We start from the raw sequence: 46,092 nt of genomic DNA, 5'->3' as shown, positions 1-46,092 counted from the left end.
GTGGACATGATGCGAGGACGGCTTCCGGGAGAGGGGAAACGGGGGCGGGAACGGGCCGCGGGGCCCCCCCCCCCGGGAGGTCACCCCCCCCCGCGGGCGGGGGCGGGGCGGGCGCGGGGGGCCGGGCGGGGGCGCCCCGGCCGCAGCCGCCCGTCGCGAAGCGGAGGAGGCCGATGCCATGCTGCACCGCCGCACGGTCGGTGACGTGATGACCCAGGAGGTCGTCACCTTCCGCCCCGACACGCCGTTCCAGGAAGTCGCCGCCCTGCTGGACGCGAACGACATCGCCGCGGCCCCGGTCGTCGACGACAACGGCACCCCCCTCGGCATGGTGTCCGCGTCCGACGTACTGCGGCACGAGACCGGCAGGCCCGATCCGCGGGGGCAGGACGGGAACGACGAGCGTGCCTGGGCCAAGGCCCGGGCCCAGGCCGCAGGCGCGCTCATGAGCAGCCCCGTCTTCACCGCCCGCACCGACTGGACGATCCCCCGGGCCGCGCGGGAACTGCGCAGGCGGCACGTCAAGCAGCTGCCGGTGGTCGGCGACGACGGGATCCTCACCGGCATCATCAGCCGCAGCGACCTCCTCGACGCCTTCATCCGCTCCGACCTCGAGATCCGCGACGAGATCGAGCAGGACGTCCTGGGACGCATCCTCGGCCTGGACGAGGGCACCGTCGCGGTCGAGGTCCGTGACGGGGACGTCACCCTTCGGGGCCACGTCCCGGAACCGCGTCTCATCCCGGTGGTCGTGGGCCTCTGCCAGGGTATCGACGGCGTCGTCGCCGTGGAAGCCCACCTCGCCGCCGCGGGCTAGGTGATCCGCCCTGGCTCCCCCTCGACTGCTCCAGCACGAGGACCGCAATCGGCTACAGGCGTTTGTCGTGGGGGTGATCCGCACCTCGCCGGGTGCGGTCGATGTTGGGGGGCTCGCCCGCATCGACCCAGAAGGGGTAATCGATGCGGTGGGTGCGCCGTGCTGGCGTGCTGCGGGTTCTGCTGGATACACCGCGGACATCGCCATCCACCATGCGGTCAGGGATCGCTCTGCGCCGCCAGACCCACGGCCATCTTAAGAACCACCAGGGGCTCGTCCTGGTCGTCGCATACGAGCGCGGCACGGCCGTCGGCTTCGGCTATGCGTTCCCCTGCTCCGCGGAGCACTGGTTCGGCCCCGACCTGATCGGTGGCGTTCCCGAAGGCGCCCGCACACAGCGTCTGATGGGCCTGTGCGAGCTCGCAGTGCGCCCTCCCTGGCAGGCCCGGGGTATCGGCACCCAGATCCACACCACGCTGATCAACGCCATCAATCCCCAGTGGTCATCCCTGCTGGCCCTGCCCTCCAACCACCGCTGCCAGGATCTGTACACCCGGCTCGGCTACCAGCACGCCGGTCAGTACCGGAATACCGCCGACGGCCCCGCGTTCGACCTGCTGCTCCTCCGCGTGGACCACCCCTGACACATGCAGCCTCCGACGGCACGGGGGCGGCTCGGCGGTCCGCCGTACACGACCGGGGTGGGTGACGAGTGGTCGGTCGTGTACGGCAGGGCCTGCCCTGTCGGGCAGGCGGACCGCCCCTGTGGGGAGGGGCGGAGATGGGGACGCCGTGCCTGCCGGTCTCTGGGCGAGTCCGGCGGGAGGGGCTACGCCGTCAGACGGCGCGCCCAATCGGCGGGGTGGCCAACTTCGTGGAGGGTCGGGGCCAGTTCGGGGCGTGTCCATACGCGGTTGAACAGACCGAGGCCGCTGTCGGCGATGACCTGTTCAACAGCGCGCGGCCTGTTCACGGCGGTCTTCGACGCCGCGGGCCATCAGGCTGGTGATGGCGCTGTGGGCCCAGTACCGTGCCGAACGTCGCGGTCGGCGGTTCGTAAGCCCGTCAGCGGGCCAGCAGGTCGAGCAGCCGCTCGACCTCCGCCTCCGCGTCTGTGGTCAGCCCGGTGTGCACCGGCCCCGGCTGGACGACCGTGGAACGGGGCGCGACCAGCCAGCGGAACCGCCGCCCCGGCTCGTCTCGCGGTGACTTCGGTCAGCATTTCCCAGGCCATCCGACCCGCTGATCCTACAATCCACGATTGGCTCCGGCGTGCGCAGGGCGGGAAGTCCGCCGCGGAAAGCCCTGGGGAGAACCTCATCCCGACCCGCCACGAAGCCCCGGTCCAACGCGTTCGCCGAACGATGGATACGCACAGCCGGCGCCGAGTGCACCGGCCGCCTTCTCATCACCGGGGAACGGCACCCGCACACTGTCCTCGGCCAGTACACGGTGCTGGCCAACCGCCCCACAGCCGCTGTCGCGGTCGGCACCATTGCGCCATTCGGGTGAACCCGACGCCCCACCATTACTGACGTCCCCACGCCCTTATACATTCTTACAACGGCGACTTTCCTGATTTCCAACGCCGTTCGTATCGATGTCCGGCAGGCCTGCCGTTCGGGCGGGCCCATCGCCTCTTGGCGCATCCCCTTCGTGGTGCGTCCCCATACCCACGATGGGTGCAGCCACCAGCATGTGGAGGCGCAGATGAGTCCCATGTCAGGCGCCACCGAACCAGCGGGCACACTCGAAATCCATCACGTTCGCTACCAGAGCGGAATATTGACGGCTTCATGGGACGCTGGTCAGCGTACGCCCGCCACCACATTTCACCTGTATGTTTTCGACGGAACCGCCATCGTCCGCGAAACCGATGTCGGACAGTCGGTCACCGTCTCCCTCCCGATCGACCTTGCGGCAAGACCGCACGCCGAGGTCGCGGTGCGCTCGTTCATCGGTACGACGCCGCATCAGTGGTCGTCGCGGGCACCGGTCCTGACCGACACCGTCGAGCTCAGCCGGGCCGACACGGACCCGGTGACCGGGGCGGTGACGTTGACCTGGGCAGGCGACGAGAACGACGTCTTTCTCGCCAGGATGTCGGTCAACGGGGCGTCAGCGGACCCGGACATCCGGGTCACCGGCGGGTCGTCGACCGTTCCGGCCCCGCTTCCGGGAGCGATGGCGACGGCCGCACTCGCCCGTGTCCGGACGTCCGGAACCACGATGTCGGTCGGCCCGTCCGGCTTTGGGCTCGCCCTCCCCACACAGCGGCCCGAACTGCTCGTCGCGGCCTTCGACGCCGGGGAGCTATCCCTCACGTGGAGCGACGTGCCCGGTGCGGACGCGTATCGGGTGAGTGTCCTGCATGATGGCCGGGTCTTCTTCACCACGGAGGTACCCGCCCCCACGACGACGGTCGGCGTGGACCCCGGGATCACCGACCGGTTCACCTACTCCGCTGTCGTTCAGGCGGTGACCGCGGCCGGGTCCGGGCCACCGTCGTCGCCGGCGCCGCTGGCCTTCGACGGTCCGGTCATCGGCGCGGTGCGCTCGGACGGCTCGACGGTGACGATCGACGTCACGCCACCGACGGGCGTGACCGTGACGGGGTACGACGTGGTCCTGTACCGCGACGGAGTGGCGGTGTACTCCGCGACCCTCGGCCCCGTGTCGCCGCTGTCCTTCCCCGGCCCCGCGACGCTGCCACCGGGCGCGGCCTACACCGTGTCGGTCCGGGCCCGGTCCGGGATCCCGATCGGTCCGGCGACGACGGCTCCCGCCGTGCTCGCCCTGCCGGCCGTCGTGTCGGTCGACGCGCTCGGCGGGGAGCTGATCGTCACTGTGGCGCCCGGTGATCTGGCGCCGGGCGTGGCGGCCGAGGCCGTGCTCTTTGTCGACGGAGTCCAGGGCGCTCCTCAGCGGGTGGGCGCGGACGGCACCGCGGGCTTCCCCCTCCCGTCCAGCCGTGCGGTTGAGGTGACGGTGCGCGGTGTCGACGGCGTCGCGACCGGTCCGTGGTCCCCCCGCGTCTCCGCGCCGACCGCGCGGCCAGAGGTCATCGCGGCGCGGGTGGAGGACGGACGGCTGGTCCTCGTCTGGAACGGACCGCAGCCGGACGCCACCTTCCGTGCGACCGTCGGCACCACCGAAGTCGTCATCCGCGGCGAGACCGCCACCCTGCCGCTGGACGCCGCGAGGCGTTTGCCCGAAACGGCCACGGTCGCGCAGGTCGCCGGTGTCGCGACCGGACCGGTGACGAGCGTCCCCGTCGTCACCACGGGCCCGCGGCTGGTATCCGTGACGATGGACGCCGCCCGCGCGGCCACGATGATGTGGATCTCCATCCAGCCGCCGACGCTGACCGGGATCCAACCAGTCGTCCGCTGGCCCGGTAACGAGGTCGAGCTCGACGTACAGCCGCCCTACGTCGAACCCATCGTCCTCACTCTCCCCGATGACATCCCGAACACGGCCACGGTTGCGCTGCGCGGGCTCGCGGGCGTCGCCACCGGGCCGCCGGGTAACGCCATTTCGCTGCTGACGGCCGCGCCGACGGACGTCACGGTGGACTACGACGGCAGCGAACTTCGCGTCTCGTGGGACGCGTTCCCCATCCCCTTGATCAGCGGCTACCGCGTCAGTACGGTCAGCGAAGGGACCGTCACGACGGTCGCCGACACGACGGCGACCCGGGGCTCCTGGCGGCAGACCATCGCCGATCCATCCACGACGGTGATCGTCCAAGCGCTCGCCGGCCCCGCGGTCAGTGCGCCCTCGGCGCCGGTTCCGGTGTTCACCGAGTCACTGTTCGTCGGGCCGTCGTCCATCGCGCCGCGGACGGGTCCGGTGCCGCGGTCCCAGGACATCGTGCTCGGGTTCCCCGAGCTGTTCAGCGTCCCGCCGACCGCCCCCGTCAACCTGCCGCTCGGCATGACCCTGAGGCCCACAGGGACCCCGCCGTACGCCTATGTGCTGGAGGTCCCGCAGTCCAGTGCGGTGTGGACGTTCACGGACCGCCCCGACGTGATCGCGGAGTGGAAGGCGGTGCTCGCGCGGTTGGAGCCGCTGACGATCACGCCGTACGGGGTCGCCGCACTCACCGAGGCGGTGTCGCGGGCTCTCCCGCAGACCTTCGCCGAGACGCTGTACTTCGCCTACGGCCTCGAATTCGACCGCGGCTGCTTCGATCTGCGCCCGGGAATCGTCGTCCGTGTCGAGTACGAGAGCTACCAGGCCGTCCCCGGAAGCCAGTCCCAGCCCCTGTCCGGGTTCGTCACCGGGGCCGCCATCGACTACGAGGTCGCCTCCTACGACCGCTCCGGGGTGTGGAGCAACGGGCTCGACGCGTTCCTCTCGGCGCTCGCGCGGCAGGGCGTCAACGTGCCGGAGCCGTCAGCACCGCCTCCCGCTGGGCAGCAATTCGGCGGCGGAGGCGTGCTCGACCTGTTCACCCGCAGGATGCAGCTGCCGTTCGCACGTGTCGTCTACCCGCCCACAGTGCTGGACACGGCGTCACCCGGCTCCGCGTTCCCCCAGCAGAACGCCGTCGTCCTGGCCGGCCGGACGCTCAGCGCCCTGGAGGCAGCCACCGAGAACGTCCGCCACAGCAATCCGCCCGGCGCCGGAGTCGCGTCCGCCTATCTGCGCGGGCGCACGGTCATCCGCGCCCTGATACGCATCAGCGTGAGCGGTGCGCCCCGTCTGGTCCCGCTCGGCACCACGCTCGGCAACGTCCTGGCGGGCGATGGCCTGCGCCCGCCCGCGGTCCGCGTTGCACCGCGCGGCGTGACGCTGAACCGAGCCCGCGGCGCGGCGATGCGGCCCGACGGGCCGTCCGGTGACTGGCGGGTGATCACCGGCTGGGCCGACTACGACCCGGCTGCGCTCGACCTCCCGATGCTCCACGGCGACCGCCTCGGTGTGACAGCGGTGGACGAGCGATGACCGAGCCGACCTTCACCCGCTCCGGTTCGACGGCGCTGTACTGGGCGGACCCGTCCGACCCGGTGGCCGCGTTCCTGGCCTCGTCCCCGGACACGCTGGGCGGCAGGCCGACGCTGAGTCGGACCTGGGACGACACCGCCGGCTGCTATGTCTTCCTCGGGACACCGGCGACCGACTCCGCTGACTTCCTCCAGGTGCTGCGCACCTGGCTCACCCTGTACTCACCACAGCAAGCCCCGCGCTTCCTGTGGGTCGCCGACCCGGCATCCGCACCCACCGCGTGGGCCACGACCGTACTGACCTGCCGGAGGGCCACGGACGGGAGCTGGGCCGCGGACGGCGCCACGTTCCCGCTGACCGAATACCGGCTCGCCGTCTCCGGCGGAGGTGCCATCACACCCGCCGACACTCAGGGCGGCTGGGGGTTTGCCGTCACCGACCACCTCGGCAGGTCCGCCGCCTCGCTCTACTCCCCGGACCACTGGTTCCCCGGGCGGCCCGCCACCACGGTGCTGAGCATGGAGCCAGGCCACACCGGTGCCTGGCGCTTCGTCATCGACACCCCGGCCGGAGCCGGTGACGCGTTCGCGGACCTGGGAGCGGGGATCCGCTTCTTCACTCCGGGCCCGGACGGCTACGTCCACACGGTGCGCTTCGCCGCCGTACGCCAGCCGGACGACACCGCCCTGGAGTTCCACGTACAGGTCGACCCGCTCCGGCCCCTCGAGGGTGACCACACGTCGCTGGGCTTCTTCCCCTGGACCGTACAGGGAACGCCGCACCCGACACTGCCCTCGGGCTACGTCACCGTGCTCGGCCACGGTGTCGGGCTGCGCCCGCTCGCCACCGGCACCGCGCCGCCCGCCCGCCTGGTCTTCGGCCTGGCCCCGTACTTCGCCGACGAGCCCGGGAACGTGGCGTACCACCTCACCCCTGAGGGCACGTTCGGCGTCGACGCCGGGCCGGGTGGCGGCCGTGTCGTCTGCGGAACCTCCGGGCTGGAGTACCTCGGAGTGCCGGCCGAGGGCTGCGCATGGACGTTCGTCGCGGGCCGCCCGGCGTACGCCCCGCTCGGCCCGGCCCTCACCGGCGCCGATTCGCTCACGTCGCACGGCACGACGTCATGGGTGTCGGTCGAACCGACGACGAGCGTCACCTACTACAGCCAGCCGGAGGACGCGCCTCTGTTCGCGCCCGCCGTGCGCTCCGTGGAGACAGGCGACGGCATCGGCCTGCTGGGATTCTGCGAGATACCGGCAGCGGCGGTCGGCTCGACACCGTTCCCCATGGCGCCGTTCCACGGGCTGGCACCCGACGCGGTCTCCGACGCACTGAAGATCGAGCAACTCGCGATCGCGCCGACCCGCCGTACGGCGCTGCTGCCCGTACAGTCCGGGACGCGCCAGTCCGACGCCGAGCCGACCGTCGCCGTCACACCGCAAGGCCTGTCGGTCGGTCTCACCGGCGGCCTCACGACATGGGACTGGCTCGGCGTCGGGCACAACGGTGCCGAGGCGGCCGTGCCGGACCTGCGCTTCACCACCGTGACCGGCCGGTTCCAGCAGGCGATGCAGACCAACAACCTCTTCCTGGTCCTCGGCAACCCGGACGAGTTCCACCGCTTCGGCTCAGTGGCCTACCAGCTCAGCACCCCAACGCTCGACACCATCGCCACCATCCCCGCCGAGCACGGCGGCATCCGCCCAGCGGTGCTCACCGCCGTCTCCACCGCGATGCGCGAGACCGTGTACGAGGCGCGGACCGCCTTCACCGAGGCGCTCCGCGCGGCCGCCCCCGACATCACCGAGGACGAGACGCGCGTCTTCCTCCGCTACGGCGGCTTGCTCAGCCCCGTGGTCGCGGGCTGGCAGTTCCGGCTCTCCCCGGACGCCTGGCGGCCGTCGACCCACCTCATCGTGAAGTTCGCCCTCGGCCGCAGCATCGCCGACCTCGCCGCGGACATCTCGGCCTGGGCGTGGCCCGAGGCCGCCTCGCGCAGCGGCAGACCGGCCGACGCGCAGACGGCCGTCCTCGACGCCATCGAGGCCGCCCGCGGCGAACCGGACGGCTCCCCCTACAAGGAGTTCTACGACATCGCCACGGACGTCAACTGGACCGGCGTCCTCGCGCTGTCCGCGGAGGTCCCGCTCGACCAGCTCCCGGACGAACTCCAGGTACTCGCCGCCGGCATCGACCCGGGGAACTTCGCGGCCCATCACGTCGGCATCTCCCTCACCCCCTACCGGCTCGCCGACGGCCAGCTCGCCTTCCACCGCTCCGCGATGTTCGGGCTCATCGACTACGAGAACCCCGATGACCAGTACTTCAGCGAGAACATCGCCTACGCCTTCCGCGTGCTGCGTCTGACCGTCGGGGTCCACAACTCCGTCACGACCACGTTCACCAGCCGCGCCGAACTCCTGGTCAACCGGCTCTTCGGCGCTCCCGCCCGGCTGCTGCCGACGACGCACGGCAACAACATCCTCCTCGACGGCGCCCTCCAACACCAGCGACTGCCCGACGGCACCACCCACGACACGTACGTGTTCTCGATGTCCGGCCAGAACACCTTCCTGCTCGACGGGCTCGTGCTGCAGAGCGTGGAACTGCTGTCGACCCAGCTCGTCACCGCCAGGGCGTCGGATCCGGGGTCCGAGGGCACGGCCACGGTCGAAGCGGTCTTCCAGATGGCGGGCAACCTGCGCTTCTACGAGCCGGAGGGCTTCGATCCGTTCTGCTGGGGCAAGGACGCGGCCGGAGCCGACGGCTACCTGCGCTTCGGCGGCCTCGCCGTCGTCATGTCGTTCGGCCTCGGCGACCCCGCCGGAACGACCCGGTTCGCCCTGCGGGACGGCGACCTCTCCTTCGACGCGGCGAACAGCACGGCGCGCGCCGGCTCACTCGCCTCCCGTTTCCCGATCCAGCTCCGCGGGCTGATCGCCACCGCCGACCCCGCGCTGGCGACGGGCGATCCGCCATCTCCGCAGACCCCCGCCGACCTCGGTTACGTCTCCGTCGTCGCGCCGCTCGACCAGTCACCCCTGACCCAGCCGTGGTACGGCCTCGACTACGCCGTCGACCTCGGCACGCTCGGCGCCCTCGCTGGCAGCCGGGCGCTGACCCTCCATGTGCTCGCCGCCTGGAGCCCTGGCGGCGCGGACACCGAACCCGGGCTCTATCTCGGCGTGAAACTGCCGGGAGCCACCGGCCTGCTCGGCGTCAACCTGCCGCTGGAGGGTGTAGTGAAGCTGGGCTTCAAGTCGGTGGAGTTCCTTGACGCGGGCGAGCCGGGCGCGCGCACCTACACCCTCAGGCTCCGCGACTTCGCCCTGCGGTTGCTCGGCCTGTCCTTCCCCCCGGGGCACAACGACGTGATCCTCTTCGGCAATCCGGACCAGAGCGGCCCGTCCAAGGTCGGCTGGTACCTCGCCTACGCGTCGGACGCCGACCCCAAGCGCCCGGCCCCACCGCCGGCCCGGGCGGAGATCACCCGGCGCCGGGCGGTACGTCGTTCCGCGGAAGGAGGCTGAGAACGGTGAGCCTGACACTGGTGAAGATGCTGTACTGCGGGCAAGGCATGACGACCCTCGTCGAGGTCTACGACAACGGATTGGAGAGGGCGGCCGCCGACTACCTGGCCCTGGTGGACTGCGGCGGGGACGACGGCGACGCCGCAGTCTCCTACGTCGCTTGGAAGGTCGGTCAGTCCGGCGGGAATCTGAACGACATCATCATCTCCCACCAGGACGACGACCACAACAGGCTGCTCAAGCCATTGGGTGAGAAACTCAAACCTATCAACGCAAAGGTGGGGTCAATTCACCTGGGAGGAAAGGAGTGGGATAAGAAGAACTTCAAGACCGTGGCCGAATTCGCCGCTGCCTTAGGCTACCAGGGAGGCATCGTCCATCTCGAGGACCACCGGAGCGACTACGCGAACGTCAACGATCCGCAGGACCTTAAGCTTCTTGCCAAACATGGTGACGTCTATCTTCGCATCCTGACTTCCAACCTTGCCGTCACGGGAAGCAAGGACGTCAGGAGGAACGGCTCGTCGGCTGCGGTTGTCGTCGAGAACGGGGTTTACTCCGTCGTCTTGCCGGGTGACGCGACGTACCACACGATGGATGAAATCTATGACACCCTGCTACGCCATCCTTTTCTTCCGCAGGTCGTCGGGCTGTCGGCACCTCACCACGGCGCCATGCGAACGGCTGTCGAGAACTACCGTTCGGGCGGGAGTCCGTGGGACTTCGGCTGGGTACTGGTTGACGTCTTCGCAGGGATACTCGAACCATGGCATATCGTGGCCAGCGCCGGCCCGGGGAATCCATTCGGTCATCCGATGTACGAGGTCCTTGTGCAGTTCCTCCCCTATCTGGCTGTGACTCCGGTGCATGCCTTCATGACGTATGTCTCCGAAGCCCGTGCCTGGTGCACACTGAAAACCGACTCGGGCATGTGGTGCACCGTTGCGGAGATGGGCAACTTCCCTCCCATTCCCCGAAACCAGCGTTCGATCCGCGTGCGTCAAGATAAGCAGCGGGTGAGTCGAGGAAACATCGTTGTCAAACTCGCCCCACCCAATGTGCTCCAGCGCGGTGAGATGGTCGCGTTCGAGCTTTCCGTCGCGTCTGCAACCTATGGGCCTGATGCGATAGTCGCTCCACCACCGGCGCTGTAGGAGGTTCAGATGGGGCTCGCCGATCTTTACGCCGCCTTCGCGCATGCCGCGCGCACCGGTGCCCTCAGCAGGGCCGGGCTCCCCGAGGCCGGCTCGCTCCTGGACTCGCTCGGGGTGCCCGCGGTCCTCCCCGTGCACGCAGGCCGGGCGGACATCGACCTGACCAGCGCGTGGCTCACCGGAACCACGACCTACCTCAACGTCACCTGGGCCCTGCACCTCACCGGCACGGTTCAGGACGACGACGGCCCGCTGCTGGTGCTGGAGCTCACAGGCGCCAGAAACGCGGAGCCATGGACGTTCCGGGGGGCATTCGGCACGCTGCCGAAGAGTTCGCGCCCCAAGGGCGGCACGGGCGGCGGGCTGATCCTGGGGGAGAGCGTGCTGGAGCCGCTCATCCTGGAAGCGCCCGCCATCCGCGCGACCAACGAGGCGGACAGCCCACCTCGACTGTCCGGTGTTCTGCCTCTGCGGGGTGACGCGTCGGTGCCGGACAGCGGTCTCCTTTCCGGTTACGCGAGCTTCCTCGGCGACCGCCTCTTCGTCGAGGGCGCCATGAAGCAGATGGCCGCTTCACCCGTGGTGCTCCATTTGCGTGGAGCCGCTCCCGAGGCCCCTCTGCGGCTCGCCGGCCTGACGGTCACCGCCGTTGGCCTCACCCTGACGACCGACTACGCAGGCCGCATTCCGCTTGCCGAGCCGGGCGTGCCGCAGTCAGCCGTCCTGCTGTCCGCCGATGTCACGCTTCCGACCGAGCCGGCCGAAGTCATCACCATCAGCGGTGCGTTACTCGCCGGTGACTACGTGTGGACGCTGGGGGCCGAGTTCGCCACCCCGTTCGATCTGGCTCGCGGTGTCGAGGCACTGATGGCGATGACCGGTGGCAAAGCCTCCGACTTCGCCCTGCCTTCAGGGATCGCGCCGATCGACAGGTTCGGTCTCAGCGACCTCGAATTCGGCGTCGTGCCGGTGCCGCAAGGTCTTCCGGACCTGGCGTACGCAGCGGTCGGCATTGAGTCGAAGGGGAACGAGCTGTGGGATCCTCCCGTGCCCTACCTGCTGATCGAAAGAGTGGGCGCCCATTGGCAGTTCTCCTTCGGCCCGGCTGGCGGGCCACGGGTGACCGGAACGGTCTTCGGTACGATGCGGTTCGGTCAGAAGCGCGCCTCGTCGCTGGGGGCGTCGCCTTCGTTTGCGCGACGCGTCCGGCTCGGGGCCCTGCCACCCACCGGTCTCGACGACGTCTTGGTCACCGTCGAGCTGTCCTTGCCCGACCTCGCGTTCTCCGCGCATACCGAGCAGCCGTTCACCCTCCCCATCTCTGGGGCGTTTCGTTCCTTCTTCGGCGGAGAAGTCCCCGAACTCGACCTGACGGTCGAGTCATTGAGCGTGTACGCCTCGCTGCTGCGCAAGGAGTTCGACGCCGGACTGACCGTCGGAGGCGACTGGAACCTTTCGGCAGGGTCCGTCACCCTCGCGCTCACCGGGCTGGAGTTGCAGGTTCACGTCTCGCAAGCCGAGGTGCGCGGCTTGGTGCAGGGCAAGGGGCAGATCGCCGTCCCGGGCAATGCCGACAACCCGATCACCTTGCTCGTGCAGGCCCAGTACCCCGGCACCGGCGCCTGGGAGTTCGGCGCGATCATGGTGGGCACGCTCGACCTGCCGCGCCTGGTGTACGGCCTGCTGGGGACTCCGCCCGCCGACTGGGTCGGCCGGGACTTCGACATCACCCTCGCCGACCTCGGCGTCCTGTTCAGCACCGCCCCTGGCAACCCCTACTCCGCCCACGGCACGCTGAGCGTGAGCGTCGGAGAGCAGCTGCTGGGAATGACCGTGAAGCTGCTGCTGACCGCCCACATCGAACGCCGCCTGGCCTCGGCCACTCCCGAAACAGAGCGGCTCGCCGTCGCCCTGCGGGACACCGCGCAGGTGGGCCCGGAGACGGTGACGACCGGCAGCCTGTCGGGCACCTTCACAGTCAACAAGTTCACCGTCACCGCGTCGGTGTCGGTGGCCGATGCGGGCAAGGACTACACATTCGGCATCGCCTACGGTGATCTGTCATTGCGTGCGGCGACCTCCTGGGTCAGCGATCCGGCACCGCGCCACCAGATCCTCACCGTCCGCCTCACCGGCACCCTCGGTGAACTCCTCACCCGCCTGGTGGCGCTGGTCAACCCGAACGCGACGCTGCGGCTGGACCCGCCCTGGGACTTCCTCAACACCGTCGATCTCAGCGGCCTCACCCTCACCATCGACCCGACCGCGCAGAAGATCGCCGTCAGTTACGGCCTCGAACTGCACCTGCCGTTCGTGACCATCACGTCCGTCGGGCTGAGTTACGACAATTCCTCCGGGCGGCCCGCGGTCACGATCGTGCTCGCCGCCCAGCTGCCCGGCGACGCCGGGACCAAGCCGCTGGTCTGGGACCCAGTCAACCAGGCGCCGCCCCAGCCGCCCGGGCTGGGCGACCGGCTGGTCTCGCTGCGCTACCTCGGCCTCGGCCAGCACGTGTCGCCGACCGGGCTCACCCGGTACACGAGCGTCTCCGAAGTCGTCGACGCGCTGGTAGCGGCGATGCGTCCGGTCGACCCCGCCGCCGGCAAGCCGCCGATCGACCCGGCTGTGATGGCGTTCGATCCGGCCGGCCAGTGGCTGCTCGGCCTGGACGTGACGTTCATGGACACGGCCGCCGTCAAGCTGGTGATGCACGACCCCGACCTCTACGGGATCCTCGTGGCGCTGAGCGGCCCGCGGGCGTCCTCACTGGCCGGACTGAGCGTTGAACTGCTCTACCGCAAGGTCACCGACGACATCGGGGTCTTCCACGCGCGGCTCCAGATCCCGGACGCCTTCCGGACGCTGCAATTCGGCGCGGTGTCCGTGACGCTCGGTCTCATCACCGTCGACATCTACACCAACGGCAACTTCCGGGTGGACCTCGGCTTCCCGGCCAACCGGAACTTCACCGACTCGTTCGCCATCGAGGCAGGGATCTTCAACGGCCGTGGCGGGATCTACTTCGGCCTGCTCAGCGGCGCCACGTCCCGCCGCGTCCCGGCCATCACCAACGGCACCTTCAGCCCGGTGATCGAGCTCGGCATCGGCCTGTCCATCGGCGTGGGACGGACCTTCGAGCGCGGTCCGCTCAAGGCCGGGATGTACCTGAACCTGGTGGTCATCGTCGAGGGGGCGCTGGCCTGGTTCCACCCCGACGACGAAAGCCAGGACACCGACCTGTTCTACTGGTGCCGCGGCACCGTCGGCGTCGTCGGCCAGCTGTACGGATCGGTCGACTTCAAGGTCATCAGCGTCGAACTCCACCTGGAGATCGCCGCCATGGCGACCGTGGAGCTGGCCGCCCACCGTGCGACCGTCGTGGCTCTGGAACTGTCGCTGCGTGCCAGCGCGAGCGTGAAGATCGTGTTCATCACGATCTCCTTCTCCTTCTCGCTGACCCTGCAGACCTCCTTCACCATCGGCACCGACAGCACCCCGCCGTGGCAGCTCGCCCCCGGCGCCGCGGCCCGCCGCCTGGCAGCCGCCCGTGCCCCCGCGCTCGCGACACCGCCTGCCGCGGAGTACCGCTTGCGGTTCGACCCCGAGGCCCGTGTCTTCCCCGACGGGCAGCCGCGGACCGCGCACCTGATGCTCGTCCCCGCGTACACCGTCGCAGGCGTTCCCGTCGACTGGACCGGCACCGCCGCCCCGCCCAACGACCGCCCCGACCACCGCATCGTCGTCATGCTGGTCACCGACAACGCCGTCGCGCCCGGCGCGGCCGGGATCGCCGAGGCGCTGCGGCCCGACGTCTCGCGCAACCCCCGCGCGGCCACCCCCGCGGACACCTCGTTCAACCAGCTCACCGAGGGCCTGCTGCGCTGGTCGCTCAACGCACTCGGGATCACCTCGCCGACCGCGGTCGTCACCCTCGCCCACCTGTCCGACCTGGTCGAACAGCTCAGCATGCCCGAGGCCGCCAACACCGGCTTCACCTGGGCAGCCCTCGAAGGCTTCCTCACCAACAACCTGCACCTCGTGGTGACCGGTACACCGGCCGGAGGCGCCCCCGCCGCAATTGCCGGAACCCCCTTCCCGATGCCCCCGGTCCTCAAGTGGACCTCCACCGGCCTGCCCGATCCGGCCGACCACGACCGAGACTTCACGAACCATCAGCCGGTCGACACCACCTACGAGGCCGAGGCCGTCGCGTACTTCGCCGAGCTCGACCCGCGTCCGCCGCAGGACCGGCCGTCCGCCCGGGCACGGCTCGCCGCCGCGACCGACGACGGCAGCGAGTCGATGGCGACGTTCGTCGCCCGGGACCACTTCCACCTCGTCGCACGCACCGCAGCCCAGGCCGCCGTCAACCTGCTGTCGGCGTACCCGTACCAGGTGAGCGGCAACGAGACGCTGCGATCCATCGCGGAGCGCTTCCCGACCGCCACCACGGCCTACCAGGTCGCCGCCCGGGACGGCGTGGAGGTCGCCGCATCACATCTCGGTGTGACATCGGCCGAACTCTCCGCGCACAACCCGTCCCTGCCGGACGACCTCACCACCGCGCTCCCCGGCGACGAGGTACGGGTCACCGTCGCCGTCACCCCGGAGTCCATCGCCGTCGCCAACCCCGACTGGCCGGTCGCCCCCGACAGGGTCATCGACCTGCGCACCCTGCCGGTGCGGATATCCGCCGGCCAGACACTGGCCGGACTGGCCCGCGACCACCAGACGGACCTGACCGCGCTGCTGGGCCACCTGCGCGCGAGCGCGCCGCTGCTGCGCGCGAGCGCGATCGTGCCGCTGCCCGGTCTCGTCCACGCGGGACTGTCCGTCGACGACGCCGGAGCCGTCTTCTACATCCGGCTCGGCAAGACCAAGCCCGACGAGGTGCCGCTCGCCCACTGGTACCAGCAAGCTGTGAGCCGGCTCAACGGCGACCCGCCGGACCCTCTGCCCGAGAACACCACGCTCACCGTGCCCGCCCGCTTCGAGTCCACCGCGACCACCACTTGGACCTCGCTGCCGGGCGACACGGTCCTCGATGTCGCGGCCTACCTCGCACTGGGGCAGAACGTCGTCTCCGGCACGCCGTTCGAGGAATGGCTCCGGGCGGTGCGCGCGGTCAACACACCGCCGGACCCGAACGGCGTCAGGCTGCCGTACGACGCGGACGACCCGTCCGGGCCGCGCAGCAGCGCCGCCGTGATCCTTCCGAACGACACGCTCGCCTCGCTCCGGGTCCGGCTGCTCCTCCCCCAGGAGGCGTTCGACGCCTACGTCCAGGACGCCGATGTGCTCGTCCCACTCGTCACCGTCGAGGTGCCTGACGCGCACGGGACCACGGCGCCGGGGCAGACGCTGCTCACCCTCGCCCAGCGGTACGGCCTCGCGCTCGACGACCTCGCCGGACGCATCGCCGACGACGCGGGAGTCCTCGCAGCCGCCCCCGAACGGCGCCTCACGGTACCCGACGTCCCCGCGCTGGAGCTGGACGACCTCGTCACGACCCTGCACGGCAGCGAGGAGATGACGACCGTCAGCGGCCAAGTCGCCCGGTCCCTGTTGAGCGGACTGCGGCTGCCCGCGCCGGAGCCCGACCACGGCACCTACCACGCCACCGGACCGATGACCGGCCTGTATCAGCTGGTCGGCCAGCAGGTCACCGGCCCACCACCCCCCTCGCCGCCCCAGCCTCCCGCCACCGAACCCGAACCGCCCCTCGTCACCATCACCGTCGAGAAGGCAGTGGACGCCGACTGGCTGACCTTCGCCGACTCGCTCGTCAGCGACGCCACCATCACCCTCGCCGGAGAAACCGACAACGCGCTCCTCTCCATCACCGCGGACGACCTGCGCGACCAGTACCCCGCCACCGGGCTGGCGCCGGTCGTCACCCGACGGCTCTCGGCGCTGCCGCTGTCGCGCGACACGGGCGTCCGCCACGCCGTGACCCAGGTGATCCCGTGGCAGACGACCACCGACGTCACGCTGCCCGCATCCGCGTCCGCCACGCCGACGCTGTGGCCACTGCCCGCCGACCTCATCGCACGCGCCGGACAGGACACCAGCGCCTCGGCGTTCCTGCTGGAGCAGACGACCCCGCAGACCGGGGCGCGCGCCGCGTACACCGAACTCCGGTCGTACGCGTGGGCGACACTCGTGCCGTTCACGGTCCGTCGCGTCCCCGGCACGACCGGAACCGTCGAGGTCTTCGGCGCGGACACCAGCGACCGGCAGCGGATCGCCCTGCTCCTGGAGTACCTGCGTGCCGTGGCCGACGGGCCGGTCACCGCGGAGTTCCCGCAGCCGCCCGACGGCGAGAAGGCACTGCTCACCCTGGCGTGGCAGCTTCCGCCGACACCGGGCCGCGCCCCCGGTCTGACCTCCATGCCGGTCGAGGCGTTCATCGTCCAGGCCAACCTTTCCACCGAGACCCGCAGCGGTGCACCCCCCACCGGCCGGGCCACCGCTGAGGCCACCGCCGGGAAGCACTTCGCCTCCCTCACCGACTCCGGCCGCTTCCTCACCCTGCTCTGGGAGTGCAGCGTCGTCGGTGGCGGTGGCTACTGGCTGCGGTACCGCGGCGACGTGCCCGACGCGATCTTCGATCAGGATGGGCGCGCCCAGTTCTGGCTGCTCGTCCAGCTCGTGTCGCAGTCCGGTACGACACCCGACCGGCACCTGTACGCGTTCACCAATGTCGCCGTCGTCGGCGACGGTGTCGATCCGGCGTCAGTCGCACTCGCCGCTCGCGCCGTCGACCCTCCCGAGCTCCGGCCCGCCGCGACGGTCGAACCCGGCCGCGTCGGGTTCACGGCGTGCCTGGAGAACCCGTCCGACGACGACACCCCGCAGGGCCGGCTGCGCCGCCTGTACGGCCTGCTCGGCTTCCAGCTCGACCAGAACGAGTGGTTCTGGGGCAGCCGCGAAGGCCGGCCCGTGTCGCCCCGGCCGCAGCAGACAACCGACGAGCTGGGAATGCCGACCGCCACCGAGGAGACCGAGGCGGTCTGGGAACTGACCCGCATCGTCGACATCAGCCGCTTCGCGCCGCACCACACCGACGCCGTTCCCACCGCCCCGCCCCCCGAGGGCGACCCGTACGCCGGCATCTCGGCGGACGCGGCGACGCGGGTCTCGGTGTGGTTCGACGACGTCTTCGGCAACCGGTCCGGCACCTCCGACCAGGTCGTGGTGCCCGTCCGCTACACCGATCCGGTCATCGGCGCGGGTGCCTGGCCGTCAACGACGGTCCGCTACACCGTCGAGGGTGGCGACGGCATCTGCGAGCTCGTGGTGTCGGTCGACTTCCAGACCATCGCCTACCAGCCGGGACCGTCCGATCCGGGGGCCAGGGCCGCGGCCGCGGCGGCGAGCGGCCGCGGCGAACTGGTCCCGGTCCACTACCAGCTGGCGCGGCCGGACATCGGCGCCGCACTGCTCACGTCGCTGCGCCAGGCGCCCGGCGCGGATCCCACCCCACTCACCGCCGACGTCGAGGTGCTGCGCCGATATGTGATCGGCGCACACGCGCTGCTCGATTCGCTGTCCGGAATCACCTCCGCGACCGCGGACGGCACCGGCACCCTCGACGCGCTCTGCGCGCGCCACGGCATCGACTTCGACTCGCTGGGCGCGGCCAACGCGGACACCAGGGTCACCCAGTTGGTCGACACCACCGGACTCACGGTGCCGGTGAGCCGGGTGTTCCGCAACCGCGACACGATCGCCGCGCTGTGCGCGCCACTCAGCCCATCCCCGGATCCCGCGCAGGTGCTCCGGCACGAGGACAACACCGTGCTGCCGCTGAATCCCGGCATCGAACTCACCACGCCACCGCGGGAACGCGCCGTACCGGATGACTCGCCGTCGGCCGATGCGCTGGCGGCGGCGTTCCACTGCACGCCGGCCCGGCTCGTCGCGGCCAACCAGGACCGGCCCGGCCTGCTCACACCGGGGTTCGTCTTCGAATGCAACGGCTTGCGAGTGGCCGTCGACACCGGCCCGCCGGGCAGCGAGGCGACCCTCGCCGGGGTCGCCGGAGCGTTCCAGGCGAACGGTGTCCCCTTCGACGCGGCCCGGATCATCGCGCTCAACGCGGACACCCCGGGCATGTTCCGCCCCGGAGCGCTCATGGTGGTCGACGGCTACGTCGTCGTCGGCGGCGACACCCTCGACCGCAACGGAGCGTTCCTGACACCCGCGGACCTCGCACCCCTGAACACGCGGACCGCGGATCTGTTCCCGCCCGGTACCCCGGTGTTCCTGATGGCGGCACCGGCACCGGAGCCGGGCGAGGACACGCTGGCGCACTTCGCCGCCGCCAACGGCACGACCCCCGGCGAGCTGCTGCGGCACAACCGTCAGGCCACGGTGCATCCGGCGTCGCCACCGGTCGTACCGGGGACCTGGGCCTGGCCGGACGGTCCGGCCGCCCTGCGCGTGCCCTACACGGTCCGCCCGGGCGACTCCCTCGACGCCATCGCCGAGCGTTTCCCCGGCGCCGACCTCGTGGCCCTCAACGCCGACATGCCGGGGACCGTCGCGGCCGACGTCACCATCACCGTGGGCGGCACCTCGGTGACAACCACGAGGCCCACGTCGTTCTCCGAGGTCTGCGCTCGGTTCACACCGCCGATCGACCTGGCGGCACTCGCCACCGCCATCGGCCCGCGCACCGACGTGCCGGCCACCGGTGCGCTGCTGATCTGCCCGCCCGGTGTGCTCCCGGCCGCGACGCCCGGACTTGACGGCGTGGTACCCGAGGAAGCCGCGCGGCGCTTCGGAGTCACCGCGGCCGCCCTGCTCGCCGCCAACGCCGGCACCCCCGGTCTGCTCCTGCCCCAGCAGGTGCTGTTCGCGCCGCCGGCCACCGGGCAGGCCACTCCGAGCACCGAGACGACCGCGGTCGCCGACACGCTCACCGCCGTCGTCGAACGCTTCCGCCGCCAGGGCGCGACGGCCGACATCGACACGCTCGTCCGGATGAACGCGGGAACCGGGTTCCTGCGCGCGGGAGCACGTGTCGTCGTCCCGCCGGCCACCGCTCGTCTGACCGGCCGTCTCGGCGAGGAGACACCGCAGGACGTACGGTGGTCGTTCCCCGCGGCCGTCTTCCCGGTCACCGTGGAGCTCGAACTGTCCCGCGACCCCGCTCTGGTCGACCCGGCGCTCGCCGGGACCGCGACGCGCCACCGCACCGCCGTCCCCGCCGAGCGTTCCGCGGACCTCGCCCAGGACGGCGCGCGCAGCCTCGCGGCCTTCGCCGCGCAGGTGCAGACCGCCCTGCCCGTCCTGCGGCTGGCGACGGGCCAGGCGGGCTCGTCCGCCACCGACGTGTGGGCGGTCGTCTTCGGGGCGGACGGCATCGAGGAAGTCTCCGTGAGCCCTCCGGTCACCGTGGCGGGTACCGCTCAGCCCCGCACGTTCGCCCTCCGCCCCTTCCACCCCACCCTCATCTCCCGGCAGGACGTCACCACACGAGGGCTCGACGTGCGGACCGGGCTGCTCACCGACCCTCAGACCCGCGACTACCAGGGCATCGACCTGGAGGTGTGGGCGCGCGGCTTCCTCGCCGATGTCGAGCTCGTCCTGTCGGCCGCCTCTGTCGGAGGCGCCTACGCGGTGAACCGCGAGGCACTGGACCGCATCGCCGACACCAAGGGAAAACTCGCGGCAGCCGTGGCCCACGGCCTCGACGGCATCCTCGACGGACAGGCGCCCGGCACCGTACCCGCCACCAAACGCGAGGCGGCCGTCGAGAGGCTGCGTCAGGAACTGCTCGTCTCGCTGACCCGCGGCTACTCGGTCGCGGCAGTCCTGCAGTACGACACCAACGCGTCGCCGCGAGGGACGGACCTGCACGCGAGACTGTCCGGCACACCGGTCATCGATGTCCGCAGGGCTTCTTCCGATCCCGCGGCGGCGACGCTGTCGAGCGGCAAGATCCCGCTGAGCGGTGGGGAGTCCCAGGTCAACTTCCTGCTCACGGTGCCGGACGCGGTCAGGCAGTCCGCCCTCGACCTCGCACTCGACTTCACCGTCAAGGAGCTGGAGTTCGGCATCACCCCGCAGATCGAGGGCTACGAGCGGTCCGACTGGCTCACCTTCCTCACCCCTCTGCGCTCCGGCCAGCCGACCGCCCTCCACTTCGACCTCGGCGAGCCGCGCGTACCGGTGCCGCTGCGCGCCTACCCCCCGATGCCGATCCTTCTCGGACACCGGGCCCTCGTTCCCACGTCGGCGTCGCAGCTCGACGACGCGGTGCGCTGGCGGTACCAATTCTCCTTGCAGCACCAGTCGGTGGCACAGGACACCATCGAGTTCCGTGTCGCCTACAACCAGTCCGCCCAGGCGGTGGCCGTGGCACAGGGGGAGGACCTGTTCGCCGCTCTGGCGCAGTACACCACCGTCGCCACCGCGCTGCGCGGCCTGCTAGCGGGACTGCGCGAACGGGAAGACGGCGACACCGGCCAGGACACCACTCTGGCCACGGCCCTGAACACCTTCGACACACTCGCCGCCTCCGTCGCCGATGCCTGGACCGCGCACTGGAACGGCGATTCCACCTCCCGGACGGCCGTCGGCCCCTCGTCGGGCGACGAACCGGCCGCGGACGTGTATCGGTACGCCATCAACCTCCAGACCGATGCCGAGGGAGGGTGGTACACCACCCTGCGGCTGACCCGCGCGGTCGAATCCGGGCCCGGAGGGGTCGACTGGCCGGACACGCTCCGCGTCATCGCGGACGGCGAGCGCCACGACCTCGGACGCGTCGACCCGGCCCTGTGCGGGTGCGACACCGACAGCGACTGCCTCTGCTACGCGTTCCCCGCCGACACCGTTCCCGCCCTCACTCTGCTCACGTATGAACTGACCTTCCCGCCCGTACACATCGCGTCGTACCAGAACGCGTCCGCAAGCGCCTGGGTCACGCGCAACGCGCGGCTGCTGGGCCCCGACGGGCCGGACACCGCGCCGTCCTTCGTGTATCGCACACCGGAGACCGGATACCCGAAGCCCATCGTGCCGTTCATCGACATCACCGAGCCCATTCCGATCGGACCGTGGTCCGAGGAACCACTTGCTCCGGTGTTCCGGACCGTCTTCGGCGGCGATCCGGCCGACCGGAGGGTCAGCGTCGGCATGCGGTACGCCTACACGCTCGTCCCCGGCGCACCGCCGCTCGCGGCCCTGCTGCCTGTCGCACAGTCGACGGTGGGAAGATACGACGCCACCACCGTCACGGGGATCACGGCCACCCTCGACACCTGGTTCCAACGCGAGCAGCCCACACCCGACGGCGGTGCCTGGGTCTTCCGGCTCAGTCTCTACTCCTCGCTCGACCCGTCGCTGCAGCGCCCGGTGCTTCACCTCAGACACCTTTCCTCTCCACTGACCGCTACGGCGCCGAGCGAACATCCGGGTACGTAGCACGACCGACAGCGCGCGCCGGGCGCTCGGTTGCGGTCCCCGACGCCCCGAAGCGCTGCTCCGTTCGAGGGAACGTGACACCGCGACCCTGGCGGTAAACGGTCCGGACGGGCCTACTGGTGTTATAGGCCGATGGATTGCCCCTTCATCTGACGGGAGCCATGACAGCCGAACCGTTCCGGCAAGGACACCGCATCATGACGCGCAGGTGACTCGCGGTAAGCCACCACCTTTGTGGCGCAGGTCAGCTCGACAGCGGAACGGTGTCACGCCGCGGTGGGGCCGTCGTACGGCGACAACTGGCCTGATCGATCGATGCCGGCGTGAGAGGCCCACATCATGACCGCTACCACAACCCTGGTGACGTCGGCGCCGAACCCCTCGGTGGTCGGCCAGGTGGTCACGTTCACCGCCACCGTCACCCCGCTCGGCCCGTCGCAGTTCACGCCGACGGGGAGCGTCACCTTCGCCATCGGCGGCGGCCCCACCCTCAGCGGAACCGTGGAGGCGGGCGGCATCGCCACGGTGACCACCGGCGCTCTGGCGACCGGCACGCATACGGTCACGGCCACCTACGGCGGCGACGCCAACTTCACCGGCTCCAGCGGGCTCACTGTCCATGCCGTCGTCAAGGCATCGACGACGACGGCCGTCACCTCCTCGCCCGATCCTTCTTCGTCCGGACAGACCGTCACCATCACCGCCCGGGTGACGGCCAGTCCGCCAGGAGCGGTCGTTCCCACCGGAACCGTGACGTTCGTCGTCGGCGGGGTCGGCGGCCTCACACTGACCCGTACGCTGGACGCCACCGGAACCGCCACCGTCACCACCAGCTCCCTCGGCGTGGGGGTGCACTCCATCACCGCCGTCTACGAGGGCGACACCCGCACCAACCCCTCCAGCGGCACGGACACCCACATCGTCACCCAGGCCAGTACCACCACCGCGGTGAACGTTTCGCCCGCGATATCAGTTTTCGGTCAAGCCGTCACGATCAGCGCGACCGTCACCGGCCCGCCGGGTGCCGGGACGCCGACCGGCACGGTCACCTTCACCATCAGCGGCCGTCCCACGGTCACGATTCCGCTCGACGCGTCGGGGGTGGCCACCCTCACCACCAGCGATCTCGCCGTCGGCGTCCACGCCATCACCGCGGTCTACAACGGCGCTCCGGGCATCCCCGGCTCCACCGGAACCGGCACCCACACCGTGGGCAAGGCCCGGACGGCCACGAGAGTCGACTCCTCGGCGAACCCCTCCGTTACGGGCCAGCCGGTCACCTTGACGGCTGTGGTCGCAGTCGTACCGCCCGGTGCGGGCGCCCCCACCGGGTCGGTGACCTTCGCCATCACCGGTGGCCCCTCGCTCACCGCGCCCCTGGGCACCACCGGCACGGCAACGGTCCAGGTGCCCGGCCTGCCCGCGGGGTCCTACCCGGTCACGGCCACGTACAGCGGTGACGACAACGCCGACAGTTCCTTCGGTACCACCACCCAGACGGTGAGCCGGGCCGACACCACGACGGCGGTCACCGCGGATCCGCACGTCACCGTCTTCGGTCAGACGGTGACTGTGACCACCGTCGTGAGCGCGGTCACGCCGGGCGCCGGAACCGCCGCCGGGACGGTGCGGTACACCATCGAGGGCGCGAACCTCACCTTCACGCCGACCGACGGTGCCATCACGGTGACCATCTTCGGCCTCCCCGTGGGAACCCACACGGTGGCGGTCACCTACCTCGGTGACGTCAACTTCACCGGTTCGTCGGGGTCGGTGACCTTCACCGTGGAGAAGGCCCGGACCACGGTCTCCCTCACCTCGTCGCCCAACCCCTCGACGCCCGGCCAGTCGGTCACCTACACCTCCACGGTCACCCCGATGCCACCCGGCGCGGGTCTCCCGACGGGCTCGGTGGCCTTCATCCTCGGCGGCGCCGGCGGCGGTACCGTGGCCGTCCCGCTGACCGGCCAGGGGAAAGCCATGCTGGTCAGCAGTTCACTGGGATCCGGGGAGCACACCGTGACCGCCCAGTACAACGGTGACGCGCGCTTCCTGGGTTCGTCCCAGTCGATCACACAGACGGTGAGCCCGGCCCAGGATTAGGCCCTCACCAAGAGCAATCATCACGCGCATGGACAGGCAATCTCTGAGCGTGTCGTGTGCCGTTCAGAAACACGTCACTGCTGGTCATGCTGCGTATCTGTCCTCATTGATCAGGCCGCCAAGGACACGGGTCCGGGGCAGCCGTCGTGGGGTTTTCAGGTCGGTCAGCGGCGCAGTGTGGTGGGCGGCGAGAGGAAAGCGCGACAAAGACGCCGAGATCCTGGCGCTACGCCACCAACTCACCGTGCTGCAGCGACAGACCGACAAACGGAAGCTGACCTGGCCAGACCGTGCACTGCTGGCCGCCCTCCTACATCGCCTCCCCCTGTGGGGTTCCATAATTATGGCCAAGCCTCGCGACCAGCAAAGATCGATGGAGCCTCACTGATCGGGCAGGATCGTAGTCTGTGTCCTTGCGCCTGCTCTACCTGCTCGCCACTCGGCTACTCAGCTGGTTCGTGCTACTCGGCCGTTCCTCCGCATCCAAGGACGTCGAGCTACTCGTGCTCCGCCATGAGGTAGCCGTGCTGCGCCGCAGCACTCCGAGGCCGCGCTTGACCTGGGCGGACCGCGCGATCCTCACCGCTCTCGTCCGTCTTCTGCCGAGAAAGCTGCGCGCACAGAGACTGGTTACCCCCGGCACGCTCCTGCGCTGGCACCGCCGCCTGGTGGCACGAAAATGGACCTATCTACACAAGGTCGGCCGCCCTCCTCTCGACGAAGCAATCGCCACGCTCATCGAACGGCTCGCAACAGAGAACCCGTCCTGGGGGTACAAGCGGATCCAAGGCGAGCTGATGGGGCTCGGTCACCGCATCGGTGCCTCCACCATCCGCAGAGTCCTCAAACATCTGAACATACCGCCAGCACCCAAACGGCAGACCGACACGACATGGCGACAGTTCCTGCATACCCAGGCATCGACCATGCTCGCCGTCGACTTCTTCCACATCGACTGTGCCCTCACCCTGCGACGCCTTTACGTGTTCTTCGCGATCGAGGTCGGCACCCGCTACATACACATCCTGGGCACCACCTCCCATCCCGACGGCCCCTGGACCACCCAGCAGGCACGCAACCTCCTCATGGAACTGGGCGACCGAGCCTCCGAGTTCACGGTCCTGGTGCGGGACCGGGCCGGGCAGTTCACCGATGCGTTCGACGCCGTCCTCGCCAGCGCCGGCATCACGGTCGTGAAGATCCCTCCGCGCAGCCCCCGCGCGAACGCGTACGCGGAACGATTCGTACTCACCTTCCGCTCCGAGGTTACTGATCGCATGCTCATCCTCGGCCGGCGCCACCTTCGCACCGCGCTCAACGAATACGCCCGCCACTACAACGGGCGAAGACCCCACCGCGGACGCCAACTCAAACCGCCCCGACCCGACCTTCCCATCGCCGACCTCTCGCAAGAACGGATCAAGCGTCGACCCGTTCTCGGAGGACTTATCAATGAGTATGAAAGGGCCGGATAAGTTCGCAGGTCAGTGCGGCGGCCCTGTTTTGGAACCCCACAGGACATCGACGAGGCCATCGCCACCGCCAGCACCCCAGACGTCCGGCTCATCGTCGCCCTTGCCGCCGTTCACGCGGCACGGCCGAAGATGATCCGCACCATGAAGTTGGAGGACATCGACCTGGGCAACCGGCGCATCACCGTCGGCGGTCACGTCCGCCCACTCGACGACCTCACCCACCGTGCTGTCCTGGACTGGCTCAGCCACCGCCGCAGTCGCTGGCCGAACACGGCCAACCCTCATCTGCTGATCACCCAGAAGACCGCCGTCGAACTCGGCCCGGCCGGCAAACTCTGGACCACCCGGGCCAACCGCAACCTCACCGCCACCCTGGAACGGCTCCGCGTCGACCGCCAACTCGAAGAGGCCCTCACCCACGGCGCCGACCCGCTCCACCTCGCGCTCGTCTTCGGCATCGACGAGAAGACCGCCATCCGCTACGCGGACTCGGCCCGGCAACTTCTCCAAGCCGACCTCGAAGCCGATCCCGCGTGTTCGCCACGAACCCACGGGTCAACCCCCGACAATGGCACCCGCAGACCCTCGGGTTCCCGCTGAAGAACCTTCAGTTTCCGCGAACTCGCGGGGATCGAGGCCCCGGACTCCTACCTCTGCCCCCAGGGGAAATGTAGCTGTCAGTGATCCTCTGGCTGGCGGTCTCTGGGTCCGGTAGCAGGGTGGGCGAGGTCGGTCTCCTCTGCGTCTCAGGATGAATGTTACGGTCGTTACATGAACGCCGAGACGGTCGTAGCGCAGGACCGATTCCTGCTGGTGACGGTCAGCACCGCCGACGCCCCGCCGGCCACCCGCGTACGGGTCTGGCGCAAGCTGCGCTCCCTGGGCGCGCTCTACCTCCAGCAGTCGGCGTGCCTGCTGCCCGACCGTGACTTGGTGCGCCGCCAGGTCGCGCGTCTGCTCGCCTCCGTGCGCGCCGACGGCGGCACTGCCCGCCAGCTGACCGTCGACGTCACCGACCCCGCCGAGTACGCCCAGCTCGTGGCCGAGTTCAACGCCGAGCGGGACACCGAGTACGGCGAAGTCGTCGAACGCGCCCCCGGACTCCTGGCCGAGCTGGAGAAGGAGACCGCCCGGGGCAACGCCACCTACGCGGAGGTCGAGGAGTCCGAGGCGGACCTGGAACGGTTCGACAAGTGGCTCGCCAAGATCGCCGCCCGCGACTACTTCGGCGCCCCTGGCCACGTCATGGCCCGAGAAGCGGTCGAACGGTGCCGCACGGCGCTGACCGCCTTCGAGAACGCCGCCCTCGCCGCACAGGCCGACACCCACCCCGCCGACCAGGCCACGACCAGCGCGCTGCCCGCATCAGCGACGCTGCGCGCAGTCGAATAGAAACAAGGTCATCACATGTGGTGGGACATACTCCTCGCAATCGCCGCCGGCCTGCTGGCCACCTGGCTCGCCCTGCTCATCGCCCTGCTCGTCATCCGCCCCAAGGGCGCCCTCCTGGGCGAAGCCGTACGGCTCCTGCCGAACCTGGTCCGCCTCCTGCGCCGCCTGGCCGCCGACAAGACCCTGCCCCGCAGCGTCCGGATCCGCCTCGGCGCGCTGATGGTCTACCTGGCCCTGCCCATCGACCTGATCCCCGACTTCCTGCCGGTGATCGGCTACGCCGACGACGCCATCATCGTCGCCTTCACTCTGCGCTCCGTCGTACGCCGAACCGGGATCGACGCCGTACACGCGCACTGGCCCGGCACCGACGACGGCTTCGCCGCCCTGTCACGCCTCACCGGACTCCACCGCGCGGGCCACACCCCCACCGACTGACAACGGCCTTCAGAGCGCAACACTGCGCTTGTCAAAGTCGTGAACGAAGCCAGTCCGCTGGCCTCGGGCGGCGGGCCGGTAGGCTGGTGGTCTGCGGCAGCCTGTGTGGCCGCTGCGCGGTGGTGGGACTCGCCGTACCCGAACCGCGGCACCGGTGCCGCCAACAGTCCCTACTTGTGACCAGATGTGCCCGCATGCCCGGGCGCCACACGAGTAGGAGACCAACCGGCGATGGAAACCCCACGCGACCGGGCCATCGAGCCCACGGATCCCGACATCGATCTGTCGGTGCCTGCCCAGCGCCACGAGCCGGCCCGAGGGCAGACACCCGTGCCCGTGATCGCGGTGGTAGCGGTCGGCGGCGCGCTGGGGGCCACCGCCCGCTATGGAGCCTCCCTGCTGTGGCCCACTCCAGTCGGCGCCTTCCCCCTGGACCACGCTGCTGGTGAACGCGGTCGGGTGCGCGGTGATCGGCGTGTTCATGGTGATCATCTCGGATGTGTGGGCCGCGCACCGACTGGTGCGGCCCTTCTTCGGCACCGGCGTGCTGGGCGGCTTCACCACCTTCTCCACCTACGCCGTCGACATCCAGCACCTGGTGCACAGCGGCCATGCCCGCACCGGCCTGGCCTACCTGGCCGCCACCCTGCTCGCCACGCTCGCGGCCGTGTGGGCGGCGGCTGCGACCACCCGCCGCCTGATCTCCTGGAGGACGACATGACACGGCTGCACGGCTCCGCGCTACGGGTGACGATCTTCATCGGGGAGTGCGACACCTTCCACCACAAGCCGCTCTACAGCGAGATCGTCCACCGCGCTCACCGGGCCGGACTCGCCGGCGCGAGCGTGTTCAAAGGCATCGAGGGCTTCGGCGCCTCCTCCCTGATCCACACCAGCCGCCTGCTGTCGCTGAGCGAGGACCTTCCGGTCGCGATCGTCATCGTCGACGAGGAGGCCCGCATCCGTGCCTTCCTGCCCCAGCTCGACGAACTCGTCACCGAGGGGCTGGTGATCCTCGACGAGTGCGAGGTCATCCGCTACGCCGGACGCCACAAGGAGGGGAGGGCCCGGTGAACTGGCTGCTGGTGGTGGCCGGCGCGACGGCCGGGGCGCCGCTGCGCTACCTGACCGACCGCGCCGTACAGACCCAGCACGACACCGTCTTCCCCTGGGGCACCTTCGCCGTCAACGTCACCGGCTGCCTCATCCTGGGCCTGCTCTCCGGTGCGGTCACCTACGGCGCCGCCTCCCACTCCCTTCAGATGGTGCTCGGCACCGGCTTGTGCGGGGCGCTGACCACCTACTCGACGTTCTCCTACGAGACGCTGCGCCTGGCCGAGGACAGGGCGCGCCTCTTCGCCGCGGCCAACGTGATCGCCGGCGTGGTCGCCGGGCTCGGTGCCGCGTTCGTCGGCACGGCCTTCGCGCAGGCGGTGTGGGCATGAAGCCGGTCACCGGGGTCGAGACCGCGGTGGGCAGACCGGTGGGGATGCGGCCGTGGCGGTTCGTGGTGTGGTTCGGTGCGGTCAGCCTGCTGGCCAACTTCGTCTACGAAGGCGCCCGCTCCGTCACCGGCCCCCTGCTCGCCTCACTGGGCGCATCTTCCCTGGTCGTGGGCGTCGTCACAGGCGCCGGTGAGGCGGCGGCACTCGGGCTGCGGCTGGTCTCCGGGCCGCTTGCGGACCGCACCCGCCGCTTCTGGGGCCTGGCGATCGCCGGGTATGCGCTGACGGCGGTCTCGGTGCCGCTGCTGGGTGTGGCGGGGGTGCTGTGGGCGGCCTGCGTCCTGGTGATCGCCGAGCGAGTCGGCAAGGCGGTGCGCTCTCCGGCCAAGGACACCCTGCTCTCGCACGCCACCGCGGCCACCGGACGCGGAAAGGGTTTCGCCGTCCACGAGGCCATGGACCAGATCGGCGCCCTCGTGGGCCCGCTGCTCGTAGCCGGGATGCTCGCGCTCACCGGCGACGACTACGCCCCCGCTCTGGGCGTCCTGGCCGTGCCCGGCGTGGCGGCCCTGGGACTGCTGGTCTGGCTGCGCTCCCGCGTCCCCGACCCTGAGGCGTACGAGCGTGAGGCGGTTGCGAAGACGCCGCCAGCCGCACCGGCGGGCCGCCTGCCGACGACGTTTTGGACGTATGCGGCGTTCACCGCCGCCACCACCGCCGGGTTCGCCACCTTCGGCGTGCTCTCCTACCACCTCGTCCAACGCCACCTGCTGACCACCGCCTGGGTGCCCGTGCTCTACGCCGGCGCCATGGCCGTCGATGCCGTCGCCGCGCTCGCGACCGGCTGGCTGTACGACCGGCACGGCCCCCGCGTCCTGGTGGCCCTGCCGGTACTGACCGCCACGGTCGCCGCCCTGGCTTTCACCAACACGATCGCGGTGGCCGCGGCCGGTTCGCTGGCGTGGGGCGCGGCCATGGGCATCCAGGAATCCACCCTGCGCGCCATGGTGGCCGACCTGGTGCCCTCCGGGCGCCGGGCGACCGCCTACGGCATCTTCGCCGGCGTCGTCGGCGCCGCCAGCCTCGCCGGTGGTGCGCTGACCGGCGGCCTGTACGGCTACTCCATCCCCGTGCTGATCACCGTGGTCGTGGTCATCCAGGTCCTCGCCCTGGCCCTCCTGGCCGTCACTACCGCCCGCCGCACCAAGGCCGGGGCAGGGTGAGGTGGGCTATCGGGGCCTTCCCGGCCCGCCGCCTCACCTGAGGTCAACGATCCAGCCGCCCGCTGGCGACGCCGGGGCACGGGTCTCCAGAATGCCGACCCGGCCGCACCGTCCGCCGCCGACCGGGCGGTTTCCGCCTCGGGCGCGGTGCGGGGGCCGGGCACTGTGGCCGCCGCGGCGGCGGCGAGGTGGGAGTTCATGTCCAGCTCGAACCAGCCGTAGAGTTCACGTGGGCCCAGAACAACGGGGACAGGGCCCGCCGGTCGGCGTCGGTGAGCCGGTTCCGCCAGATCAGGTGAACACTCCGCAACGAGAACGCGCGCGTCAGCCCAGAACAGTCGCCACACATCTCACAGTCGTCTCACACACTGTTCGCGTCGTACTCGCCTGAGAGCCTCCGACCTGGACGTTCTCGGACTGTGTGGACGTGAACAACCGCCGTGGACGATATGTAAACTCTGTGCACGTGACTGGTAAGCCGCGCATTCCGAACGTCCTGGCCAACCGCTACGCCTCCACGGAGCTGGCCGTCCTGTGGTCCCCCGAGTACAAGGTGACGCTGGAGCGGCGGCTGTGGCTCGCCGTGCTCCGTGCCCAGAAGGACCTCGGAATCGAGGTGCCGGACGCCGCCCTCGCCGACTACGAGCGGGTCCTGGAGACCGTCGACCTGGCCTCGATCGCCGAACGGGAGAAGGTCACCCGCCACGATGTGAAGGCCCGCATCGAGGAGTTCAACGCCCTCGCCGGCCATGAGCACGTCCACAAGGGCATGACCTCCCGCGACCTCACCGAGAACGTGGAGCAGCTCCAGATCCGGCTCTCCCTGGAGCTGGTTCGGGACCGTACGGTCGCGGTGCTGGCCCGGCTCGGCAAGCTGGCCGCCGACCACGCCGAGCTGGTGATGGCCGGGCGATCGCACAATGTCGCGGCGCAGGCCACCACGCTCGGCAAGCGGTTCGCCACCACGGCGGACGAGCTGCTGGTGGCGTACGAGCGGCTGGAGAACCTGCTGGGCCGCTATCCGCTGCGCGGCATCAAGGGCCCGGTCGGCACCGCGCAGGACATGCTGGACCTGCTCGGCGGCGACGCGGCGAAGCTGGCCGAGCTGGAGCGGCGGATCGCCACCCACCTGGGCTTCGGGCAGGCGTTCACCTCCGTCGGCCAGGTCTATCCGCGCTCGCTGGACTACGACGTCGTCACCGCGCTGGTGCAGCTGGCCGCGGCCCCGTCCTCGCTGGCCAAGACCATCCGGCTGATGGCCGGGCACGAGCTGGTGACCGAGGGCTTCAAGCCCGGCCAGGTCGGCTCGTCCGCGATGCCGCACAAGATGAACACCCGCTCCTGCGAGCGCGTGAACGGCCTCGCGGTGATCCTGCGCGGCTACGCCTCGATGACCGGCGAACTGGCGGGCGACCAGTGGAACGAGGGCGATGTCTCCTGCTCGGTGGTGCGCCGGGTCGCGCTGCCGGACGCGTTCTTCGCCTTCGACGGGCTGCTGGAGACCTTCCTGACCGTGCTCGACGAGTTCGGCGCCTTCCCCGCCGTCGTCGCCCGTGAGCTGGACCGCTACCTCCCCTTCCTCGCCACCACGAAGGTGCTGATGGGCGCCGTACGGGCCGGGGTGGGCCGCGAGGTCGCCCATGAGGCGATCAAGGAGCACGCGGTGGGCGCGGCGCTGGCGATGCGCGAGCGGGGCGCCGAGCGCAATGAACTGCTCGACTCGCTCGCCTCCGATGAACGGATCCCGCTGGACCGGGCCGCGCTGGACGCCCTGATGGACGACAAGCTCTCCTTCACGGGCGCGGCCGCGGACCAGGTGGGCGCGGTGGTCGCCAGGATCGAGGAGATCGTCAAGGAGCGCCCGGAGGCCGCCGCCTACGCTCCCGGCTCGATCCTCTGACACCGGCGATGACCCCCGCGCCGACCCCCGCCGAACTGGAGGCCGCCCGCGACCGCCTCGTCCCCGATGTGGTCGCGGACGGTCTGCGCGTCCTCTTCTGCGGTATCAACCCCGGGCTGATGACGGCCGCCACCGGCCACCACTTCGCCCGCCCCGGCAACCGCTTCTGGCCCGCCCTCCACGCCTCGGGCTTCACCCCGCGGCAGTTGCACCCGTCCGAACAGTCGGAGCTGGTGCGTCACGGCCTGGGCATCACCAATGTGGTGGCGCGCGCCAGCGCCCGCGCCGATGAGCTGAGCGACGAGGAGTACCGGGAGGGCGGCCGAATCCTGGAGGAGAAGGTGCTCCGGCTGCGGCCGCGCTGGCTGGCGGTGGCCGGGGTCACCGCCTACCGGGTGGCGTTCGGCGACAAGAAGGCGAAGATCGGGCCGCAGACGAGGACCATAGGCGAGACCCGGATATGGGCCCTGCCGAATCCAAGCGGCCTCAACGCGCACTGGACGCTGCCCGCCATGGCGGAGGAGTACGGCCGCCTGCGCGCGGCCGCGGAGGCCGACGACTAATCGACTACCACTACAGGGACGCCCAGACCCCCGCCGTAGAGCGCGCGGCGGACCGCCCCTTCCGGGCACCGCACGGGCGGCTGGTCCGGAAGTGCGCCGCCGCGGCTGCCGGTCCCGCTGCGCCCGCGGTTACGCCCGGACACCTGAGACATGAGTTGATGCCGTCGGCGCGGTCACTCGAACCGTGCTGTGTCGCCTGCCCCTCGACGTACGATCTCGGCTTCGCCGCCGGACAAGTCGATGACCGTGGTCGGCTCGGTGCCGCAGTCACCCGAGTCCACCACGGCGTCCACCACGTGGTCGAGCCGTTCTTTGATCTCCCATCCCTGCGTCATCGGCTCGTCCTCATCGGGCAGCAGCAGGGTGCTGGAGAGCAGCGGCTCACCGAGGTCGGCGAGCAAGGCCTGAGTGGCGGCGTGGTCGGGAATCCGGACTCCGACCGTCTTTTTCTTCGGGTGCAGCAGCTGCCGCGGCACCTCCTTCGTCGCCGGGAGGATGAAGGTGTAACTGCCGGGCGTTGCTGCTTTGATCACGCGGAACACGTCTTTGTCGACGTGCACGAACTGGCCCAGCTGCGCGAAGTTCTGGCACATCAGCGTGAAGTGGTGACGCTCGTCGAGGTTCCGGATCGACCGGATCCGGCCGATGCCGTCACGATTGCCCAGTCGGCATCCCAGTGCGAAGCAGGAGTCCGTCGGGTAGGCGATGAGCGCGCCGGAACGGATCATGTCAGCCACATTGCTGATGGTGCGCTGCTGTGGATTATCGGGATGCACATCGTAATACTTCGCCATCCGCCGAGCCTATGCGATCAGGACTCCCCGGTCGCTTCGTGCCCCGGACGCGGCCGAGCCCGACGATGACGACATCGACGAGCCGTCGCGCCCAGCGCCGGAGGGGGCGTCATATCGTGCCCTCCTCCCCTATCGCCACCAGCAGCTGGAACGGCAGCTCGCGGTCGCCCTGCCCGACCCCCAGCCCGACCCAGCGGCCGTCGACGCGCCAGACGCGCAGCTCGGGTACGTAACCGCACAGGGTGTCCAGCGGGGGCGGGACCGGCTCGCCCATCGCCGAGCGCTCCAGGGAGTCGGTCAGGTCGAGGACGTCGGGGGCGCCCCACCGTAAGGTCAGCACCTGGTCCAGCGCGCTCAGCTCGGCCTCGAACTCCTCCAGCACCTCCTCGACCCGGGTCAGATCCGCGTCCCAGAAGTCCTCGCTGACGCGGAGGTCGGCGACATGGAAGCCGGGGCCGCTCTCCACCCATCCGTCGGCGGTCCGCTGCGCGGGGAAGTCCCGCACGCGCAGTTGATCGATCGTGGTCACATGGTCCGCCGTACTGGTCATGGTGTCAGTAAACCGTGTAGGTCGGACATCTGGCCGCCCGTCAGATGACCTGCGCGACGGCCGGGCGGCCCGAGCTGGGAAGGGGCACTCGCCGCCTCCGCGCCCAGCGGATACGATCCGGCAGATACGCACTGGGAGGGAGGCCGACGTTGGGGCGGCTCACCGGCGGGGATCCGTCTCTGCTGCGACGCATCAACTCCGCCGTGGTCCTGCACGCGCTGCGCGCGGCGACCGCGTCCGACACCGCCACCGGGGGTGGCCAGGACGACGCGGGCGGCTGCGCCGGGAGCGCGAGCCTCACCGATCTGACCCGGGTGACCGGGCTGTCCCGGCCCACCGTCGAAGGGGTGATCGACGGGCTGGCCGACAGCGGTCTGGTGGTCGAGGTGCCCGCCGAGGAGGGCGGTGTCCGCCGCCAGGGCCGCCCCGCGCGCCGCTTCCGCTTCCGGGCCGAGGCCGGGCATCTGCTGGGCATAGAGATAGGGCCGCACCGGGTGGCCGCGCTCCTGTCGGACCTCGACGGACACGCGCTCGGCTCGATCGTGCGCGAGGTGTCGGAGAAGGCGTCCGCGGACGAGCGGCTGGAGCGGGTGCGCACCACCGTCGCGGATCTGCTGCGGCGCGCGGGGGTGGCCCGGTTCTCGCTGCGCGCGGTCGGGGTGGGCAGCCCCGGGGTCGTCGAGGCCGACGGCACCGTCCATCTGTGCACCGCGCTCCCCGGCTGGACCGGGCTGCCCCTGGGCGAGCGGCTGCGGCGGTCCTTCCGCTGCCCGGTGCTGGTGGAGAACGACGCGAACACGGCCGCGGTGGCCGAGCACTGGAAGGGCGCGGCGGTCGGTTCGGACGATGTGGTGTTCGTGCTGGCCGGGTTGAGCCCGGGGGCCGGGTCGTTGATCGGCGGGCGGCTCCACCGCGGCTTCGGCGGCGCCGCCGGGGAGATCGGGGCGCTGCATCTGCTGGGCCGGGAGGCCGCCCCGGAGGAGGTGCTCTCCACGACCGGGGAGCCGCTGAACCCGCTGGACGAGGCGCAGGTGGCGCATGTCTTCACGCTGGCCCGGGACGGCGACGTGCGGGCGCGCGCGGCCGTGGACCGCTTCGTCCGCAGGCTGGTGCACGACACGGCGGCCCTGGTCCTGGCGCTGGACCCCGAGGTCGTGGTGGTGGGCGGCTGGGCCGCCGGTCTTGACGGGGTGCTGGCCCCGCTGCGCGATGAGCTGTCGCGCTACTGTCTGCGGCCCCCGCAGGTCACGCTCTCGCTGCTCGGCGAGGCGGCGGTGACCACGGGGGCGCTGCGACTGGCCCTGGACCATGTGGAGCAGGAGCTCTTCGCGGTCGACAGTACGGTGACGACCCGCCGCGCGAGTCACTGAGGCGGGTCGCACGGGGCGCCGTTTCGGGAGGCGTACGGACGGGAGGCCTACGGCGCGGTGGCGCGAGGCGGGACCGGATCGCGCGGGGCGGGACCGGATCAGCCCGCCAGCAGCTCCTCGCCCGCGTCGCCGAAGGTGAGCCGGCAGGTGTCGGCCCGGTACGTGGCCACGGCGACGGCCGCGGTGCGACCCTGGGCCACATAGCGGGTGGTCACGAGGAGGACGGGGGCGCCGGGCAGCCGGTCGAGCTCCTTGGCGTCGTCCGCGCGGGCCGAGCCGAGCTCCACGGTCTGCTCACGGCCCTCCAGCTCCAGCCGGCGCAGCTCGCGCAGCACGGCGCGGGCGCGGGCCAGCCCGCTGGGGGTGTCGATGGCGGCGAGGCCGGGGACGGACTCGGCCGGCACGTACATCAGCCCGGCGGCGAGCGGCTGGCCGTGGCTCATCCGGGTGCGGCGCACCCGGTGGACCGGGGTGTCGGGGTCGATCTCCAGCAGCCGGGCGACCTCGGCGGGCGGGGCCACCTCGGTGCTGTCGACGGTCTGCCAGGTGTTCTCGCCGGAGGCGTCGGTCCAGCCGTGGGCGTATTCCCCGACGGCCACGCCGACGCGGGGCGGGGCGACGGTGGTGCCGACGCCGCGGCGGCGCTGCAGCCTGCCCTCCAGCTCGAGCTGCTCGAGGGCCTGTCGGAGGGTGGCGCGGGCGACGCCGAAGCGGGCGGCCAGCTCACGCTCGTTGGGCAGGATCTCGCCGACCGCGAACTCCGAGTCGAGTGCGTCGCTGAGCACGGTCTTCAGATGCCAGTACTTGGGCTCTGGCACCGATTCCAGCTGCGTGGTCCCCACCCTGTCCCCCTCGATTCCGACGGCCGACGATCCCGCGCGCCTTCACAGTTATGCGCGCTTCTTTATTAAAGGTTGTTGCAGTATCAATGCGACCATAAGGCGGCGTGCGTACTTGGTCAAGACCAATCCCTGACCGGTTATCGTCGGTGACCGTAGGAGCGGGATGCGTCACGGGCGGGAGCTGAGCTGAGCTGATGGGGATGGACCAGGTCACGGTGGTCACAGGGGGCAGTCGCGGCATCGGCGCGGCGGTGGCGGTGCGGCTCGCGCGCGCCGGGCACAGCGTCGCGATCGGCTACGAGCACGCCCGGGACGCGGCGGAGCGGTGGGCGGCGGCGGTGCGCGCGGAGGGTGTGCGGTCGATGACCGTCCAGGCCGACACCAGTGACGCGGAGCAGGTCGAGGCGATGTTCGACCGGGTGCGGGAGGAGCTGGGCCCGATCACCGGTCTGGTCAACAACGCCGGGATCACCGGCCCGTTGGGCCGTTTCACCGAGACCTCACCGGAGGTGATGCGCCGCGTCGTGGACGTCAATGTGACCGGGGCCCTGCTCTGCGCCCGTCGCGCGGCGCGCGAGATGTCCACGCGCCACGGCGGGCAGGGCGGCGCCATCGTCAACATCTCCTCGGGCGCGGCGACGACCGGCAGCCCCGGGGAGTATGTGCACTACGCGGCCAGCAAGGCGGCGGTCGACGCGATGACCGTCGGGCTGTCGAAGGAGCTGGCGGCGGAGGGGATCCGGGTCAACTCGGTCCAGCCCGGGATGACGCTGACCGACATCCACGCGCGGATGGGCGACCCCGAGCGGCCGTGGCGCGTCCAGGGGCGGGTGCCGATGGGGCGGCCTGGCGAGCCGGAGGAGATCGCGGGCGCGGTGGCGTGGCTGCTGTCGCCGGAGGCGTCGTACACGACGGGGGCGGTGCTGCGGGTCGCGGGCGGGCTGTAGCGGCGTTCGCGGTCGGCGGCGTTCGGTTGCGCGGGCATCGGCCAACGGCCAACGGCATCGGGCCTACCCTCCGGTAACTCTTGCTGACATGCTGTCTCATACGCCGCGTACGCCTGCCGGAACGCCGATCGTGAGGAGCCATCCGATGCCCGCGTCCCTCTCCTTCTCCGTCGCCACCCCCGGCGGCCCCCGCACCGCCCGGGTCGTCCACGAACGGCGCGGCGCGGGACGGCCGTTGGTGCTGCTGCACGGCATCGGCCACCACTGGCAGGCATGGGAGCCGGTGCTGGACATCCTCGCCGTCGACCGCGATGTGATCGCCGTGGATCTGCCCGGCTTCGGGGCGTCGGACGCGCTCCCGGACGGCATCCCCTACGACCTCGACGGCGTCATACCCGTGCTCGACGCGCTCTTCGGGGCCCTCGGCGTCAAGCGCCCGGACGTGGCCGGGAACTCGCTCGGCGGGCTGATCGCCCTGGAGCTGGGCCGGCTCGGACTCGTCCGGTCCGTCACGGCGCTGTCCCCGGCCCGGTTCTGGACCGAGGCCGAGCGCCGCTACGCCTTCGGTGTGCTGTCCGTGATGCGGGCCGGGGCGCGGGCGCTGCCGCCGCCGATGGTGGCGTGGCTGGCCCGCGGCGCGGCCGGACGGGCCGCGCTGACCGGCGCCATCTACGCCCGGCCCACGCGGCGTTCACCGGACGCCGTCGTCGCCGAGACGCGGGCGCTGCGCGAGGCGGTCGGCTTCGGCGCCACGCTGGCCGCCGGGAGCTCCGGGCTGTTCACGCACGACATCCCCGATGTCCCGGTCACCATCGCCTGGGGCTCGCGCGACCGGCTGATGCCGCGCCGCCAGGGCGTCCGCGCCAAGCAGGTGATCCCCGGCGCCCGGCTGGTCCGCCTCCCCGGCTGCGGCCATGTGCCCATGAACGACGATCCCGCGCTGGTCGCCCGCGTCATCCTGGACGGCAGCCGCTGACCGCCCCGCCCGACTCCATACATCACCCTCCGTACCGCACGCCGCCGGGGTCTTTACTCCGGGTGGTCGCGCCGTTGTTCACTGGGCGTTCGTAAGAGCGGCATCTTGCACCGATAGCAAACACAGGAGCACAGCAGTTCTACGAGCGACGGAGGGCACCATGGGGCGGCAATCGGGCAGAGGGATCGGACGGCGCACGGTATTGCAGGGATCGGCGGCCGCCTCGGCGGCGATCGCGGTGCCCACCGTGGCATCGGCCGCCGCGTCGGCCGCGTCCGGCGGCGCGCCCGCTCAGGCGCTGTCGGGGCGTCCGAGCGCCCAGTGGGGCGTACAGGTGGGCGATGTGACGACGTCGTCGGGGCTGGTGTGGGTCCGCTCCGACCGTCCGGCCCGGATGATCGTGGAGACCTCCGCGACCGAGTCCTTCGCGCGGGCCAAGCGCTGGCACGGCCCGCTGGTCGGCCCGGGCACCGACTTCACCGGGCGCACCGCGCTGCACGGTCTGCCCGCCGGGAACCAGGTGCACTACCGGGTGCTGCTGGCCGACCCGGAGGACCCGCGCCGCACGAGTGAGCCGGTGCACGGGACGTTCCGCACGGTTCCCGAGCGCCGTAAGGGCGTGCGTTTCGTCTGGTCGGGCGATCTGGCGGGCCAGGGCTGGGGCATCAACCCGGACCACGGCGGCTACCGCATCTTCGAGGAGATGCGCCGCCGCGAGCCGGACTTCTTCCTGTGCAGCGGCGACAACATCTACGCGGACGGCCCGATGACGGAGAGCGTCAAGCTGCCCGACGGCTCCACCTGGCGCAACCTCATCACCCCGGAGAAGACCAAGGTCGCCGAGACGCTGGACGAGTACCGCGGCAACTTCCGGTACAACCTGCTCGACCCCGCCCTGCGCCGGTTCCACGCCGAGGTGCCGACCATCACCCAGTGGGACGACCACGAGGTGCTCAACAACTGGTACCCGGGCGAGATCCTGGTCGACGACCGCTACACCGAGAAGAACGTCAACGTGCTGGCGGCCCGCGGGCGCCGGGCGTTCGCCGAGTACTTCCCGATCAGCACGCTGCGCCCGGACGCGAGCGGCCGGGTCTACCGGGTCCAGCACCAGGGCCCGCTGCTGGACGTGTTCGTGCTGGACTGCCGTACGTACCGCGACCCCAACTCGCCGAACCGCCAGCCGGAGGACGCCCAGGGCATCCTCGGCGCCGAGCAGCTGGCGTGGCTCAAGCGCGAGCTGTCGCGGTCGCGCGCGGTGTGGAAGGTCATCGCCTGCGACATGCCGCTGGGCCTGGTGGTCCCGGACGGGAGCACCGACTTCGAGGCCGTCGCGCAGGGCGACCCGGGCGCCCCGCTCGGCCGTGAGCTCCAGATGGCCGACCTGCTGCGGCACATCAAGCACCAGAAGATCACCGGCACGGTGTGGCTGACCGCGGACGTCCACTACACCTCGGCGCAGCACTACGACCCGTCGCGGGCGGCGTTCAAGGACTTCGCGCCGTTCTGGGAGTTCGTCTCCGGTCCGCTGAACGCGGGCGCCTTCCCGGCGGTCAAGCTGGACGGCACGTTCGGCCCCGAGCAGCCCTTCGTCAAGGCGCCGACGGTGGCGAACGTCTCGCCCGCCGAGGGCTTCCAGTTCTACGGCGAGGTGGACATCGACGGCGACAGCGCCGAGATGACGGTCCGGCTGCGCGAGGACGGCGGCAAGGTGCTGTTCACCAAGGTGCTGCGGCCGGGGCTGGTCGGCCAGTAGCCGCGTTGTGCGGTGCGCGGCCCCGTACGGTACGCCGACGGGGCCGAGCACCGTAAGGCCGCCGCGTTCCCGCGCCGCGCACCGTAAGGCCGCCGCGTACCGTACGGGCATGGGATCCAGCGACGCCCCCGGCCCGGTCTCCCGGCTCACCTATCCGGAGGTGGGCGCCACCCGGCGGTGGCCACTGCCGTCCGGCTATCGCCATCTGCGGGTGCGGACCCGTGTCGGCCACGGGCGGGCCACGTTCGAGGCGGCTGGGCGGGCGGTCATGGACTGGCGGATGCACCGCGCGGTGGGGGTGTCGATCCGCGCCGCGGATCCGGTCGCCACGCCGGGGCGGCCGGTCGTGGTGGGCCTGGGGGTCGGGCGGCTGCGGCTGCGCGCGCCGTGCGAGGTGGTGTGGACGCTCGCGGAGGAGTCGCGGACCGGCTTCGCGTACGGCACGCTGCCCGGTCATCCGGAGCGGGGCGAGGAGTCGTTCGTGGTGGAGCTGGTACCGGATGGCTCGGTGGTACTGACGGTGACGGCGTTCAGCCGTTCGGAGTCCTGGTTCGGCCGGGCCGGAGGGCCGCTGGTGCCGCTCTTCCAGCGGGCGTACGCACGGCGGTGCGGCAGTGTACTGCGCAGGTGGGCGGTAGGGTGACGGAACCTCAGGCTTCAACCTTTTGATTTCGGACAAAATAAGCTTCTGTTACCAGATGCACCCTTAACCCATAGGTCACAGTCTGTTCGTGATCACGCAACACCTTTGCGCAAGGGTGTTTGTATGACATTCCGAGCGACCCCCGAGCCCCCTCACCGGCACCGCCCCCGCTGGCGGCACGATCTGGTCGCATGGTGGTCACGGCGCCAGGGCCACGCACCGCCGGGCAGCTCACGCTCGCCCGCGGCCGACGCCCACCCCGCCCACGCCGCGGGCGCCCCGGAGACCACGGCCCCCGAGGCCACCACGCTGTGGCGGATGCGCACGACCGTACGGGACGAGCCGGGCACCCTCGCCGTGCTGTGCGCGGCGCTGGCCGGGCACCGGGTCGACATCCTGGCCCTGCAGACCCATCCGCTGACGGACGGCACGGTGGACGAGTTCCTGCTGCGCGCGCCCGAGGCCCTGCCGTCCGACGGGCTGACCGACGCCGTCGCCGCCGCGGGCGGCCGTGACACCTGGGTCGAGCGGGCCGACACCCACGACCTGGTGGACGCGCCGACCCGGGCGCTGACCCTGGCCACCCGCACCGCCCTGGACGCCGCGGAACTCCCGCTCGCCCTGCGCCAGCTGTTCGGCCGCTGCACCATCCACTCCGTTCCCGCCAAGTCCCTCAGCGGACGGTCGCTGGACAGCACACCGCCCGCCGAAGGTGTCCTGGAGGAGACCGTGATGCGGCTGCGCGACCCGTCCGGCGGCGCGATCATCATCGAGCGGCCGTATCTGCCGTTCACCCCGACCGAGTTCGCCCGGGCCCGCGCGCTGGTCGAGCTGGACGCCCGGCTCGGCCCGCGGATCCCGCACGACGGCGATGTGCTGACGCTGCCCGAGGGCAACGCCATCACCGTGCGCCGCGCCGACACCGGCGACCTGGCCGCCGCCCGCGAGATGCACGCCCGCTGCTCCTCCGACACGCTCGGCCGGCGCTACCACGGGCCGGTCGGCGACGCCGACCGCTACCTCGCCCATCTGCTGAGCCCGCGCTTCGGCCGCACCCTGGCCGCGTACACCGCCTCCGGGCGGCTGGTGGCCCTCGGCCATCTGCTGTGGGACGGGGACGAGACCGAGGTCGCGCTGATCGTCGAGGACGAGTGGCAGCGCCGCGGCGTCGGCGGGGAGCTGCTGCGGCGGCTGGTGGCGAAGGCCGCCGAGACCGGCTGCGAGAGTGTCTACGCCGTCACCCAGTCGGCCAACACCGGCATGGTCGCCGCGATGCGCGCCCTCGAGCTGCCGCTGGACTACCAGATCGAGCAGGGCACGCTGGTGATCAGCGCCCGCCTCGACCCGGCACCGGCACCCGAGCCAGCCCTTCCGCTGCCGGCCCCGCCGCACGCGCACTGAGCCCGACCGGGGCCCCGTGCCCCGCCCGGCGGGCGTCGCGCCCCGCCGGGCCGCCGTCAGAAGGGCCTAGCGCCCGGTCCAGATCGCGCCACGGATCGTGGCCGAGGGGGACCGCCGCTCCTCGGGGATCGGCGACCGGCTGCTGCGGATGTCGTCCGGGCTCGAGGACTTGACCTCCTCCGATCGCCCTTGAAGGGCGAGGATTCTCCGTCTGTGGGTGGTCCTCGTAAGGTGAGGACCACCCACTCCGGGCGGGTTCCTGCTTCCTCCCCACGTGAGCGGGGGTTGTGCGCGCTGCCGGGCTGATGCCTGGTCTTACGTGCGCTCCGCAGGCGTTTACTCGCCGCCGTTACCGGCGTGAGGCCCCCGGTCCGGGGGTGGGTGGTGCTGTCTTGCCGACCGCGAGGATGCGACGGCCTTCGTGTCGTACGTTCTCCCCCGCGTTCCAGTCCCGGCAGTGCCGGACCTTGCAGCTCAGACACGTCCAGGTGCGGACGTGCAACGGCTTGGGTCCGTCGCGGTGTCCGCAGGCCGAACATATCTGGGAGCTGGGGAAGTGGCGAGCGACCCTGACGAACTGCCGTCCCCTGCGTGCCGCCTTGTACTCCAGCAACATCACGAACTGGGACCAGCCCGCGTCGCGCACGCTCTTGGCCAAGCGGCCACGCGCCATTCCACTCACGTTCAGGGTCTCCGTGAAGACGGCTTGGTTCTCGCTCGTCAGCTTGTGGGACCACTGGTGGTGGAAGTTCCGGCGCGCATCAGCCACGGCGGCGTGAGCGCGACCGACCTTGATCCGGGCCTTGTCCCGGTTGTTCGATCCCTTCTTCTTCCGCGACAGCTCCCGCTGCCGCTTCTTCAGCTTCTTCTCCGCCCTGCGCAGGTACTTCGGCGAGGCGATGTGCGAGCCGTCCGCGAGCACCGCGAAGCGGGCCAGGCCAAGGTCGATGCCTTGATCCCCGTCGGCCGGAGGAAGAACGTCGGCCGACGGGTCGGTCTCTACCACGAAGGACACCCAGTACCGGCCGGACCGGTCCTTGATCAGCGTCACCGACGACGGAACCGAGGGAAGATCACGGGTCCACTTGATCCGCACATCGCCGATCTTCGGCAGCCTGAGCTTGCCACCGGCGAGGACCTTGAAGCGGTCGGAGACGGTGAACCGTGCGGTCTGTCGGTTGTCCTTACGGGACTTCCGGCGCGGCGGCTCCGCCTTCGGGCCGTGGCGCTTGCCGGCCTTGGAGTCCTCGTGAGCCTTCCATGCTTTGTCCAGGTCACGGAGAGTCTGCTGGAGCACACCGACCGGCGCATCGGCGAAGAATGCCCGCTTAGGCGTCTTCTTCGCAGCAGTGATGAGCAGCTTGCCCAGCTCGGCGGCCTTCGGGATCGCCCAGTACGGGCCTTCGGCCGTGCGGTGCTTGGGGGCACCGAGCCGCTTGTTCGACACCTTGCGCAGCTTGGTGATCGACAGGGCGTCGTTCCAGACCACGCGCTTACATCCGAACACGCGGGCCCGCTGATGCGCTGACCTGGCGCCAGGTAGGCGCGGTACTGGAAGCGGAGCTGCACAACGATCACCCTACTAAGTTAGGTTATAGCCGCCCATCAGAACATCTGTACGGACTGAAGTCCTGTACTCCCACGCCAGCATCGTGGTGGCGGTGGCCGAGCCCCTGCTGCCGCCCGCCCCGGGCGGCCCGTCGACGCCGTAGGACATCTGTCCCCGCACGTCACACCCCCGTGGTGCTGACGCCGCACCCCGGAACGTACGAGGATGGGCCGCATGTCCGATACCAAGAACGCTCCGCTGCCCCGTCAGGTCGCCGACACCTACGTCGACGCCCTCATCGAACTCGACCCGATCACCGGCACCTATCTGGGCGTTCCCGAGAGCTCCCGGCGTCTTCCGGACTTCTCCCCCGAGGGGGCGAAGTCCATCGCCGAGCTCGACCGCACCACCTTGGACCGGCTGGCGGAGGCCGAGGCACGCCCCGGCGCGGACAACGACGCCGAGCGCCGCTGCGCCCGGCTGCTGCGGGAGCGGCTGACCGCCGAACTCGATGTGCACGAGGCCGATGAGCACCTGCGCGCGGTCAGCAACCTGAGCTCCCCGCTGCACTCGGTGCGCGGCATCTTCACCGTGATGCCCACCGAGACCGAGGAGGACTGGTCGGCGGTCGCGGCCCGGCTGCGCGCCGTACCGGCCGCACTGGAGGGGTACCGCGCCTCGCTCGCCGAGGGGCTGCGGCGGAACCTGCCGGCCGGCCCCCGGCAGGTGGCCACGGTCCTCGAGCAGCTGGCGGAGTGGATCGGAACAGACGGCGGCTGGTTCGCGGACTTCACCTCCGAGGGCCCCGACACGCTGCGCGGCGAGCTGAACGAGGCGGCCGCGGCGGCCACGGGCGCTCTGGTCGCGCTCCGCGACTGGCTGCGCGACACCTACGCCCCGGCCATCGAGGACGCGCCCGATGTGGTGGGGCGCGAGCGCTACCGCCGCTGGGCCCGGATGTGGAACGGCACGGACCTCGACCTGGACGAGGCGTACGCGTACGGCTGGTCGGAATTCCACCGGATCCACGCCGAGATGCGCACCGAGGCCGAGAAGATCCTGCCCGGCGCCAACCCGTGGGAGGCGCTGCGCCACCTCGACGCCCACGGGGCCCATATCGAGGGCGTCGAGGAGACGCGGGTGTGGCTGCAGGAGCTGATGGACGAGGCCATCGAGCAGCTGGACGGCACCCACTTCGACCTGGCCGAACGGGTCAAGCGGGTCGAGTCGATGATCGCCCCGCCGGGCAGCGCGGCGGCGCCGTACTACACCCAGCCGTCGGTGGACTTCTCCCGCCCCGGCCGGACCTGGCTGCCCACGATGGGCGAGACCCGCTTCCCGGTCTACGACCTGGTCTCCACCTGGTACCACGAGGGCGTACCCGGCCACCATCTGCAGCTCGCGCAGTGGGCGCACGTCTCCGACCAGCTCTCCCGCTACCAGGCCACGGTGGGCATGGTGAGCGCCAACGCGGAGGGCTGGGCGCTGTACGCGGAGCGGCTCATGGACGAGCTGGGCTATCTGTCGGACCCGGAGCGGCGGCTGGGCTACTTGGACGCGCAGATGATGCGGGCGCTGCGGGTGATCGTCGACATCGGGATGCACCTGGAGCTGGAGATCCCCGCCGATTCGCCGTTCCACCCCGGTGAGCGGTGGACCCCGGAGCTGGCGCGCGAGTTCTTCGGGCTGCACTGCGGCCGTCCGGCGGAGTTCCTCGACAGTGAGCTGGTGCGCTATCTGGGCATGCCGGGCCAGGCCATCGGCTACAAGCTGGGCGAGCGGGCCTGGCTGACGGGGCGGGAGGCGGCCCGTAAGGCGCACGGCGACGCCTTTGACGCCAAGAAGTGGCACATGGCGGCGCTGTCGCAGGGGTCGCTGGGGCTTGACGACCTGGTGGAGGAGCTGTCGGCGCTCTGAGCTCGATGCGCCTTCCGCCCCTCTCCAGGGTGTCCGGCGCGTGGCAGGGGCTTCGCCCCTGGACCCCGGGGTCTGGGGCGGAGCCCCAGTTGCGGGAAGGGGCGGGTAGGGGAAAGCAGCCCGCCGCAGGCGTACGCGTACCGCCGGACACCTCTAGTGCGCGGCGGCCGACCGATGCCGTACTGCCGAGCCCTGGCGGCTCTTGACGACCTCCAGCTGGGCGGGGACCCGCCGGCGCAGATCGGCGACATGGCTGACGATGCCGACCGTACGGTCGCGTTCGCGCAGCGAGTCCAGCACGTCCATCACCTCGTCCAGGGTCTGCTCGTCGAGGCTGCCGAACCCCTCGTCGATGAAGAGGGTGTCCAGGCGGACCCCGCCCGCCTCGTCGGTGACCACATCGGCCAGGCCCAGGGCGAGCGCGAGCGACGCGGAGAAGGTCTCGCCGCCGGAGAGGGTGGCGGTGTCGCGTTCGCTGCCCGTCCAGGCGTCGACGACATGCAGTCCGAGACCGGAGCGGCCGCGCCCGCCGGAGCGGGCGTCGGAGTGCACCAGGGTGTAGCGCCCCGAGGACATGTGGCGCAGCCGTACGCTCGCCGCCGCCGCGACCTGCTCCAGCCGGGCCGCCAGCACATACGCCTCCAGCCGCATCCTGCGCTCGTTGTCCGCGGAGGTGCCCGCCGCGAGCGAGGCGAGACGGGCGATCCGGTCGTGCTCCGCGCGCAGCGGGGCGAGCCGGCGGGCGTCGGCGACCGCCTGCGTGGACAGCGCGTCGAGCTCCTCGCAGCGGGTGCGGGCCGCGGCGTCCCCGGCCGAGGCCTCGCGCAGCGCGCGGGTGGCCGCGTCGGCCGCCGTCCGCGCCGCCGCGGGGTCGGCGGGGGGGGCCGGCGGCGGCGGGGGCACCCGGGGGGGGGGGCGCGC

Annotated in this window: 28 protein-coding genes and 2 pseudogenes; 24 read left to right on the top strand and 6 right to left on the bottom strand. The window is 71.0% G+C overall.

The window, feature by feature from the left end; translation table 11 throughout:
• Nucleotides 1-178 precede the first annotated feature (178 nt).
• Both ACFXB5_RS01015 and ACFXB5_RS01010 read left to right on the top strand, forming a co-directional pair.
• Nucleotides 179-817, top strand: a complete 639-nt coding sequence (locus ACFXB5_RS01015) for a CBS domain-containing protein (RefSeq protein ID WP_385201167.1) — start codon at nt 179-181, stop codon at nt 815-817.
• A gap of 212 nt (nt 818-1,029) precedes the next feature.
• Nucleotides 1,030-1,461 carry a GNAT family N-acetyltransferase gene (locus tag ACFXB5_RS01010; RefSeq protein ID WP_385201165.1) on the top strand — a complete coding sequence of 144 codons (432 nt, stop codon included), beginning with the start codon at nt 1,030-1,032 and terminating at the stop codon, nt 1,459-1,461.
• A gap of 421 nt (nt 1,462-1,882) precedes the next feature.
• Here ACFXB5_RS01010 and ACFXB5_RS01005 read toward each other — a convergent pair.
• Nucleotides 1,883-2,017: pseudogene (locus tag ACFXB5_RS01005) on the bottom strand (DUF3037 domain-containing protein); the annotation flags it as partial.
• 510 nt (nt 2,018-2,527) lie between these two features.
• On the opposite strand from ACFXB5_RS01005, the gene ACFXB5_RS01000 reads away from it, so the two are divergent.
• The 15 genes and pseudogenes from ACFXB5_RS01000 (at nt 2,528) to mug (ending at nt 32,426) form a co-directional block, all read left to right on the top strand.
• Nucleotides 2,528-5,767 (top strand): hypothetical protein, encoded by a 3,240-nt coding sequence (locus tag ACFXB5_RS01000; RefSeq protein WP_385201163.1) that lies wholly within the window; start codon nt 2,528-2,530, stop codon nt 5,765-5,767.
• The gene (locus ACFXB5_RS00995) at nt 5,764-9,297 is read left to right on the top strand and encodes a hypothetical protein (RefSeq protein WP_385201161.1); all 3,534 of its coding nucleotides are present in this window, start codon (nt 5,764-5,766) and stop codon (nt 9,295-9,297) included. The genes ACFXB5_RS01000 and ACFXB5_RS00995 overlap by 4 nt, the downstream gene beginning before the upstream one ends.
• Before the next feature lie 5 nt (nt 9,298-9,302).
• Nucleotides 9,303-10,451: a hypothetical protein gene (locus ACFXB5_RS00990; protein ID WP_385201159.1), complete on the top strand. Its 1,149-nt coding sequence runs from the start codon at nt 9,303-9,305 to the stop codon at nt 10,449-10,451.
• Between the two features lie 9 nt (nt 10,452-10,460).
• The gene (locus ACFXB5_RS00985) at nt 10,461-21,887 is read left to right on the top strand and encodes a LysM peptidoglycan-binding domain-containing protein (protein WP_385201157.1); all 11,427 of its coding nucleotides are present in this window, start codon (nt 10,461-10,463) and stop codon (nt 21,885-21,887) included.
• A 339-nt stretch (nt 21,888-22,226) separates the two neighbouring features.
• A complete protein-coding gene (locus ACFXB5_RS00980; RefSeq protein WP_385201155.1) occupies nt 22,227-23,990 on the top strand; it encodes an Ig-like domain repeat protein in 1,764 nt (587 codons plus the stop codon).
• 407 nt (nt 23,991-24,397) lie between these two features.
• Nucleotides 24,398-25,465 (top strand): integrase core domain-containing protein, encoded by a 1,068-nt coding sequence (locus ACFXB5_RS00975; RefSeq protein ID WP_385201153.1) that lies wholly within the window; start codon nt 24,398-24,400, stop codon nt 25,463-25,465.
• A gap of 141 nt (nt 25,466-25,606) precedes the next feature.
• Nucleotides 25,607-26,065 (top strand): hypothetical protein, encoded by a 459-nt coding sequence (locus ACFXB5_RS00970; RefSeq protein WP_385201151.1) that lies wholly within the window; start codon nt 25,607-25,609, stop codon nt 26,063-26,065.
• Between the two features lie 171 nt (nt 26,066-26,236).
• Nucleotides 26,237-26,857, top strand: a complete 621-nt coding sequence (locus ACFXB5_RS00965) for a Chromate resistance protein ChrB (protein WP_385201149.1) — start codon at nt 26,237-26,239, stop codon at nt 26,855-26,857.
• Nucleotides 26,858-26,872: 15 nt separating this feature from the next.
• Nucleotides 26,873-27,295 carry a YkvA family protein gene (locus tag ACFXB5_RS00960; RefSeq protein ID WP_385201147.1) on the top strand — a complete coding sequence of 141 codons (423 nt, stop codon included), beginning with the start codon at nt 26,873-26,875 and terminating at the stop codon, nt 27,293-27,295.
• 231 nt (nt 27,296-27,526) lie between these two features.
• Nucleotides 27,527-28,016, top strand: a pseudogene (locus ACFXB5_RS00955) (fluoride efflux transporter FluC).
• Complete coding sequence (locus ACFXB5_RS00950; protein ID WP_385201145.1) at nt 28,013-28,369, top strand: DUF190 domain-containing protein; 357 nt, start codon at nt 28,013-28,015, stop codon at nt 28,367-28,369. The pseudogene ACFXB5_RS00955 and the gene ACFXB5_RS00950 overlap by 4 nt, the downstream one beginning before the upstream one ends.
• Nucleotides 28,366-28,740: a fluoride efflux transporter CrcB gene (crcB, locus tag ACFXB5_RS00945; protein ID WP_385201143.1), complete on the top strand. Its 375-nt coding sequence runs from the start codon at nt 28,366-28,368 to the stop codon at nt 28,738-28,740. Before ACFXB5_RS00950 ends, crcB begins: the two co-directional genes overlap by 4 nt.
• Nucleotides 28,737-29,963, top strand: coding sequence for an MFS transporter (locus ACFXB5_RS00940; protein WP_385201141.1), 1,227 nt, complete (start codon nt 28,737-28,739; stop codon nt 29,961-29,963). Before crcB ends, ACFXB5_RS00940 begins: the two co-directional genes overlap by 4 nt.
• Before the next feature lie 466 nt (nt 29,964-30,429).
• The gene (gene purB / locus ACFXB5_RS00935; protein WP_385201139.1) at nt 30,430-31,863 is read left to right on the top strand and encodes an adenylosuccinate lyase; all 1,434 of its coding nucleotides are present in this window, start codon (nt 30,430-30,432) and stop codon (nt 31,861-31,863) included.
• An 8-nt stretch (nt 31,864-31,871) separates the two neighbouring features.
• The gene (gene mug / locus ACFXB5_RS00930) at nt 31,872-32,426 is read left to right on the top strand and encodes a G/U mismatch-specific DNA glycosylase (RefSeq protein ID WP_385201137.1); all 555 of its coding nucleotides are present in this window, start codon (nt 31,872-31,874) and stop codon (nt 32,424-32,426) included.
• A gap of 173 nt (nt 32,427-32,599) precedes the next feature.
• Here the strand turns inward: mug and ACFXB5_RS00925 are convergent, their stop codons facing one another.
• Both ACFXB5_RS00925 and ACFXB5_RS00920 read right to left on the bottom strand, forming a co-directional pair.
• On the bottom strand, nt 32,600-33,220 hold the full coding sequence (locus ACFXB5_RS00925) for an L-threonylcarbamoyladenylate synthase (protein ID WP_385201135.1): 621 nt from the start codon (nt 33,218-33,220) through the stop codon (nt 32,600-32,602).
• Between the two features lie 109 nt (nt 33,221-33,329).
• Nucleotides 33,330-33,770, bottom strand: a complete 441-nt coding sequence (locus tag ACFXB5_RS00920; RefSeq protein WP_385201133.1) for a hypothetical protein — start codon at nt 33,768-33,770, stop codon at nt 33,330-33,332.
• 149 nt (nt 33,771-33,919) lie between these two features.
• Between ACFXB5_RS00920 and ACFXB5_RS00915 the strand changes: the two genes are divergently transcribed.
• On the top strand, nt 33,920-35,140 hold the full coding sequence (locus ACFXB5_RS00915; RefSeq protein ID WP_385201131.1) for an ROK family protein: 1,221 nt from the start codon (nt 33,920-33,922) through the stop codon (nt 35,138-35,140).
• Nucleotides 35,141-35,238: 98 nt separating this feature from the next.
• Here the strand turns inward: ACFXB5_RS00915 and ACFXB5_RS00910 are convergent, their stop codons facing one another.
• A complete protein-coding gene (locus ACFXB5_RS00910) occupies nt 35,239-35,982 on the bottom strand; it encodes a GntR family transcriptional regulator (protein WP_385201130.1) in 744 nt (247 codons plus the stop codon).
• A gap of 200 nt (nt 35,983-36,182) precedes the next feature.
• Here ACFXB5_RS00910 and ACFXB5_RS00905 point away from each other — a divergent pair, with 200 nt between their 5' ends.
• The 5 genes from ACFXB5_RS00905 to ACFXB5_RS00885 all read left to right on the top strand — a co-directional run bounded on the left by ACFXB5_RS00905 (nt 36,183) and on the right by ACFXB5_RS00885 (nt 41,705).
• On the top strand, nt 36,183-36,929 hold the full coding sequence (locus tag ACFXB5_RS00905; RefSeq protein ID WP_385201128.1) for an SDR family oxidoreductase: 747 nt from the start codon (nt 36,183-36,185) through the stop codon (nt 36,927-36,929).
• Nucleotides 36,930-37,074: 145 nt separating this feature from the next.
• The gene (locus ACFXB5_RS00900) at nt 37,075-37,905 is read left to right on the top strand and encodes an alpha/beta fold hydrolase (protein WP_385201126.1); all 831 of its coding nucleotides are present in this window, start codon (nt 37,075-37,077) and stop codon (nt 37,903-37,905) included.
• A gap of 160 nt (nt 37,906-38,065) precedes the next feature.
• The gene (locus tag ACFXB5_RS00895; RefSeq protein WP_385201125.1) at nt 38,066-39,661 is read left to right on the top strand and encodes an alkaline phosphatase D family protein; all 1,596 of its coding nucleotides are present in this window, start codon (nt 38,066-38,068) and stop codon (nt 39,659-39,661) included.
• A 109-nt stretch (nt 39,662-39,770) separates the two neighbouring features.
• Nucleotides 39,771-40,304 carry a DUF1990 family protein gene (locus ACFXB5_RS00890; RefSeq protein WP_385201123.1) on the top strand — a complete coding sequence of 178 codons (534 nt, stop codon included), beginning with the start codon at nt 39,771-39,773 and terminating at the stop codon, nt 40,302-40,304.
• 123 nt (nt 40,305-40,427) lie between these two features.
• Nucleotides 40,428-41,705, top strand: a complete 1,278-nt coding sequence (locus ACFXB5_RS00885) for a GNAT family N-acetyltransferase (RefSeq protein ID WP_385201122.1) — start codon at nt 40,428-40,430, stop codon at nt 41,703-41,705.
• A 349-nt stretch (nt 41,706-42,054) separates the two neighbouring features.
• Here the strand turns inward: ACFXB5_RS00885 and ACFXB5_RS00880 are convergent, their stop codons facing one another.
• The gene (locus ACFXB5_RS00880; protein WP_385201120.1) at nt 42,055-43,194 is read right to left on the bottom strand and encodes an RNA-guided endonuclease InsQ/TnpB family protein; all 1,140 of its coding nucleotides are present in this window, start codon (nt 43,192-43,194) and stop codon (nt 42,055-42,057) included.
• Nucleotides 43,195-43,488: 294 nt separating this feature from the next.
• Between ACFXB5_RS00880 and ACFXB5_RS00875 the strand changes: the two genes are divergently transcribed.
• Nucleotides 43,489-45,171, top strand: coding sequence for a DUF885 domain-containing protein (locus tag ACFXB5_RS00875; protein WP_385201119.1), 1,683 nt, complete (start codon nt 43,489-43,491; stop codon nt 45,169-45,171).
• 153 nt (nt 45,172-45,324) lie between these two features.
• Here the strand turns inward: ACFXB5_RS00875 and ACFXB5_RS00870 are convergent.
• A partial coding sequence (locus ACFXB5_RS00870; RefSeq protein ID WP_385201117.1) for an SbcC/MukB-like Walker B domain-containing protein occupies nt 45,325-46,092 on the bottom strand: 768 nt, incomplete at its 5' end.

The sequence above is a fragment of the Streptomyces sp. NPDC059455 genome (genome assembly GCF_042750115.1).
Lineage (GTDB): Bacteria > Actinomycetota > Actinomycetes > Streptomycetales > Streptomycetaceae > Streptomyces > Streptomyces endocoffeicus.
The sequence above is the reverse complement of the archived record's forward strand: the minus strand, read 5'-3'. Positions and strand labels throughout refer to the sequence as shown.

Excerpts from the sequence above, each read along its gene's own strand:
- ACFXB5_RS01015 (WP_385201167.1), top strand. The coding sequence starts at position 179 with ATGCTGCACCGCCGCACGGTCGGTGACGTGATGACCCAGGAGGTCGTC.
- ACFXB5_RS01010 (WP_385201165.1), top strand. The coding sequence starts at position 1,030 with ATGCGGTCAGGGATCGCTCTGCGCCGCCAGACCCACGGCCATCTTAAG.
- ACFXB5_RS01000 (WP_385201163.1), top strand. The coding sequence starts at position 2,528 with ATGAGTCCCATGTCAGGCGCCACCGAACCAGCGGGCACACTCGAAATC.
- ACFXB5_RS00995 (WP_385201161.1), top strand. The coding sequence starts at position 5,764 with ATGACCGAGCCGACCTTCACCCGCTCCGGTTCGACGGCGCTGTACTGG.
- ACFXB5_RS00985 (WP_385201157.1), top strand. The coding sequence starts at position 10,461 with ATGGGGCTCGCCGATCTTTACGCCGCCTTCGCGCATGCCGCGCGCACC.
- ACFXB5_RS00980 (WP_385201155.1), top strand. The coding sequence starts at position 22,227 with ATGACCGCTACCACAACCCTGGTGACGTCGGCGCCGAACCCCTCGGTG.
- ACFXB5_RS00970 (WP_385201151.1), top strand. The coding sequence starts at position 25,607 with ATGAAGTTGGAGGACATCGACCTGGGCAACCGGCGCATCACCGTCGGC.
- ACFXB5_RS00965 (WP_385201149.1), top strand. The coding sequence starts at position 26,237 with ATGAACGCCGAGACGGTCGTAGCGCAGGACCGATTCCTGCTGGTGACG.
- ACFXB5_RS00960 (WP_385201147.1), top strand. The coding sequence starts at position 26,873 with ATGTGGTGGGACATACTCCTCGCAATCGCCGCCGGCCTGCTGGCCACC.
- ACFXB5_RS00950 (WP_385201145.1), top strand. The coding sequence starts at position 28,013 with ATGACACGGCTGCACGGCTCCGCGCTACGGGTGACGATCTTCATCGGG.
- ACFXB5_RS00940 (WP_385201141.1), top strand. The coding sequence starts at position 28,737 with ATGAAGCCGGTCACCGGGGTCGAGACCGCGGTGGGCAGACCGGTGGGG.
- mug (WP_385201137.1), top strand. The coding sequence starts at position 31,872 with ATGACCCCCGCGCCGACCCCCGCCGAACTGGAGGCCGCCCGCGACCGC.
- ACFXB5_RS00925 (WP_385201135.1), bottom strand. The coding sequence starts at position 33,220 with ATGGCGAAGTATTACGATGTGCATCCCGATAATCCACAGCAGCGCACC.
- ACFXB5_RS00920 (WP_385201133.1), bottom strand. The coding sequence starts at position 33,770 with ATGACCAGTACGGCGGACCATGTGACCACGATCGATCAACTGCGCGTG.
- ACFXB5_RS00905 (WP_385201128.1), top strand. The coding sequence starts at position 36,183 with ATGGACCAGGTCACGGTGGTCACAGGGGGCAGTCGCGGCATCGGCGCG.
- ACFXB5_RS00900 (WP_385201126.1), top strand. The coding sequence starts at position 37,075 with ATGCCCGCGTCCCTCTCCTTCTCCGTCGCCACCCCCGGCGGCCCCCGC.
- ACFXB5_RS00895 (WP_385201125.1), top strand. The coding sequence starts at position 38,066 with ATGGGGCGGCAATCGGGCAGAGGGATCGGACGGCGCACGGTATTGCAG.
- ACFXB5_RS00890 (WP_385201123.1), top strand. The coding sequence starts at position 39,771 with ATGGGATCCAGCGACGCCCCCGGCCCGGTCTCCCGGCTCACCTATCCG.
- ACFXB5_RS00885 (WP_385201122.1), top strand. The coding sequence starts at position 40,428 with ATGACATTCCGAGCGACCCCCGAGCCCCCTCACCGGCACCGCCCCCGC.
- ACFXB5_RS00875 (WP_385201119.1), top strand. The coding sequence starts at position 43,489 with ATGTCCGATACCAAGAACGCTCCGCTGCCCCGTCAGGTCGCCGACACC.